The organism is Acinetobacter sp. 1124_18A, from assembly GCF_052824995.1.
The window spans coordinates 115,343-170,201 of sequence record NZ_VTDF01000007.1; the positions used below are offsets into that span (position 1 = coordinate 115,343).

General features: G+C 39.9%; 54 protein-coding genes, 2 tRNA genes and 1 pseudogene (1 of these 57 only partly in view). 39 read left to right on the forward strand and 18 right to left on the reverse strand.

From position 1 onward, the window contains the following. The 5 genes in view from FY048_RS14710 to FY048_RS14730 are tightly spaced (at most 52 nt apart) and all read left to right on the forward strand, a layout consistent with a single transcriptional unit that may run on beyond the window. Window positions 1–2,779, forward strand: partial view of a non-ribosomal peptide synthetase gene (locus tag FY048_RS14710; RefSeq protein WP_446091633.1) — the 3' portion only. Its footprint begins 1,181 nt before the window's first position; 2,779 of the gene's 3,960 nt are visible here — the last part of the coding sequence; its start codon lies beyond the left edge, outside the window; its stop codon occupies window positions 2,777–2,779. A 24-nt stretch (window positions 2,780–2,803) separates the two neighbouring features. After that, window positions 2,804–6,454 (forward strand): outer membrane lipoprotein-sorting protein, encoded by a 3,651-nt coding sequence (locus FY048_RS14715; protein WP_446091634.1) that lies wholly within the window; start codon window positions 2,804–2,806, stop codon window positions 6,452–6,454. Continuing rightward, the gene (locus tag FY048_RS14720) at window positions 6,451–7,725 is read left to right on the forward strand and encodes a porin (RefSeq protein WP_446091635.1); all 1,275 of its coding nucleotides are present in this window, start codon (window positions 6,451–6,453) and stop codon (window positions 7,723–7,725) included. Before FY048_RS14715 ends, FY048_RS14720 begins: the two co-directional genes overlap by 4 nt. A 52-nt stretch (window positions 7,726–7,777) precedes the next feature. Next, window positions 7,778–9,631, forward strand: a complete 1,854-nt coding sequence (locus FY048_RS14725; RefSeq protein WP_446091636.1) for an alpha/beta fold hydrolase — start codon at window positions 7,778–7,780, stop codon at window positions 9,629–9,631. Then, window positions 9,631–10,392 carry a 4'-phosphopantetheinyl transferase family protein gene (locus FY048_RS14730; RefSeq protein WP_446091637.1) on the forward strand — a complete coding sequence of 254 codons (762 nt, stop codon included), beginning with the start codon at window positions 9,631–9,633 and terminating at the stop codon, window positions 10,390–10,392. The genes FY048_RS14725 and FY048_RS14730 overlap by 1 nt, the downstream gene beginning before the upstream one ends. A gap of 165 nt (window positions 10,393–10,557) precedes the next feature. Here FY048_RS14730 and FY048_RS14735 read toward each other — a convergent pair. Then, window positions 10,558–10,633, reverse strand: a tRNA-Gly gene (locus FY048_RS14735). A gap of 45 nt (window positions 10,634–10,678) precedes the next feature. Next, a tRNA-Gly gene (locus FY048_RS14740) sits at window positions 10,679–10,754 on the reverse strand. 230 nt (window positions 10,755–10,984) lie between these two features. Between FY048_RS14740 and FY048_RS14745 the strand changes: the two genes are divergently transcribed. The 5 genes from FY048_RS14745 to FY048_RS14765 all read left to right on the forward strand — a co-directional run bounded on the left by FY048_RS14745 (window position 10,985) and on the right by FY048_RS14765 (window position 13,818). Then, window positions 10,985–11,293 (forward strand): BolA family protein, encoded by a 309-nt coding sequence (locus tag FY048_RS14745; RefSeq protein WP_000051228.1) that lies wholly within the window; start codon window positions 10,985–10,987, stop codon window positions 11,291–11,293. Between the two features lie 11 nt (window positions 11,294–11,304). Further along, entirely contained in the window at window positions 11,305–11,697 is a 393-nt protein-coding gene (locus tag FY048_RS14750) for a SirB2 family protein (RefSeq protein ID WP_446091638.1), read from the forward strand. A 76-nt stretch (window positions 11,698–11,773) separates the two neighbouring features. Continuing rightward, window positions 11,774–12,616, forward strand: a complete 843-nt coding sequence (locus FY048_RS14755) for a ParA family protein (protein WP_016139600.1) — start codon at window positions 11,774–11,776, stop codon at window positions 12,614–12,616. A 10-nt stretch (window positions 12,617–12,626) separates the two neighbouring features. Continuing rightward, window positions 12,627–13,013, forward strand: a complete 387-nt coding sequence (locus FY048_RS14760) for a hypothetical protein (RefSeq protein ID WP_446091639.1) — start codon at window positions 12,627–12,629, stop codon at window positions 13,011–13,013. Between the two features lie 214 nt (window positions 13,014–13,227). Further along, the gene (locus FY048_RS14765) at window positions 13,228–13,818 is read left to right on the forward strand and encodes a LysE family translocator (protein WP_016139599.1); all 591 of its coding nucleotides are present in this window, start codon (window positions 13,228–13,230) and stop codon (window positions 13,816–13,818) included. Here FY048_RS14765 and FY048_RS14770 read toward each other — a convergent pair whose 3' ends face one another. Next, window positions 13,819–14,466: a DedA family protein gene (locus FY048_RS14770; RefSeq protein ID WP_016139598.1), complete on the reverse strand. Its 648-nt coding sequence runs from the start codon at window positions 14,464–14,466 to the stop codon at window positions 13,819–13,821. It abuts the gene before it with no gap. A 194-nt stretch (window positions 14,467–14,660) separates the two neighbouring features. Between FY048_RS14770 and FY048_RS14775 the strand changes: the two genes are divergently transcribed. Further along, complete coding sequence (locus tag FY048_RS14775) at window positions 14,661–15,098, forward strand: DoxX family protein (RefSeq protein ID WP_003655588.1); 438 nt, start codon at window positions 14,661–14,663, stop codon at window positions 15,096–15,098. Window positions 15,099–15,167: 69 nt separating this feature from the next. On the opposite strand, the gene FY048_RS14780 is transcribed toward FY048_RS14775, so the two are convergent. Further along, entirely contained in the window at window positions 15,168–16,385 is a 1,218-nt protein-coding gene (locus FY048_RS14780; RefSeq protein ID WP_170834095.1) for a DUF445 domain-containing protein, read from the reverse strand. Window positions 16,386–16,770: 385 nt separating this feature from the next. Between FY048_RS14780 and guaA the strand changes: the two genes are divergently transcribed. The 8 genes from guaA (at window position 16,771) to FY048_RS14820 (ending at window position 23,037) form a co-directional block, all read left to right on the forward strand. Next, entirely contained in the window at window positions 16,771–18,339 is a 1,569-nt protein-coding gene (guaA, locus tag FY048_RS14785; protein ID WP_005049067.1) for a glutamine-hydrolyzing GMP synthase, read from the forward strand. Between the two features lie 330 nt (window positions 18,340–18,669). After that, window positions 18,670–19,179: a DinB family protein gene (locus FY048_RS14790; RefSeq protein WP_003655584.1), complete on the forward strand. Its 510-nt coding sequence runs from the start codon at window positions 18,670–18,672 to the stop codon at window positions 19,177–19,179. Between the two features lie 301 nt (window positions 19,180–19,480). Beyond that, window positions 19,481–20,008 carry a PadR family transcriptional regulator gene (locus tag FY048_RS14795; RefSeq protein WP_446091640.1) on the forward strand — a complete coding sequence of 176 codons (528 nt, stop codon included), beginning with the start codon at window positions 19,481–19,483 and terminating at the stop codon, window positions 20,006–20,008. Between the two features lie 21 nt (window positions 20,009–20,029). Beyond that, a complete protein-coding gene (locus FY048_RS14800; protein WP_446091641.1) occupies window positions 20,030–20,419 on the forward strand; it encodes a Fur family transcriptional regulator in 390 nt (129 codons plus the stop codon). A gap of 21 nt (window positions 20,420–20,440) precedes the next feature. Beyond that, window positions 20,441–20,746: a DUF3861 domain-containing protein gene (locus tag FY048_RS14805; RefSeq protein ID WP_446091642.1), complete on the forward strand. Its 306-nt coding sequence runs from the start codon at window positions 20,441–20,443 to the stop codon at window positions 20,744–20,746. A gap of 158 nt (window positions 20,747–20,904) precedes the next feature. Beyond that, a complete protein-coding gene (locus tag FY048_RS14810) occupies window positions 20,905–21,852 on the forward strand; it encodes a pirin family protein (RefSeq protein ID WP_446091643.1) in 948 nt (315 codons plus the stop codon). Further along, on the forward strand, window positions 21,849–22,256 hold the full coding sequence (locus tag FY048_RS14815) for an OsmC family protein (RefSeq protein WP_005049058.1): 408 nt from the start codon (window positions 21,849–21,851) through the stop codon (window positions 22,254–22,256). The genes FY048_RS14810 and FY048_RS14815 overlap by 4 nt, the downstream gene beginning before the upstream one ends. A gap of 112 nt (window positions 22,257–22,368) precedes the next feature. Next, on the forward strand, window positions 22,369–23,037 hold the full coding sequence (locus FY048_RS14820; RefSeq protein WP_446091644.1) for a glutathione S-transferase family protein: 669 nt from the start codon (window positions 22,369–22,371) through the stop codon (window positions 23,035–23,037). Window positions 23,038–23,077: 40 nt separating this feature from the next. On the opposite strand, the gene FY048_RS14825 is transcribed toward FY048_RS14820, so the two are convergent. Both FY048_RS14825 and argS read right to left on the reverse strand, forming a co-directional pair. Beyond that, complete coding sequence (locus FY048_RS14825; RefSeq protein WP_016139588.1) at window positions 23,078–23,692, reverse strand: SPOR domain-containing protein; 615 nt, start codon at window positions 23,690–23,692, stop codon at window positions 23,078–23,080. Window positions 23,693–23,848: 156 nt separating this feature from the next. Further along, complete coding sequence (gene argS, locus FY048_RS14830) at window positions 23,849–25,639, reverse strand: arginine--tRNA ligase (protein ID WP_446091645.1); 1,791 nt, start codon at window positions 25,637–25,639, stop codon at window positions 23,849–23,851. Window positions 25,640–26,134: 495 nt separating this feature from the next. Here argS and FY048_RS14835 point away from each other — a divergent pair, with 495 nt between their 5' ends. Continuing rightward, entirely contained in the window at window positions 26,135–27,832 is a 1,698-nt protein-coding gene (locus tag FY048_RS14835; protein ID WP_016139586.1) for an NAD-dependent malic enzyme, read from the forward strand. 89 nt (window positions 27,833–27,921) lie between these two features. Next, the gene (locus FY048_RS14840) at window positions 27,922–28,374 is read left to right on the forward strand and encodes a hypothetical protein (RefSeq protein ID WP_446091646.1); all 453 of its coding nucleotides are present in this window, start codon (window positions 27,922–27,924) and stop codon (window positions 28,372–28,374) included. A gap of 136 nt (window positions 28,375–28,510) precedes the next feature. Here FY048_RS14840 and FY048_RS14845 read toward each other — a convergent pair whose 3' ends face one another. Next, window positions 28,511–29,431, reverse strand: coding sequence for a Dyp-type peroxidase (locus tag FY048_RS14845; protein WP_446091647.1), 921 nt, complete (start codon window positions 29,429–29,431; stop codon window positions 28,511–28,513). A 159-nt stretch (window positions 29,432–29,590) separates the two neighbouring features. On the opposite strand from FY048_RS14845, the gene FY048_RS14850 reads away from it, so the two are divergent. Continuing rightward, window positions 29,591–30,217, forward strand: a complete 627-nt coding sequence (locus FY048_RS14850; protein WP_446091648.1) for a LysE family transporter — start codon at window positions 29,591–29,593, stop codon at window positions 30,215–30,217. Window position 30,218: 1 nt separating this feature from the next. Here FY048_RS14850 and znuB read toward each other — a convergent pair whose 3' ends face one another. The 3 genes from znuB to FY048_RS14865 are packed head-to-tail and all read right to left on the reverse strand — an operon-like array spanning window position 30,219 to window position 32,290. Next, window positions 30,219–31,028 carry a zinc ABC transporter permease subunit ZnuB gene (gene znuB, locus FY048_RS14855; protein WP_446091649.1) on the reverse strand — a complete coding sequence of 270 codons (810 nt, stop codon included), beginning with the start codon at window positions 31,026–31,028 and terminating at the stop codon, window positions 30,219–30,221. A gap of 3 nt (window positions 31,029–31,031) precedes the next feature. Then, a complete protein-coding gene (gene znuC / locus FY048_RS14860) occupies window positions 31,032–31,820 on the reverse strand; it encodes a zinc ABC transporter ATP-binding protein ZnuC (RefSeq protein ID WP_035366323.1) in 789 nt (262 codons plus the stop codon). Then, window positions 31,793–32,290 carry a transcriptional repressor gene (locus tag FY048_RS14865; protein WP_005309148.1) on the reverse strand — a complete coding sequence of 166 codons (498 nt, stop codon included), beginning with the start codon at window positions 32,288–32,290 and terminating at the stop codon, window positions 31,793–31,795. Before FY048_RS14865 ends, znuC begins: the two co-directional genes overlap by 28 nt. Before the next feature lie 127 nt (window positions 32,291–32,417). Between FY048_RS14865 and FY048_RS14870 the strand changes: the two genes are divergently transcribed. The 10 genes from FY048_RS14870 to FY048_RS14915 all read left to right on the forward strand — a co-directional run bounded on the left by FY048_RS14870 (window position 32,418) and on the right by FY048_RS14915 (window position 40,594). Beyond that, entirely contained in the window at window positions 32,418–33,257 is an 840-nt protein-coding gene (locus FY048_RS14870) for a metal ABC transporter solute-binding protein, Zn/Mn family (protein ID WP_016139580.1), read from the forward strand. 170 nt (window positions 33,258–33,427) lie between these two features. Then, window positions 33,428–33,826 carry an ATP synthase subunit I gene (locus tag FY048_RS14875; RefSeq protein WP_016139579.1) on the forward strand — a complete coding sequence of 133 codons (399 nt, stop codon included), beginning with the start codon at window positions 33,428–33,430 and terminating at the stop codon, window positions 33,824–33,826. Window positions 33,827–33,930: 104 nt separating this feature from the next. Then, window positions 33,931–34,806: a F0F1 ATP synthase subunit A gene (gene atpB, locus FY048_RS14880; protein ID WP_016139578.1), complete on the forward strand. Its 876-nt coding sequence runs from the start codon at window positions 33,931–33,933 to the stop codon at window positions 34,804–34,806. An 84-nt stretch (window positions 34,807–34,890) separates the two neighbouring features. Beyond that, a complete protein-coding gene (gene atpE, locus FY048_RS14885; RefSeq protein WP_000424060.1) occupies window positions 34,891–35,136 on the forward strand; it encodes a F0F1 ATP synthase subunit C in 246 nt (81 codons plus the stop codon). Between the two features lie 38 nt (window positions 35,137–35,174). Beyond that, window positions 35,175–35,645 (forward strand): F0F1 ATP synthase subunit B, encoded by a 471-nt coding sequence (locus tag FY048_RS14890; protein WP_446091650.1) that lies wholly within the window; start codon window positions 35,175–35,177, stop codon window positions 35,643–35,645. A 12-nt stretch (window positions 35,646–35,657) separates the two neighbouring features. Then, complete coding sequence (locus FY048_RS14895) at window positions 35,658–36,194, forward strand: F0F1 ATP synthase subunit delta (RefSeq protein ID WP_004795294.1); 537 nt, start codon at window positions 35,658–35,660, stop codon at window positions 36,192–36,194. Between the two features lie 46 nt (window positions 36,195–36,240). Further along, window positions 36,241–37,785 carry a F0F1 ATP synthase subunit alpha gene (atpA, locus tag FY048_RS14900; protein ID WP_016139575.1) on the forward strand — a complete coding sequence of 515 codons (1,545 nt, stop codon included), beginning with the start codon at window positions 36,241–36,243 and terminating at the stop codon, window positions 37,783–37,785. Window positions 37,786–37,862: 77 nt separating this feature from the next. Next, window positions 37,863–38,732, forward strand: coding sequence for a F0F1 ATP synthase subunit gamma (atpG, locus tag FY048_RS14905; RefSeq protein ID WP_016139574.1), 870 nt, complete (start codon window positions 37,863–37,865; stop codon window positions 38,730–38,732). A gap of 30 nt (window positions 38,733–38,762) precedes the next feature. Further along, window positions 38,763–40,157 carry a F0F1 ATP synthase subunit beta gene (gene atpD / locus FY048_RS14910; RefSeq protein WP_003655528.1) on the forward strand — a complete coding sequence of 465 codons (1,395 nt, stop codon included), beginning with the start codon at window positions 38,763–38,765 and terminating at the stop codon, window positions 40,155–40,157. A 17-nt stretch (window positions 40,158–40,174) separates the two neighbouring features. Continuing rightward, complete coding sequence (locus tag FY048_RS14915) at window positions 40,175–40,594, forward strand: F0F1 ATP synthase subunit epsilon (RefSeq protein ID WP_016139573.1); 420 nt, start codon at window positions 40,175–40,177, stop codon at window positions 40,592–40,594. Window positions 40,595–40,656: 62 nt separating this feature from the next. On the opposite strand, the gene FY048_RS14920 is transcribed toward FY048_RS14915, so the two are convergent. The 4 genes from FY048_RS14920 to FY048_RS14935 form a co-directional block, all read right to left on the reverse strand. Then, window positions 40,657–41,253, reverse strand: coding sequence for a hypothetical protein (locus tag FY048_RS14920; RefSeq protein ID WP_446091651.1), 597 nt, complete (start codon window positions 41,251–41,253; stop codon window positions 40,657–40,659). 141 nt (window positions 41,254–41,394) lie between these two features. Next, window positions 41,395–41,940 carry a glutathione peroxidase gene (locus FY048_RS14925; RefSeq protein WP_016139570.1) on the reverse strand — a complete coding sequence of 182 codons (546 nt, stop codon included), beginning with the start codon at window positions 41,938–41,940 and terminating at the stop codon, window positions 41,395–41,397. Between the two features lie 120 nt (window positions 41,941–42,060). Beyond that, window positions 42,061–42,825, reverse strand: a complete 765-nt coding sequence (locus FY048_RS14930) for an AraC family transcriptional regulator (RefSeq protein ID WP_446091652.1) — start codon at window positions 42,823–42,825, stop codon at window positions 42,061–42,063. 21 nt (window positions 42,826–42,846) lie between these two features. Next, window positions 42,847–44,061, reverse strand: a complete 1,215-nt coding sequence (locus tag FY048_RS14935) for an MFS transporter (protein ID WP_016139568.1) — start codon at window positions 44,059–44,061, stop codon at window positions 42,847–42,849. A 135-nt stretch (window positions 44,062–44,196) separates the two neighbouring features. On the opposite strand from FY048_RS14935, the gene FY048_RS14940 reads away from it, so the two are divergent. Both FY048_RS14940 and FY048_RS14945 read left to right on the forward strand, forming a co-directional pair. After that, window positions 44,197–44,850, forward strand: a complete 654-nt coding sequence (locus FY048_RS14940) for a TetR/AcrR family transcriptional regulator (protein WP_446091653.1) — start codon at window positions 44,197–44,199, stop codon at window positions 44,848–44,850. 111 nt (window positions 44,851–44,961) lie between these two features. After that, window positions 44,962–45,882, forward strand: coding sequence for a DMT family transporter (locus FY048_RS14945; protein WP_446091654.1), 921 nt, complete (start codon window positions 44,962–44,964; stop codon window positions 45,880–45,882). Between the two features lie 391 nt (window positions 45,883–46,273). On the opposite strand, the gene FY048_RS14950 is transcribed toward FY048_RS14945, so the two are convergent. The 3 genes from FY048_RS14950 to FY048_RS14960 are packed head-to-tail and all read right to left on the reverse strand — an operon-like array spanning window position 46,274 to window position 49,203. Further along, window positions 46,274–46,843, reverse strand: coding sequence for an L-threonylcarbamoyladenylate synthase (locus FY048_RS14950; protein WP_016139565.1), 570 nt, complete (start codon window positions 46,841–46,843; stop codon window positions 46,274–46,276). Between the two features lie 51 nt (window positions 46,844–46,894). After that, window positions 46,895–48,028 carry a DNA-processing protein DprA gene (gene dprA / locus FY048_RS14955; RefSeq protein WP_446091655.1) on the reverse strand — a complete coding sequence of 378 codons (1,134 nt, stop codon included), beginning with the start codon at window positions 48,026–48,028 and terminating at the stop codon, window positions 46,895–46,897. A 20-nt stretch (window positions 48,029–48,048) separates the two neighbouring features. After that, window positions 48,049–49,203 (reverse strand): LysM peptidoglycan-binding domain-containing protein, encoded by a 1,155-nt coding sequence (locus FY048_RS14960; RefSeq protein WP_446091656.1) that lies wholly within the window; start codon window positions 49,201–49,203, stop codon window positions 48,049–48,051. Window positions 49,204–49,325: 122 nt separating this feature from the next. On the opposite strand from FY048_RS14960, the gene def reads away from it, so the two are divergent. From def to FY048_RS14980, 4 genes are all read left to right on the forward strand, one after another. After that, entirely contained in the window at window positions 49,326–49,856 is a 531-nt protein-coding gene (def, locus tag FY048_RS14965; RefSeq protein ID WP_446091657.1) for a peptide deformylase, read from the forward strand. Window positions 49,857–49,899: 43 nt separating this feature from the next. Continuing rightward, the gene (locus FY048_RS14970) at window positions 49,900–50,325 is read left to right on the forward strand and encodes a DUF2946 family protein (protein ID WP_446091658.1); all 426 of its coding nucleotides are present in this window, start codon (window positions 49,900–49,902) and stop codon (window positions 50,323–50,325) included. A gap of 72 nt (window positions 50,326–50,397) precedes the next feature. Beyond that, window positions 50,398–52,479, forward strand: a complete 2,082-nt coding sequence (locus tag FY048_RS14975; protein ID WP_446091659.1) for a TonB-dependent copper receptor — start codon at window positions 50,398–50,400, stop codon at window positions 52,477–52,479. Window positions 52,480–52,533: 54 nt separating this feature from the next. Further along, window positions 52,534–52,740 carry a hypothetical protein gene (locus tag FY048_RS14980; RefSeq protein ID WP_446091660.1) on the forward strand — a complete coding sequence of 69 codons (207 nt, stop codon included), beginning with the start codon at window positions 52,534–52,536 and terminating at the stop codon, window positions 52,738–52,740. 67 nt (window positions 52,741–52,807) lie between these two features. Here the strand turns inward: FY048_RS14980 and FY048_RS14985 are convergent, their stop codons facing one another. Beyond that, complete coding sequence (locus FY048_RS14985; protein ID WP_446091661.1) at window positions 52,808–54,022, reverse strand: oxygenase MpaB family protein; 1,215 nt, start codon at window positions 54,020–54,022, stop codon at window positions 52,808–52,810. Between the two features lie 88 nt (window positions 54,023–54,110). Between FY048_RS14985 and FY048_RS14990 the strand changes: the two are divergent. Continuing rightward, a pseudogene (locus tag FY048_RS14990) lies at window positions 54,111–54,681 on the forward strand (TetR/AcrR family transcriptional regulator). Window positions 54,682–54,859 lie beyond the last annotated feature (178 nt).

Here is a 54,859-nt window from a genome sequence, read left to right on the forward strand (position 1 = left end):
GCAAGAAGGTCAATTGGATCTTACGCTGGAAATGGGCGGTGAATATCAAGGCGAACTCGTTGGCGTATTGAAATACAACTCCGAGCTATTTTCTGCACAATCTGCCGATAATATGGTGCAACTGCTGCAAGCTGTATTATCAGAAATGGTGGCTCATCCTGAGCGTAAGATCGTTGAGTTAGATATCGCACCTGATTATAAGGATGGTATCCAGTTCGATGCCCTACGTGGACAGGCTACTGATTATCCTCAACATGATCTATTAGAAATGATTCTAAAGCAGATCGATGAACGTGGTGATCATCATGCTCTGACCTCGAAGGATCATGCGGTTAGCTATCGTGAGTTAGGTCAACATATCGCTGGTATCGCTGAATATTTGCTTGTACATGGCGTTACTCGTGGCGATCATGTAGGTCTGATGTTAGACCGTACGGCATTATTACCAGCAGCAATCCTCGGGATCTGGGCGGCAGGAGCAGCTTATGTACCACTAGATCCTAATTTCCCAAGTGAACGTCTACATAACATCATCGAAGATGCTGAACCTAAAGTAATCTTGACTCAAACCGAGTTGATGGATGCTCTCACAGTTTCTGTACCGCGTTTGGATATCAATCAAGCTGGTGTTGTGCCCCTTGAGCAAGTACGCGAGACGCTTGCCTTTGGTGAGACCGCTTATGTGATGTACACATCAGGCTCGACAGGTAAGCCAAAAGGTGTACGTATTGGGCATCCTTCAATCATTAATTTCTTGTTATCCATGAATGATAGATTGCAAGTAACGACTGAGACTCAGTTGTTAGCAATCACCACTTATGCGTTTGATATTTCAATTCTTGAGTTACTGATTCCACTGATGTACGGCGGTGTAGTACATGTTTGCCCACGTGAGGTATCACAAGACGGCAATCAATTAGTGGATTATCTAAATACTAAGTCTATCAATGTGTTGCAGGCAACACCAGCTTCTTGGAAAATGCTTTTAGACAGCGAGTGGAGTGGCAATCTAGGGTTGACTGCACTCTGCGGAGGCGAAGCGCTAGACTCTATACTGGCAGAAAAATTGCTCGGTAAAGTCGGCTGTCTCTGGAATGTCTATGGCCCGACCGAAACTACTGTCTGGTCGAGTGCGGCTCGTATCACCGATGCAAAAAATATTGATTTAGGCGAACCACTTGCGAACACACAGCTCTATGTTTTAGATGAACAACAGCGGTTAGTCCCGCCGGGTGTCATGGGAGAGCTTTGGATAGGAGGTGATGGTCTGGCAGTTGATTACTGGCATCGACCTGAGCTGACAGATGCGCAATTTAGAACTTTGCCATCTCTTCCAAATGCTGGTCGACTCTATCGCACTGGAGATAAAGTCTGTCTACGTACAGATGGAAGTTTGACTCATCATGGACGTCTAGATTTCCAAGTTAAGATTCGTGGATTCCGCATTGAACTAGGCGAAATCGAGAATGTTCTCAAACAGATCGACGGGATCACAGATGCAGTCGTGCTGGTTAAGACGACAGCCAGCAACGATCAGAAACTGGTGGCTTATTTAACTGGACATGAGATTGACATTGCTAATCTGAAAAAGACGATGCAAATCCATCTTCCAGCTTACATGGTGCCAAATACGTTTATGACGTTGGATGAGTTTCCAATGACGGCTAACAATAAGTTGGACCGTAAGGCATTTCCTGAGCCAGTGTTTGAGCAGAGCAATGACTATGTTGCACCGCGCGATCCGATTGAAATTGAACTCTGTACTACCTTTGAGCAGATTTTATCGGTTAAACGGGTTGGGATATATGATGATTTCTTCGAGTTGGGCGGGCATTCGTTGCTGGCTGTAAAACTTATCAATCATCTTAAAAAGGTATTCAGTACCGATCTACCAGTTGCTTTGCTGGCACAGTACTCCACTGTGGCGAGTCTGGGTGAGATCATTCGTGACAATAAAGAAGTCAAACCCTCTATCGTAATTGAACTGCGCCGTGGAACTTACGAACAACCACTGTGGCTGTTCCATCCAATTGGTGGTAGTACCTTCTGTTATATGGAGCTTTCGCGTCATCTTAATCCAAGTCGCACCTTACGTGCTATTCAGTCCCCTGGACTAATTGAAGCAGATGCAGCAGAAGTGGCGATTGAAGACATGGCAACGCTCTATATTGCTGAAATGCAAAAGACCCAGCCTGAGGGGCCTTATTTCCTTGGTGGTTGGTGCTTTGGTGGTGCGATTGCATACGAGATCAGTCATCAGTTGCGTCAAATGGGGCAGCAGGTCACAGGTATTGTCATGATCGATACCCGAGCTCCGATTACAGAGAATGTGCCTGAAGATGCCGACGATGCGATGCTTTTATCTTGGTTTGCCCGTGATTTGGCTGCGCCATATGGCAAAAAGCTGACGATACCAGCGCAATACTTGCGTGAATTGAGTCCGGATCACATGTTTGATCATGTACTTAAAGAAGCCAAGGCTATTAACGTCCTACCTCTAGATGCAGATCCATCAGATTTCCGACTTTACTTTGATACCTATTTGGCGAATGGCATCGCACTCCAGACCTATTTCCCAGAGCCTGAAGATTTTCCGATTCTCTTGGTTAAGGCCAAAGATGAGCTGGAAGATTTTGGCGAAAGTCTAGGTTGGGACCAACTGGTCAAAGATACGTTTACACAGGTGGATCTGCCTGGTGACCATTCATCAATTATGTACGCTGAGAACGTTGTGGCTGTTGCCCAGACGATTGATCAGATGTATCCAATTCCTGCATGAAAAATACAAGAAGGTAGAACCACTATGGTGACCATAGAACATGCTTTCCTCATACCAGCTGAGATTGACAAGGTTTTCAAATATCTTGCAAACCCAGCTAATGATGCAGGTTGGCAATTGTCGTGTAAGCATTCTGAACTGCTAGACAATACTCCACGTGTGGGCAGCAAGTATGAAATCGGTTTTAGCTTTATTGGACGTGAGATGTCCTTTAAAGGTGAAATCACACATTTAGTACCGAACGAATTGTATGCGTTCAAAGTCGTTGAAGGACCTTTCCTCTACACAGGTACTTACCGCTTCAAACCACATCCTGAAGGTACATGGATTGAGTGGGTGTTTGAGGCTGAGCCAGGCAGCTTTTTTGGTGTATTGCCTCCAGCGCTGCTGAAAAAGATGGTTCTTGCTCAGTTCAAGAAAGATGTTGCTAATCTTGAAGCATTGGCTCAGAAGGGCGAAGCCTATGAGTCGGCTGGTAAAGATAGTAAGCAAACGCATGAGACCACTAAACCACTTCGTAAGACTCATCAGGTGATGGAACAATACTCGCGTTGGATTCTCAAACATCGCCGTATTGTGCTGACAGTGGTCATGCTCTTGACGATTGCCTTGGCATATCTTGCATCTGGCGTAAAAATTATTATTGATCCAGACGCGCTTGCCCCTAAAGGACATCCTTATATCACCTCGACCAAGCTGATTGAAAAGAAATTCGGCTCTAAGTACATGGTCGTGATTGGTATTACACCAAAGCAGGGTGATATTTATCAGCCGCAAGTGTTAGAAAAAGTCAAACGCATTACCGAAGAAGTTGATAATGCTCCGGGTGTGGTTCGATCTACTCTGATGAGTCTGGCTGCGCGTCAGGCCAAAGGGATCACTGCCAATTCGGATGGATTTGATGCCAAGAAACTACTGCCGAACAGTTCTGTAACCGAGAGTGATGTTGATCAGCTGAAAAAACTGCTGGCACTGAATCCAATTTATATGAACTCGGTAGTATCTAAAGATCAAAAAACTGCTGCTATTTTGCTTGAGCTTGAGGAAAGTCCAGAGGGCTTCCAAAAGATGATGGGCCCGATCAACAAAATCGTAGCGGCTGAACAGTCTAAAGATATGACCATCAGTGTTGGTGGTAATCCAGTCTATTTAGATAAAGCTGAAGATTACTCTAAGCGTATCAACATCTTGTTCCCGATTGCCATACTGGTCATTGGGTTATTGCACTTCGAAGCATTCCGCAGTAAGCAGGGTTTGATCCTTCCACTAGTTACAGCTTTACTGGCTGTGGCGTGGGGTATGGGTATGATGGGTCTGTTCAAACAGCCAATGGATATTTTTAACTCTCCTACACCTATTCTGATTCTGGCCATTGCGGCAGGGCACGCCGTGCAGTTGCTCAAGCGATACTATGAAGACTTTGATCGACTGACTGCCCAAGGGATGGAACCTAAAGCTGCGAATAGCGAAGCCGTGGTGCAGTCTATGGTTCGTGTCGGTCCGGTTATGATATTGGCTGGCGGAATTGCCGCGGCTGGATTCTTCTCGCTGTTGACCTTTAATATTCCGACTATTCGCTCATTTGGTATTTTTACAGGAATCGGGATCATCAGTACGCTGATCATTGAGATGACTTTTATTCCTGTACTTCGCTCGATGCTACCACCACCTTCGGTTACCAAGGTTGCACGCAAAGGTCTACCAATCTGGGACTGGATTCCAAAACGCATTGGTGATGCCATTTTGTCAGTTCGTCCACGAATGATGCTAATGACTGCGATTGCGGCAATTGGTGTATTTCTTGCGATCGGCACGAGTCGTATTGTGGTAGATAACGATAGCCGTAACTTCTTCTCGCGCGACCTACCAATGCAGCAAGACGACAGATTCTTGAATCAGTCTCTTGGCGGTACAAACAGTCTCTACATTATGGTCGATACGAAGGTTCGTGATGGTATTGAAAACCCAGACATCCTAAAAGCGATTGATAATACAGAGAAGTTCGCGAATTCAATCCCAGAGGTCGGTAAAACAATCTCTATCGTGGACTATATCAAGAGAATGAATCAGGCAATGAATGCCGATCAGCCACAAGCATTTCAGGTCCCTGCAACCAAAGATGTGGTTGCGCAGTATTTGCTGTTGTATTCAATGTCTGGTGAACCAACTGATTTTGAATCTTACATTGATCCGACTCAGCGTTATGCCAAGATCACGATTCTGTTAAAAACAGGTAGTAATCACCGTATTAAAGAAATCCTTGAGTCGCTAAAAACATATATGGCGGGTCAATTGGGTGATAAAGCTGTCGTGAGTTTTGGTGGTGATGTGACTCAAACCATTGCTTTGACTGAAACGATGGTTCACGGCAAGCTCATGAACATTCTACAAATTTCATTTGCCGTATTCTTTATCTCAGCGCTAGTTTTCCGTTCGCTTTCAGCGGGACTCATTGTCCTGACGCCACTTCTATTCTCGATTCTTGCGATCTTTGGTGTGATGGGCTGGCTCGACATACCACTCAATATTCCGAACTCCCTTATCTCGGCCATGGCTGTTGGTATTGGTGCAGATTATGCCATTTACTTCCTCTATCGCTTGCGAGAAATATTGAGTGAAGAGGGTGGTGATATCAAAGATGCTATTCGTAAAACTTTAAGTACGGCTGGTAAGGCTTCGCTTTTTGTCGCGACTGCTGTTGCTGGTGGGTATGGTGTATTGTCCCTATCGCAAGGCTTCCATGTGCATCAATGGCTAGCGATGTTTATTGTAATTGCGATGCTTTTCAGTGTATTTGCAACTTTAATTATGGTACCTACAATGATTCTAATCTTGAAACCTCGTTTTATCTTTCCTTCAAATAAGAAGAGTATTACCGTTGCGCAAACTGTTGTAACAAGTCTTTTGTTGGGTACGGCGCTCACAATGTCGATGCCTAAAACATCTTATGCAGATGAAGTTCAAGATATTGTTAATCGTAGTGATGACGCCTCTAAGTTTTTGAGTTCAAGTGCTAGTGCCAAATTTGTGCTGACGTCTAAAAATGGCGAGCAACGCGTACGTTTGACTAAAAATATGACCAAGCTGGCTGGAAATACTCAGAACAATATGCGTTTGACTGAATTCATCTCACCAGCAGATGTACAGGGCACCACGACGCTGTTGATTGAGAATGCAAAAGGCAGCGATAGCATGTTTGTCTATTTGCCAGCATTGAAAAAAGTACGTCGTTTGGCATCGGCGAATAAAGGTGATGCTTTTATTGGTACGGACTTTAGTTATGGTGATGTACTTGGTTATAAGTTAAGTGACTGGAAGTACACTAAACTTGCAGATGGTAAATTTAATGGCAAAGATTGCTACACGATTGAAGCAACGCCAATCAATAATACTGTGAAGAGTGACTTTGGTTATAGCAAACGTCGTATGTGCATAATGAAAGACAACTTCGTTACAGCAACCATCGACATTTGGGATACCGCAGGTAAGCCGTTAAAGCATATTGAATTCACAGATATCCGCCCTTACGGCAAAGTGAAACCAAGATGGCAGGCCATGAAATCTATGGCAAAGAACCTGCAAACTCAGCATATGACACAAGTTATCGTCAGTGATTTTGTCGCAGAGAAAACCTTATCTGATAAGATTTTCTCACCGCAGAGTCTTGAGAAATGACGCAAGGTGCCAATTGGGTATTTGCATGCTGCAGTAGCTTTATGCTACTGCAGCACGCTTATGCAGATGACAGCGAAATTAGTTTCGTGAGCCAGAACTCGGCTAGATTTGATGTGTGGTCATCGGATCGTGATTTAAGTTCATTAAAAAACATTGGACAAGCAAGTCTCTGGTCCAATGGTACGCTCAAGTTTAATCCAGAGTTTAAGATCCATTACGACATAAATATTGGAGACGAAACGGACCATACTGTAAACCCAGATCAGGTGAGTAAGGTAAATCGTAACTTACGTGAGTTGTATGCTTCTTATAACTGGGATCAGACAGTCTATGTCGACGTTGGTCGCCAGATTGTAGTCTGGGGGAGAGCTGATGGAATTAACCCAACGGATAATCTATCGCCCCGTGACTATACGCGGCTGGTGCCAGAGGAGACAGATCAACGTCTTGGAAATGATGCTCTCAAATTGACATATATTCCTGAATCAGGAACCAATAAATGGACAGTATTATGGTATCCGCGTAGTCGATCAGATGTAATCCCATTGCGCCAGATTGCTGGTGTCCAGTATGAAATAGATAAGAAGAGCCGTCCTGCATTTGCAGTGCGGTGGGATTACTCTGTAGATGGTCTTGATGTTGGTGCATCGTATTTCTCAGGTTTGGATCATATGCCCGATCTGTCAGTTCTTTCAGCATCTCCAACAGGGGAAGCTACATTGCAACTGAAAAATAATCCTATGTCCGTCTATGGATTTGATTTCAGCTATAACCATAACGATATCGTGTGGCGCGGTGAAGCGGCATATACGCACACTGACTCGAACGGTAGCGAAGATATTACGCATAAAAAAAATAATCTGACCGTGGTCATGGGGCCAGAATTAGCATTGAAGAATTCAACGCTAAGTTTGGTTGGCGTATACAAACATACGGAGGACTTTAGATCTGCCGACAGCCTAACAAATCCATCATTGAGTGCAGTCTACCGTTATCAGCAAACAATCAGTAACCAATATGAGCAAGACCAGTATGGAGCTATGCTGCGCTATGCACTTAACTTACTGAATGATAATCTGAAATTAGAAGTCACAGGATTCTATTTTGCACCAGAGCCTACTGAATTATTGAGAGTACGTATTAATTACAGCCTTGATGATCATTGGCAATTGAATGTAGGTGGAGATCGCTTCTGGGGCAGAAATGACACGGTGCTAGGACAATTTAGAGATAACAGTCTGGTGTATGCTCAGGTTCGATATAATTTTTAAGATAATTCGCTCCAAATAATGCTGGAGTTTGCAGTCCCTAATAAGGTGATTTATGGGTAATTTAAATAACGCAAAAAAAGATAATTTTTCACGGAAGACCATATTAGTAACAGGCGCGGCAGGTTTTATTGGCAGTAGATTGATCGTTGAACTTCTGCGTGAAGGCCATCAGGTGATTGCTGCGCTGCGTAATGCCACAACCAAGAAAGATAAACTGTTAGGTTTCATTGCAACAGAAGGGCTGGTCGATCCGTCTATTTCGTTTGTCGAATATGATTTAAGCCGCGATTTTAAGCTGGACTCTCTGTTAGCAGATGCTCAGGCAAAGATCCATGTGATTTATCATCTTGCTGCATCATTTAATTGGGGCATTAGCAAAGCTGAAGCTGAGCGTACCAATATTAAGTCAGGACTTGCCTTGATTGAATGGGCTGCAACATTGAAGCAGCTTGAGCGATTTATCTGGATTGGCGGATATCGTGTGGCTGCTCCGCCACAAGAGTCGGCTGATGAGTTGTATTGCAAACATGGTGGCTATGAAGCTTCAAAAATTTTGGGGTATCAAGCTTTCATTGAGGCCTGTAAGCGTTTAAATGTGCCATGGACTGCAATAAATCCTGCGACAGTCATTGATGGTTTCTATACATATGGCGACATGCAATATATTGGTGTCGCTGACATGATTGATAAGCTATATCAGGGACGTCTGCTGGCATTGCCAGGTGGCCGTGACACATTCCTGCCACTGTGCAATATGCAGTATATCGTGAGCTTTCTGATCCGAACGATGTCTTATCCTGAGACCATCGCTCAGGAATATATGTTGCTTGATCCTGCGACACCCAAGTTTCATAGCTTGGTTCACCTAGCTGCGGAGCACTTAGGAGTCAGCGCACCACATTTACAACTACCCAAAGGTCTATTAAAGAAATTGCCTGAAGTATTGCTTGATGGTTCTAAAGAACAACTCTCTTTCATTTCTACTGAGCACTATAATGTCGCTGGGGCAGAGGCGATGGCAGCGAAAATGGGTATCGCGGACCTAATCAATATCAGTCCTTATTTCTCTCACTGGATTGATCGTCTTGTGCTTACACGTTTTGGTCGTATGCAAGTACCAACCCCTAGTTGTTTCAGCTATCAGAACCGATATTGGACAGAAATTTATACTAAACAGCCGATTAGTTCTGACCCATCGTCTGCATTATTTTTACATGGCATTCCATTTGATAGTGCATGCTGGTCTCCAATCATCAATAAAATCACACATGATCAGATCGCTATGATGGACTTGCCGGGACTTGGACGTTCAGGTAGTTATGAGATGATGGAAGATAACAACCGTCAGTTTATCGATGCTGCTTCAAAGCTCTTAGCACCAAATAGTGTTGTTGTTGCACACTCACTAGGGTGTCTCTTTGCATTGAATCTTGCAAAGAAATATCCAGATAAAGTTGCACGCCTTATCCTCATATCGCCTTATTTTGTTCAAGCCCAAGCGGCTAAAATGTTTCAGATAAAAGCTATATCTAATCTGATTTTCCGTTTTGTACCAAAAGATGTGATTGCTAAAGACCTACATCCAGATGGACAACAAAATCCGTCTGTTGGTTATGCGATGGATTCATTACGTCGAGTGTCGGTAGCCAAGCATATTAGTGAGTATATGCACCGAATTAGTTTGCCGCAGCAGCGAGCAACTCAGACAGCTTTGTTAAACGAGCTTCGCTCTAAAGTTGAAATCATTGTTGGAGAGAACGACCCAATTGTTACCACAATAAGCGCAGATATCCCTATACATATTATCGCTGGCGCTGGCCATAATCCACACGTTACACATGTAGATACGGTTTCTGACTACCTCATACCTGTTCTGGCGAAGTACAACAGCACTACAGTTTCCTAATGTCTGATCGTGCCCAAGTACAGGTTTATGTCTGCCCAGTTTCACGGGTACCACAAGACCATTTGGTATTGAGTCATTATCTCGGCTTTCTCAGTTCGGCAGAGAAGCTGAGATATGATCAATATCACCCTAAGGCGGCTCGTCTTTTCTTGATCTCTCGCGTATTAGTGAAGACTGTATTGGCAGATAAGCTAGGCATTTCTCCGCATGAGGTCAACCTCCAATTACATCCCAACGGCAAGCCTTTTGTAGAAGGTAGCAAGACTGTGTATTTTAATCTTACTCACTCAGCGGACGTTATTATTCTTGCTGTGACTGAAGAAGGGGAAATAGGAGTTGATATTGAAGAAGTGGATCGTGAGTTCGAGTGGATGCGTGTCGATAGTGTGTTAGACCTAAGTGAAATTGAGTGGATTAAAGAGAATGAACTCGCTGATCCAGTCAGTGTATACCCACGTTTTTTTCAAATATGGACCTTAAAAGAAGCCTATATCAAATGTACTGGCGAAGGAATGAGTCGTCATTTAAAAATGCTCAACTTTCATGTGTTGCCTGAACATGTATTGTTTCTCGATTCAACCAATGGTGCTCAAAAGACAGAAGAGTATTATTTTGAAAGCTATATATATGATTCTAACTTCATCTTTTCTATATGTTTACAACAGAGTCGTAGCCTAGAAAGATTTAGTTTGGATTGTTTTCAATTATTACCTTTTATATCTATGCATCGAATAACCCCAACCCCTTGCAAATATAACTAGATTAAATCGTTATAACTGATGATTTAAAAATGTAAATCTAGTAATGAAATACTTAGCCTTGAGTCGGGTCATTCTCAAAAATATGCCGTAAAACGATATATAGTAAAAATTATGAATCAATAAAAAGAAAAAAGCCCCAGTCTTTCGACTAGGGCTTTTTAAATTTGGAGCGGGAAACGAGACTCGAACTCGCGACCCCAACCTTGGCAAGGTTATGCTCTACCAACTGAGCTATTCCCGCATATATAAGCAGTTTTTACGAAAACTTTCTCAAAAAAAACCAATTTGGAGCGGGAAACGAGACTCGAACTCGCGACCCCAACCTTGGCAAGGTTATGCTCTACCAACTGAGCTATTCCCGCGTGCCGCTTATAATACATTAAGCGAAACATGGGTCAACAACTTTATGCAAATAAATATGCTGATTGCATAAAATAAAATCAGAAATGAGTATTTAGATGTATTTTTATCGTTAAGTTGCCGAATAAATAGACATTTTGTTTGAAGCCAAAGCGTACAAGAGCAACTTTTGTTTGTGTGTAGACAGGGTATACTAGGTGCAAATATACGAATAATCGTAAAAGGAAAAGCTATGAGCCTTGAACAACAATTGATTGAACGGTTACAAACCCTTGCACCCAGCCATTTGGAAGTTATCAATGAGTCTGCCGGACATGGAGGTTATTTCCCAGGTAAAGAGTCACATTTTAAAGTGATTGTAGTGAGTGAAGAATTTAACGGGTTGCGTTTGGTTCAACGTCATCAAAAAGTTTATGCCTTAGCTTCAGACTTAATGAATCCAGGTCAAATTCACGCTTTAGCAATTCATGCTTATTTACCAAGTGAGTGGCAAGGTCAGGCACCTGCTAGCCCAGAATGTGCACATGCACCTAAAAGCTAAGGGCTAATTTCATGGATGCACATTTACTCACTAAAATTATTCATATGACTGCGGTGGCTGCCGCACTTATGGTTTTTGTCTTACGCGCTTCAACTTTGTTCGTGGGCGTGCAAGGGGAGCAACCAAATCCGGCGGGACGCAAAATATTAGTTGCCTTACAGCATCTATCATTTACCGTAGTTTTTATTACTGGCGCAATTTTATTGGTCATGAAAGACTTTCAGGTAGAGCCGTGGTTTTACGCTAAAATTATTCTATTTTTAGTCTTGTTATCTTCTCTGATGAAAGCCTTTAAAAAAGATGACACTCTTTCATTGGCACAGCGTAGGGCTGGTTTAATGATTAGCGCTATCGCATTTATTGCTATTATTATTTTAGTGATTATGAAGCCTGTTTTTGCTTAATTGTTCTACATTCTTTGCCTTTTTGCTTAAGCTCTAGGTTAAACTGCGTACAGTAAAAAAATATGCAGAGGGAAACATGTTAACTCGTGTGGTGTTTAACCAAAAAGGCGGTGTAGGGAAATCAAGTATTACTGTAAATTTGGCCGCAATTAGTGCCAAACATGGCTTCAGGACATTGGTCATCGATCTTGATCCTCAAGCCAACTCTAGTCAGTATCTTTTAGGGGATGACGCAACTTATTCTGCTGAAAAATCAATTTTAGAACCCAATATCGAAAATTTCTTTGATGATGTGTTGGGAAACAATCAACAAAAGAGTTTAATCGGCAATGCATTAGGTTCGATTTTAAAAGCCCCACGAAATAAAGATATTGATAGCTTTGTACACTCAACTCCTTTTGCAAAATTAGATGTGCTTCCTGCTAGCCCAACACTTGGTGCTCTTGAACATGCACTTGAAAGTAAACATAAAATTTATAAATTACGTGATTCAATTCAAAACTTAATTGGACGATATGATCGTATCTATATAGATACACCACCTGCATTTAACTTTTTTACTTTATCGGCACTCATAGCAGCAGATAAAGTCTTAATTCCCTTCGATTGTGATGTCTTTTCAAAGCGTGCGTTACAAACATTGATTGAAAATGTTCTCGAAACGCAAGATGATCATAATGATCGCTTGGAAATTGAAGGAATTGTCGTCAACCAATTTCAAGCTCAAGCAAAATTACCTCGGGAAGTGGTTCAGCAGTTGAAAGATGAAGGGTTGCCTGTACTTAATAGCATGTTACCGCCTTCGGTTTTAATGAAAGAATCGCATCAGAAAAATTTACCTTTGGCTCATTTGGCACCAGAACATAAATTGACTCAAGCTTATGAGACATTGTTTGGTGAAATTGAGCCAAAACGATAAGAGAAAAATGATGAAAGGCTTATATATTGCGCCTTTGGTGGCAGCCACTTTATTACTCGGCGCTTGTGCTACGACGGTAAAACCGACTTACGTGTCTCCGACTCAATATCAATCTTTGGGCTGTCAACAGCTACAAAGTGAATATAACCGTATCCAACAATATATCGACAATGGTGTCCAAACTCCGAAAAGTACCGGTATGGGTGTTGGACTTGGACTCGGCGGTGGCTGGGGACGAGGCGGTTGGGGATTCGGTCCATCTATCTCTGTAAATATGGGACAATCTTCTTCAACAAAGAATACCGAACTTTCACGTGTTTTAGGTCAGCAAGAAGCAATAGTTCAGGCTGCTCAGTTTAAGAATTGCCCAATTATTGTTCGAAAAAGGATCAGTTAATAGTCGATTTTGCATCACAATATGCTAATTAAGGCATATTGTGATGAATAAAGTTTAGCAAAATGTTTCATAATAAAATTAATATAAATCAATACATTTTAAATTTTAAAGCTTAATAAATCTTGTATTTTCTATAATCAAAAGCCCTCACAAACTTGCTATATTTTGCCTATTTCGTTTAAGGTGGCCCCATCTTTGATGTTGTGGAAATTTTATGATTGAGAGTTGGTTTTTTGTATTGGCAATGTTGGCTGTTTTGCTCATTCCGGGGCCGACAAATGCTTTACTTGCAACCGCTGCTCATTCTCAAGGTTTATCTAAAGCATTCTGGCTTATTCCAATGGAATGGTTAGGCTATGCCTACGGTATTAGCTTTTGGGCTGTATTTATTCATTTGGCTGCTCCAATTTGGCCGGCACTACTGCTCATTTTGCATATTACGAGTGTGTTCTATGTATTCTGGCTTGCTTTTCATTTATGGAAGAACACGCATTTACAACAGTTCAGTCAAAGTCATCGCAATATTCGCCCTCGTCAATTATTCTTATCTACCTTAAAAAATCCTAAAGCTTTGCTGTTTGCAGCGGGTATCTTTCCTGCTGAAGCATGGAATTCACCTGAAAATTTTCTTATGGTATTTGGTGTTTTTACATTAATCCTAATTCCGGCGGCAAGCTTCTGGATGATTTTTGGACGGGCATTGCTAGCGGGACCAATTAAAAAAATAAAAGCCGATCATTTATATAAAGGATCGGCCATGTTACTCATTTTATGTATGCTTCCGGTGGTTTTCCGTTTCTTTTAATTAGTCTCGAACATTGGCTTTTCGGTTTTTGAGCTTTTCACGTATAAATCCGATGATGCCTGGTAATACGCTAATAATAATGATGCCGAAAATAAGGTGGGTAAAGTTATCTTTAACGATTGGCATATTTCCAAATAGGTAGCCTAAAGTTACAAAAGAAGCGACCCAACAGAGTGCTCCAATCAAATTATAAGTTAGGAAGAACTTATAGTTCATGCTACCAGCCCCAGCAACAAAGGGTGCAAAGGTACGGGCAAATGGAACAAAACGCGCAAAGATAATGGTTTTTCCACCATGGCGCGCAAAGAATTCTTGAGTTTTAACTAAGTGCTGTTTATTAATGAATCGGGAATTCATTTCAAACACACGTGGACCGATAAAACGTCCAATATGGTAGTTTACCGTGTCACCTAAAACGGCAGCAATGAAGAGTAGAGTGCCCAGTACCCATGGATCCATCGCACCTGTAGACGCGGCTAAAGCACCAGCTGCAAATAGCAAACTATCTCCCGGTAAGAACGGCATAACCACTAAACCGGTTTCAACAAAAATAATTAAAAATAGAATGCCATAAATCCACGTCCCATAATTTATAATAAATTCGGCGAGATGTTGATCAACGTGTAGAATAAAATCAAGAAGTTCCATGATAAGAGCAAGTGGTAAACCGTGCTCAAATCCTAGCAGTGAGCCTATAGAAAGTCAGTATAAAACATCAAAAAAATACAAATTGATCATCTCGTTTATGCAACGATATATATGGATTTTGAGTATTTAATTATCAATGTCCCAAACCTAGAATGAGCTCATCAATAAATAAGCATTTAAATAAAGGTGGCAATATGTTTAATCCAAATGTAGTGGTCAAAAATATCGTAACGCAATCAGGCGCAGACAGTTTCATTAGCCTTGTTGCGCGTCTTCTTATCGCCTATATCTTCCTTGTTGCTGGTTGGGGGAAAATTACCGGTTATGCAGCAACTGCTGGATATATGGAAGCAATGGGGGTTCCAGCTGGAATTCTTCCTTTAGTTATCTTGGTTGAGTTCGGTGGTGGTTTAGCCTTGTTATTTGGTTTTCAAGCACGCTTTGCGGCTTTTGGGCTTGGGATCTTTAGTATTCTTACTGCATTTTTATTCCACCAAGGTGGTGCTGATGCAGCGGCGCAATATAACAATGGCATTCATTTTATGAAAAACCTTGCAATGGCAGGTGGTTTATTCTTCTTGATGCTTCATGGTGCTGGCCGTATTAGTCTGGATCATGCAATCGAGAAGTAATATTTAAGACAACAATAAAAAACCGGATGATCAATTCATCCGGTTTTTTTTATTTCTATGATTTGAAAATTAGAGCATGAACTGAATTTGTAATTCCCCGACAACAAAACCAAGTACTGCACCAACTGCAATGAGTGCCCACTCATCTTCTTTAAATGCAGGGCGTAACATGCCTTCAAATTCAGAAGGCGTTAATTTCTGCATGCGTTCAATTAAAGTACTACGAATATTCATGGCATCTTCTGCATAAGACTCTACGTATTTCATAGTCTCTGGAAGCCGTTGCATAATGCGTTCAGCAACTTGCGATTTCATATTCTGATATTTTTCTCCGCCAATTGCATATACAACCAATGGGCGAATAACACCAGCTTGCATATCAATTTCTTGTTTTACATGACGGTTAACCAGATCAATAACACGATCAGAATGTGTACCAGAAAATAATTCTTCCATCATATGACGTGAAGTCAGAAGCTGTTTAGAAATGAGCGCAGCATAGTCAGCTGCAACTTCATTTTGACGTTTGATAAATAAACCTTGCCATGTATAACCAAATATTTTTTTAGGATAAAGAGGTCTAAACATCATTTGCAGTGCAATCCAGTCACTGAAAAAACCCACAAAGCCGCCAAACATTGGAAGCATCCACGGGTATTTTCCTTGCGTGACGATCCAGCAAAACATTTGGATCACACCAATACCAAAACCGAAGAAAAATCCGACATTACTGAAAAATTTAAATTCTTGTTTGCCCACTCGTTTAAAAATGTTGTTGAGTAGGCGTTTATCTTTAAGCAAGTTGCTAATAACCAGATGTTTAATATCAAAATATCGGTTCACATCACGTTGTACTTCACCCATGATATGTTCAACAATCTCAGGTGCTTTTGATTGCACACGGCGAATCAGTCTTTGACGCGCAAACTCTGGCATGCCTTCCCATAACCCAGGCTGATATTCTTGCGCAACGTCACGGGTAATATCTTCAGCTGCGGCCAGCAATGGTTTTTCTATTTCTTTAGCAATACGTTTTGGATCTAGGCGGGCAAAAATTTCTTCAGGTTTAATGAGTTTGGCTGTCATCAGTTCAACAGCAATTGTTGCCATTTTCTCGGCTTTGCGTGGCACGATGCCTTGCCAACCTAGAAATGGTTTAATGCCTTTAAATTCAAGTGGCGAAAACATCATTTGAATGGCAATCACTTTGGTGATGTAGCCAATTAAACCACTCATAAAAGGAATAGAGATATACAACCAAAAATGTTGCTGGAAATCTGCAATCATAGTTTGAAGCATTGTTGTTCCTTGGATTTCTATTGATTTTGATAGGGGGCAACAAGCCATAAAAATGGATAATTGTTTAAACACAGACAAATATCGCTTATGGTATTTACCTTTCCATGGTAATGCCTGTTTTATTGGGTCATCTTAACATCAAATTCATGGTGATGCTGCATAGAATGTGATGAATTTATCAATACGTGTGAAGTTTACAAGATTAACTCAGAGTGTTGATAAATATAACTAAATATTAATTTCTGTCACAGAATCTAGCTATAGAAATGATTCAGAAATGAAAAAAATAAGATATATGATGATTTGCGGTGCGCCGAAGCGTGAAAAATGTTAAAATGGCGCGCTTAATTCTTTTGCCATTTAGTGGTTTGTCATGACTACCAATACTCAAATTACTGAAGATCGTATCCTGATTCTGGATTTCGGCTCTCAATATAGCCAGCTCATTGCACGTCGTGTACGTGAAGCCGGTGTTTACTCTGAAATGTATGCTTTTGATATGTCTGAAGAAGACATTCGCGCTTTTAAGCCAAATGGCATTATTTTGTCAGGTGGACCTGAGAGTGTGCATGAAGAAGGCAGCCCACGTGCACCGCAAGTGGTGTTTGAGTTGGGTGTTCCAGTATTGGGTATTTGCTATGGTTTGCAAACCATGTCTGAACAGTTAGGCGGTAAAGTTGAGCCGGGTACTGTACATGAGTTTGGTTATGCCGAAGTTGATATCGTTAAACGCGACCAACTGATTGGCAACCTACAAGACCGTGAAGACCAACTTCATGTCTGGATGAGCCATGGCGACAAAGTGAGCCAGATTCCAGAAGGTTTTAGCATTACTGCAAGCACGCCAAGTTGTCCAGTTGCTGCTGTAAGTGACGAAACACGCCGTTTCTATGGTGTGCAATTCCACCCAGAAGTAACGCACACGGCAAAAGGTGAAGAATTACTTGCAAATTTTGTTCATAAAATTTGTGGATGTGGTGGCCTTTGGACACCTGAACACATCATTGATTTACGTGTAGAACAGTTACGTAAGCAAATTGGTGATGAAAAAGTTCTTTTAGGTCTTTCTGGTGGTGTTGACTCATCTGTAGTTGCTGCGCTTTTACACAAAGCAATTGGCGACCAGTTAACATGTGTATTTGTTGATAACGGTTTACTTCGTTTAAACGAAGGCGATCAAGTAATGCAAATGTTTGCTGAAAACATGGGTATCCGTGTAATTCGTGCAGATGCTGAAGAGCGTTTCTTAACTGCATTAGCTGGTGAAGTTGATCCAGAGAAAAAACGTAAAATCATTGGTCGTGAGTTTATTGAAGTTTTTGCTGAAGAAGCACGTAAACTTGATGGCGTGAAATTCTTGGCACAAGGTACGATTTACCCAGACGTGATCGAATCTGCTGCAAGCAAACAAGGTAAAGCACACGTTATTAAATCTCACCATAATGTGGGTGGCTTACCAGAAGATTTAGAATTTGAATTGGTTGAACCTTTACGTGACTTGTTTAAAGATGAAGTACGTAAATTAGGTACAACACTTGGCTTGCCACACAGCATGATTTACCGTCACCCATTCCCAGGACCAGGTTTAGGTGTTCGTATTTTGGGTGAAGTGAAAAAAGAATATGCAGATATTCTTCGTCTTGCTGATGACATCTTTATGCAAGAGCTTCGCGACAGTGGTTGGTATGACAAAACAGCTCAAGCATTTGCTGTGTTCCAACCTGTTAAGTCAGTTGGTGTAGTAGGTGATGGTCGTCGTTATGCATGGGTGATTGCACTTCGCGCAGTTGAAACAGTTGACTTTATGACAGCTCGTTTTGCACATTTACCATACGAATTGGTTGATAAAATCTCAACGCGTATTATGAATGAAATTAAAGATGTATCACGTGTTGTATACGACGTGTCATCTAAACCACCAGCAACAATTGAATGGGAGTAAAATCGGAGTTTCAAAATGCAATGCATTTTGCCGATTTTACGCCAAGAGCTATGCTCGCGGCAGAGGGTTTTCTAAAAGCAGTAGCTTTTAGCTAAATTTATGACATGAACGAACTTAAAACATTGTTTTAAGTGAAGTGCAAGATGCCTACGGCAGTGTGGTATTTCTAGAATAGATTAATAAAAAGCCGACTTGGAAAAGTCGGCTTTTTGCTGTTTTACAATGAAGTGAAAGTTTTAAATATTTGATTTTTTGCTAAAGACGTTAACTTCATTTCTTATAAGCCGTGTTATGTTAATTTTAGACAAATTAATAACCGGTTCTTTATAAATGGATTTAAAAACGTTTGAATTATTAGCTCGATACAACGTTTGGTCTACTCAAAAATTAAATCAGGTTTTGAGGAATGTTTCTAATGACGACTTCAATGCTGATTGTGGACTTTATTTCAAAAGTATCGCCGGAACTTTAAATCATTTACTTGTTGGCGAACACTATCTTTGGTTTCCTCGTTTTTTAGCTAAACCTTCACCGATATTAAAGCTAAATACTATCATAGAGAATGATAAAGACAAGTTGATATTTCAGTTAGAGGATAAGGCTTGTAATTGGATAAATTTTTTAAAATGTGTTGATATTGAAAAATTTAAATACGATCTACAGTACAAAACATCTACTGGTAAAGAGATGAGCCTGCCATATGCTGAAACACTATTACATGTTTTTAATCACGGAACTCATCACAGGGGGCAAGTCACCGCAGCTCTAACCTCAATGGGATATGATTGTCCTGAGCTTGATTTGGTATATATGCTAATCGAAGAAAATCATCACATTTAACATAATGGTTAATATATGAATTTAAAATTATTATTTTTAATATAGTTATTTCTTTACCAGAGCTTTAAAAGAACAAAGGTGGCATGTGAAATAATTTGGTTGTTTTATAAATATATTTGTTGCGTATTGCTAGTAGATGGAGTGCTTGAGCACTCTTTTTTTTATTACTTAACTTTTAAGGATCAAAATTAATTTTAATAATTATCAAAATGATAAATCTATTCTTATTACTTATACTTGATAAAAGATATATTAAGATATATCTTAGAAATTATAAATTGATCACTTTGAGTTTTTAAAGATGAAAAAAAAATCAGAACATCATCATGCTGAATACCACGAACATCATGGTGACCATCACCGTTCAGGACGCCGCGGGAGACTTTTTGAAGCGGGCAGAATGAAACTTTTGGTGCTTCATCTTATTCAACAAAGCCCTAAGCATGGTTATGAAATTATTAAAGAAATAAGTGATTTGGTAGGCGATGGCTATACGCCGAGTGCTGGAACAATTTATCCAACGTTAACCAGTCTTGAAGAAATGAATTTGATTAATTTGCTAGACATAGAGCGTAAGCAATATCAAATCACTGAAATCGGCGAAGCTTACTTAACTGAGCAACAAGACAAGTTAATAGAGTTATTAGAAAAATTACGCTTAAGACGGGAAATTCACAGTAATGATGAATTAATCGAAATTCATCGTGCAATGGAAAACCTAAAAACTGCCTTGCGTTTGAAGTTGAACTCGACAGGTTTACAACAAGAGCAGATTTATCAAATTGCCGAAAAAATTGATCAAGCTGCGGTTGCGATTGGACGATTATAAGTGGGGAAGTGGGGAAGTGGAATGTTAGAGCTACAGCATAAAATCAAAGAAGCGGGCCTAAAAGTCACTCATCCAAGACTTGCTGTTTTGTCTTTAATTCAGCAGCAAGCAGAAGATCTGACTGTTAAACAGATTTACCAAAAGTTATATGTCCAAAAACAGAAATTAAGTTTAGCCACAGTTTATCGGGTAGTGAACGACTTAGTCGGAGCGGGTTTAGTTTCAAATCGTCAGCCACAACGGGATCAAGCTAAATTTAATTTGCCAACAGTCGAGAATAATCAATTATTGCAAATTCGCTGCACAGAATTAACGGTCGCTAAGCAAGAGGAATTTTTAGCATCTTTACAATCAGTATTTACACAATTTCAAGTCGGCCTTAAACAGGTTGAAATTATTCAAAGTCATTAATTTTAAATAGAGAATTTATATATGAAGCAACATCAATATCACGTTACGGTACAACATTTAAAAAATGCCAAAGGAGAAGCCTCTACCTATACAGAACGTCTTGAGTTCTACACAGGAAATCATGACGATATCTTTGAAATTGTTGAGCGCTTAAAAAAAGCAGATTTTTTTAATGATGAAACTACAAAATCTTTTGGAGTTGGGTTAAAACTTTTTAGCGAGGTTATGTTGGAAAATCGAGATCATCCTCTATTTCAAGAATTTTTCCCACATTTTGGGCAATTTATGAAAAACCTAAAACAGATCGCTAAAGATCAATCCTCTTAAGTATTTTTCATGCATCCTTGATTTTTCTATAATTAAAAAATTATTGTCTCATTCATAACACCCTGTGTATTACTAAAAGACTATATTGAATAATGAGTGTATTGTTAAGATCAGTAAAACAACTCATTGCAAAAGCATAGGTAAAAGAGAGTAATATCATGAGCAATAATAATGATTACGATATTTCTGATTCAAAGGATTGCGAGAAATTTGCCAATCAGTTTCTTCAGGAATTTCCAATTCGCTCTGCTGAAATTGGACAGGGGACAGTCATTAAGCGGGCTTTACCTAGCCGACAAAAGCGAATGATTGGTGCGTGGTGTTTTCTAGACCATGCGGGCCCAGTGTCTTTTCCAGCGGGTGATGGTCTAGATGTGGGTCCTCATCCTCATATTGGTTTGCAAACCTTCACTTGGATGATTGAAGGAACCATGATGCATACTGATAGCTTAGGTTCAAAACAACTGATTCGTCCTAAGCAAGTTAATTTGATGACGGCAGGTCATGGCATTTCACATACAGAAGTTGCACCTGATACTGAAACTCAGATGCATGCTGCTCAGCTTTGGATTGCTTTACCAGATCAAAAGCGCAATATGGATCCGAAATTTGAACATTACCCAGAGTTACCTGTTGTTGAAAAAGATGGTCTAGAATTTACTGTTCTTGTGGGTGAATATTTGGCAACTACTTCTCCAGTAGTGGTACATACGCCGTTAGTTGGTGTCGATGTAATTGCTACTGAAGATACTAAAACTCGTATTCCATTAAATCCTAATTATGAATATGGTTTTATGGCATTAGAGGGTAGTGCCCATGTGAATGGTCATGAGTTAACTGCTGATAACATGGTTGTATTAGATACTGGACTGAGTGAAATTGAGATTGAAGTAAAAAAAGGCAATCGTATTCTTTTGATTGGCGGTGAACCTTTTGAAACGCCAATTTTACTCTGGTGGAATTTTGTTGCACGTACTATGGATGATTTAAAAGAAGCGCGTGAGCAATGGATTAACCATGATGCTCGTTTTGGTGAAATTCCAGATTATGTTGGTGCACGTTTAGAAGCCCCTGTTCTTCCAGATCAAATGAGAGCATCAAAATGACAGCAGTAATCGCAAGTAGTAAAGCAAAGCCTCTTGCTGAGCAATGGAAGGGCGAAATCACCAGTGGTCGTCATCAATATTTTTGTGATGAGCCTGAAAAGCTTGAAGGGCAAGACCAAGGCCCAGCACCTTATGATTTGCTCACTGGAAGTTTAGCCGCGTGTACGCTCATTACTTTAAGAATGTATGCGAAGCATAAAGGTTATGATTTTGGTGAGTTCTCGGTTGAAATTGATTTTCATACCAATAGAGAGCATGAAGAACATATAGAACGTCGTATTGTTTTTAAAGACTTACCAGATGAAGAACTTCAGCAAAAAATCTTAACGGTCTGTGGTAAAACGCCAGTCACTAAAACTTTGTTACGTAGTTTAGACATTCATACTGTGCTTGTTACAGTTTAAAAATGCTATTTTGTTGAGGTGGATGATTTTATATCCATTCCACAAATGGAATAAAACAGCATGTTCACATGCTGTTTTTTATGTAAAAAGAAAAATAAAAGCAGGCAATAACATGATTAGTGTACACCACCTGGAATGTTCGCGATCGTTTCGAATTTTATGGGCTTTAGAAGAATTAGGCTTAGATTATGATATTCATTATTATCAACGCTTACCTAACTATTCCGCTCCAGAAACATTGAAATGTATTCATCCTTTAGGTAAAGCTCCAATTTTGACAGATGATGACCAAGTCATCGCAGAATCTGCTGTGATTTTGGAATATCTACAACAGCGTTACGATCAGAAGCAACAATTTAAACCTAAACAGCCGCAAGATTTACAGCAGTATATTTACTGGATGCACTATGCAGAAGGTTCACTTATGCCTTTATTGGTTATGACTCTGGTCATGAATAGTGTAAATAAGCATGTGCCATGGTTAATTCAACCAGTAGCAAAAAAAATCACGGAAGGGGTGAAGGCAAATTTTGTCCGCCCACGTATGAAAGATCATATTAGTTTTTTAGAAAACTATTTGGCAGAGCATGAATATTTCGCAGGTGATTTTTCGTTTGCTGATATTCAGATGAGTTTCCCACTGGAAGCTTTGCAATCACGTTTGCAGGGGAAATACCCTAATATTCAGGCTTTTTTACATCGTATTCAGCAAAGACCCGCGTTTCAGAAGGCGAAACAAAAGGGAATGGGTTCTAATGAAAGGAATTGTGCTGATATATAAAAGAAAAGGAACAATCACTTGTTCCTTTTTTATTTGCAGTTTACTTGCGTTTGATCACGATAGAATCAATGCCGCTATGTTGTAAGGTCTGTTGAGCAGCCAATGCAGCATCTTGGGAGTCATAAGGTCCTGAAATGACACGGTACCATATTTTTCCATTTTCAGTATTCTTAACTACATCTGCAGATAAGCCATTTAAAATGATTTCTGCACGGCGAGCATCAGCCTGATCTGGGTCATTATAGCTGCGAACCTGTAAAATATAAGTAGGTTGCTGAGGAGTTGCAGCTGCTTGATTGTCATCAATTCCTGCACTTTCTGAAGCTGCTGGTTGAGCTGCACTTGGTGCCTCAACAATCATGGCCGTACCTTGATTTTTGCTTTCAGGAATCGCTTGTTCCGGAATAGGTGTGACTTGCTGTTGGGGTAATAGATCGTAGAAACGATAGTCTTTATTTGTGTCTTCTTCTTGATAGTGTTCAGAAGTAATCTGATTTTTTGCAGGAACAGGTTGCCAAGGTTTCCAAAGCATAAGCATTACAGCGATACATAAGACCGCCAAAATAGCGACAAGTGTCCCTAACCACTTGGGAATTAGGGGTTTTTTAGGCTTATTAGGTCTTTCAGATACACCGCGTTGCGTTTTGCCAAACACGTGGATTATTCCTCTGTATTTTGATTGTTTTAATTCGAGTTTGATTCTCGTATTACGATGCCGAAACAGTGGTTCGTATTAGCTATTTTAACTCTACAAACCACTGCTTACTATATGTTGCATGACCTTTATTTTACTGCCATGCAATATAATTTTTTACATAGATTCTGGTGCAGATACGCCAAGCAATTCTAAACCATTGCGCAACACTTGTTGTACATTGATTGAAAGTAATAAACGTGCTTGTGTAAGCTCAGCATCATCGCTTAATACTTTATGTTCATTGTACCAAGCGTGGAACAAGGCAGCTAACTCTTTTAGGTAGTTGCCGACCTGATGTGGTTCATATGCATTTGCAGCTCTTAATACTGCGTCTGGATAAGCTGCTAATTTAGCAAGAATCTCAGTTTCAGCATCAAGAGATAGGCGAGTGGTATGTGTACGTGCAGCATTTACATCGAATTGTAAGCCTGTGCTGAGCGCTTTTTCTAACATACGGCAAATACGTGCATGTGCATATTGGATGTAATACACAGCATTGTCTTTACTTTGTGAAACAGCAAGGTCAAGGTCAAAGTCAATGTGTTGTTCACTCTTGCGCATCACGTAGTAGAAACGAGCGGCGTCATTACCTACTTCTGTGCGTAAGTCACGTAAAGTCACGAACTGGCCTGAACGAGATGACATTTGAACCATCTCGCCGCCACGCCATAAACTTACGAACTGAACCAAAAGTACAGTTAATTTTTTAGAGTCGTAACCCATCGCATCAATTGCTGCTTTTACGCGAGAAATATAGCCGTGGTGGTCAGAACCCCAAATATCGATTAGGTCGGTATAACCACGTTGTAATTTATTTAAGTGGTATGCAATGTCTGATGCAAAATATGTAGTTTGGCCATTACGACGTTTAACAACACGGTCTTTTTCATCGCCAAATTCAGTCGATTTAAACCAGATGTTGCCATCTTTTTCATAAAGGAAACCACGTTGATCAAGTGTTTCTAAAGCTTCATCAATTTTTGCACTAAGAGATGCTTCACTAAACCATTGATTGAAGGTTACACCGAAGTCAGCAAGGTCATCTTTAATATCATCTAAAATGGCATGAAGAGCTGCTTGGTGGAATACGCGGTAGCCTTCACCTAGTAATTGTTGTGAATTCGCAATAAGGCCATCAATATGTTTTTCTTTGTCGCCAGACAAAACAACTTTATTGCCATCGCTATCTAGTTCTTCTGCATATTGCACGTCTTCTGGTACATCTTTGTAGACATCAGCCACTTCACGAAGGTATGCATCGCCATCTTTATCAATAATAGTCTGTGCTATTTCTTTAACGTAATCGCCTTGATAAGCATTTTTAGGAAATACAAGGCCTTGACCAAGTAATTCTAAATAACGTAAATAAGTAGAAGTCGCCAAAATATCCATTTGACGACCAGCATCATTTACATAGTATTCGCGGTCAACTTTAGCGCCAGTTGCTTCAAGTAATTTGGCAACAGTCATACCATATGCAGCGCCACGGCCATGACCTACATGTAGGCTAGACGTTGGGTTTGCAGAAACAAATTCGACTTGGATCTTTTTCGCTGCATTTGCCTGACTGCGACCAAAAAATTCTTTTTGTGCTTGAATTTGGTCAAGAATAGCAAAGCGCTGATCTGCATTTAAAAAGAAGTTAATAAAACCAGGGCCTGCGATTTCAGCTTTGCTGATATCTGCTACTTCTGGTAATGCAGCTAGAACTTTCTCAGCTAAATCGCGTGGTTTCATACCAGCAGCTTTCGAGCCGATCATGGCAATATTAGAAGCAAAGTCGCCATGGCTTCGGTCTTTGGTGCGCGTTAAGTTGCTTGTGTTATTCCAGTCGGAAGGAAGCACGCCTTCTTGTTGAAGATTTTGCACTGCATGGTCGAGAGCTGCTTGTATTGCCGTATTCATATCAATCGAAAATAGATGTCGCAGAAAAACGTCAAATATAGCAAATTTCCTATGCGTTAGGGGAGTGGATTTAATATTCCAGTAATTCTTTTTGTGCAACTTACTGGGGATTATTTCTTAAATGAATATTATGGAGTGGATTGCTTCACTATTCTAAAGACAAACAAATACAAGCCTTCTGGAGATTTTTGATCAGAAAATTAGGTAGTAAAATCACTATTATTTCCTATGGAAATATATAGTAGTATTAAAATATATGGTTTGGGCTTTAAAATTTAAGATAAGAAAAGATTTTTTAAAAATATAAAATTATTAAGATATTGATATTTATTATTTATTTTTATATATGTATTAACTAAATAGTCTTTAATTTTAACATCACAGTTTAAAATACCTATTTCGATGAAAATAGCCTTAAGCTTATATACACAAAGAGTTTTAGAGACCATACAAAACGTGTTTTTCTCTACTCTAAGCTGGAAAATGAGATAGGCAATGATATCAGGACACCCAAGTAAACATCCCCTTTATATTCCATATGCAGGTTTTACACTTTTAGAGTTACCACTTTTAAATAAAGGTTCGGCTTTCACTGAAGAAGAAAGAAGTAACTTTAACTTACACGGTTTACTCCCCCATATTATTGAAACTATTGAAGAGCAGAGCCAGCGCTCTTATCAGCAATATTGCGCTTTCACTGATGATATCAATCGACATATCTATCTGCGTAATATCCAAGATACCAATGAAACTTTGTTTTATCATTTAATCGAAAATCATCTTGAAGAAATGATGCCGATTATTTACACCCCAACTGTGGGTGAAGCATGTCAGCGTTTCTCTGATATCTATCGTCGTCATCGTGGTGTTTTTATTTCATATCCAGATCGTGATGTGATTGATGATATTTTGCAGAACGTAAATAAAAATAATGTAAAAGTCATCGTGATCACTGATGGTGAACGTATTTTAGGTCTTGGTGACCAAGGTATTGGCGGAATGGGGATTCCTATTGGGAAACTTTCGCTTTACACGGCTTGTGGTGGAATTAGCCCAGCCTATACATTGCCAATCACAATTGATGTAGGTACGAATAACACACAACTGTTAAATGATCCGATCTATATGGGTTGGCGTCAGCCACGTATTAGTGGTGATGAATATTACGCATTTGTAGATATGGTGATTGATGCTGTGAAGCGTCGTTGGCCAAAAGCACTAATTCAGTTTGAAGATTTCGCACAAAAAAATGCGATGCCACTTTTAGAAAAATATCGCGATAAAATTTGCTGTTTTAACGATGATATTCAAGGAACAGCGGCGGTATCGGTTGGCAGTTTAATTGCTGCGAGTCGTGCAGCTGGCAAGCAATTAAAAGATCAGAAAATTGCTTTCTTAGGTGCAGGTTCGGCAGGTTGTGGTATCGCGGAGCAAATTGTCGCTCAAATGGTTGCTGAAGGTTTAACCGATGCGGAAGCACGTGCTCGCGTTTATATGGTAGACCGTTTTGGTTTGATCACTGAGAATCAACCAAACTTGCTCGACTTCCAGCGTAAGTTGGCGCAAAAAGCTGAGGTGGTTGACCAGTGGGGCAATATTGAAGAAGTGATTTCACTACTTGATGTTGTTAAAAATGCTAAGCCTACAGTGTTAATTGGTGTTTCTGGTCAGCCTGGCTTGTTTACAGAAGAAATCATTAAGACTTTAGCTGCAAATTGTGAACGTCCAATTGTTATGCCATTGTCTAACCCAACTTCACGTGTTGAAGCTGTACCTGCTGATATTGTGGAGTGGACTGAAGGAAAAGCATTAATTGCAACTGGTAGCCCGTTTGCTCCTGTGAATCATCACGGTAAACTTTACAATATTTCGCAGTGTAATAACTCGTACATTTTCCCAGGCATTGGCTTAGGTGTGATTGCGTCGGGTGCTAAGCGTGTTACAGAAAATATGTTAATGGCATCAAGTAGTGCTTTAGCAAATTGTTCTCCATTGCTTAAAGATCCACAGGCTGATTTATTGCCACCTTTAGGCGAAATTCAGCAAGTTTCTAGAGTTATTGCATTCGAAGTTGCGAAAGCAGCTATGGCTGATGGTGTAGCTGTAACGATTAGTGATGATTTGTTGAAACAGAAAATTGATCAATCATTCTGGAAACCTGAATACCGCAAATATAAGCGTATTCCTTTTTAAGAATGCGAAAATAAAAAAGAGGAGCTTAAGCTCCTCTTTTTTATTAATATGTCTCAGTTTCAATAAAACATAATTATGAGAACTTATTCATGAAGAATATTTATATTTTAATTTTTATAGGCGCTTTAATGGCTTGTAGTGATAAAGGTCCGCATAAAACGCAAAATGATTCTAATCATGAATCTGGTGTGGTACAGACTGAGGCGAATAAATCAAATTCTGCTGTAAGTGAGGCTTTACCTGTAAGTGAAAAGAAAGAGAATACGATTAAAACAAAAGAAGCTGATCAAATAGCTCAAATTTCTTGTTCAAATCCAAATATTACGCAATGGTATGGTTTTAATGACAACATTGTTGAGTCTAAATGTGAAGTCGTAAAGAGCTTTCAACTGTCAGCTTATAAGTGTGATATTTCTAAAAATGCTTTTGGTGAAAATAAAGATGCTATTTTGCTAGAAAATCAAGATAAAAGAATTTTCGTTTATTCAACCTCTAAAGACTGTAATGAAGTGCTTGAAATAAGAAATGCGAATGGGCCTTAAGTTTATATTTAAGAGTGATTTTTATTAATTTATAAAGATAAAGCATAATATCTTTGTGAAATGTCAAAGTACTTATTTCTTGTTCTTTGGTTTTAAATAAAAAAAGTAGCTACCATAATAGCTACTTTTTTAAAAATTAACCTTCTAGAATTTCTTCTAGCAATTCTTCACTTGGTGCAAAGTAATAAGCGCCATCAAGTGGGGTCACGAAGTGCAATAAGCGGTCATGAATACCATCTCCACTTGTACCGAACATACGCTTTAACATGGCATCAATAATGCTGAGATCTTTAGTATAAGCAATAAAAAATAAGCCCTGATCGCCTCGACCATCACCATAAGGAAGGCTATGACGTAGAATTTCCATTTCTTCGCCTTCATCATCCTCAACAACAGTACGAGCAACATGGGCATTTTCTGGTTTTACGTCATCATCTAATTCAATAGATTCAAGTTTGGTGCGGCCCATAACATTTTCTTGCGCATCAACTTTCAATTTTTTCCATTTTTCTAAGTCGTGTGCATAGCGCTGTGCAAATATAAAACTGCCATCGGCAAATACTCCAGCCTCTTCAGCTAGAAGAGCTGTTTCTGCACGGTCATCAGGGAACTGAGGATTTTCCGTACCGTCTATAAAGCCTGTCATATCTCGACCATCGAAATAGCGGAAGCAAACACGCTCATCAAGAACTTCGACTTTATCTTGAATACCTTCAAAAAATGCTTGGCTTAATGCAAAACAAATATCAGAACGCATGCTGGCAATGTGAATGAGCACATCTGCTGGCACAGCTGGCATATTGAATGCACCTTGTTCTGGCTCAAGCTGTTTAAATCCTTCAGGAATTTGTGAATAGAGCTGTTTCCATAGTTCGGGACCAAAAGCGACTGCTGTTTTAATTTGAGCGTCAGAATGCTGAGTCATGAGGTGGTCACGTGCTTCAAATAAAGCTTCAATTTGTTTTTTTAATTCATCAATTGATAAGTCTTTTAAACGAAGAACAATGAAACGAGCATGATCTGATGGCAATGGTAAAATGACAGATTGAGCAGTCATTGGAAGGTATCTCCTCAATTATAATTTAGTATGAGCTTGAATTATTGTGCCTGATGCGAAGAGCTGTTAGTAGTCTATTTCTTGATTTTATTGTTTGAATTCTGACTAAGATAGCTTTATAAAACAGTATAATTCCACTTTTATAGTCTATTTTTCGCTATGTCTCTGCAAGTTTGGTTCGCTTATATGTTGGCCTGTTGGGTCATTAGTATCTCACCGGGTGCGGGAGCAATTGCTTCAATGTCGAGTGGTCTAAACTATGGTTTTAGGCATGGCTATTGGAATGCAATAGGTTTGCAAATTGCTTTGCTACTTCAAATTATGGTGGTGGCGGCAGGTGTGGGCGTTTTATTTGCAACGACACCTTTGGCTTTTCAGTTTGTTAAATGGTTTGGTGTGATTTATTTGTTATATCTTGCTTATTTACAGTGGACAGCCCCTGTAAAAGATATAGAAATTCAACAAGAAAAAAGAGATAAATCTGTATTTGCGCTATTACTAAATGGTTTTGTGGTCAATATTAGTAATCCCAAAGCGATTGTATTTCTATTAGCTGTTTTACCCCAGTTTCTAGATTTGGGTAAGCCTCAATCGATACAGTACCTGATTATGGCTGTAACAATGATCACGATTGATTTGATTGTAATGGCTGGATATACGGGGCTCGCATCAAAGGTTCTAAGATTACTTCGTTCTCCTAAACAGCAAAAATATTTGAATCGGGGTTTTGCTGTGATGTTTAGCTGTGCAGCTTTATTATTAAGTACAGTTCATCAGGCGTCCTAATTTAGGCCGCCTGTGTTTGATTTTTTAGCTTTTGAGTTATAAAAATAACAGCGAAAGTTAATGCCATACATAAAACAATACTTAAGCCTGTAGAGATATTGAGTGCTGCGCTTGACCATAGGCCTACACTAACCCCAACTTGAGCTAATACAAACGCCCAAATGACCATTTGCTTTGGTGAATTTGCTAATAAGCGAGCACTTAAAGCAGGTATTACCAGTAAGGCACCCATAAGTAAAGAACCTACAGCACGCAAAGCCAAGACAGTAAATAAAGCCAATAAAAGCATAAAAATAAGACGTTGCCAGTTCGCATTTACCCCTTCACTAATTGCAATATCTGGATCAATTGCAAACTGTATTTGCGGCTGCCAAAAACGGTAAAGAATCACGAGTGATAGCGCAATAATTAAAGTGAAAACGGGTAAGTCGGGCCAATCAATGCTGAGCAAGTCGCCAAATAAATAACTTAAAAGCTCAGGTCTTAAACTTGGAACATGTTGAATAAACAATAAACCGCTACAGAGCAATGTCGCTGAACATAAGGCTAAGAGAGCGTCATTGGGTAAACGGTTGTCATGTAGAGCCCATAAAATTGCGACCAGTAAAACAGCAGTGCCTGCAACACCAAGCCAAAGAGGAAGACTTAAAGCACCTGCGATAGCAACCCCAAGTAATGTCCCGTGCGCCATCGTGTCAGCAAAAAAAGACATGCGTCTCCAAAGCATTAGACAACCAAGAGGTGCGGTTAAAAACACCAATAAGGTTCCCATAATCCATGCGGGCAACAATAATTGTAACCATTCCATCATGGTTTAAGCTTCCGGTTCTGGGTGGATGTGAGGGCGGTCATTATGAGGGCAGGGGTGAGCAGCATCACCGTGAGCACAATGATCATGATGATGTTGATAGAAAACTCGTTGAGTTCCAAAGATAGCCTGATATTCAGGATGTTGTTGAATATTCTCTGGGAGTCCACTACAGCAAATATGTTTATTTAAACACACGACACGGTGTGTTCCTTCCATCACCCATTGTAAGTCATGGGAAACAATTAAGATCGCACAGCCATATCGTTCTGGCAGACTACGGACATATTCATAAAGTTCAGCTTCAGACTGAATGTCTAAGCCTTGCATCGGTTCATCGAGAACTAAAATGTCTGGTTGGCGAAGTAGGGCACGCGCTAGTAGTACCCGTTGGCGTTCACCACCAGAAAGTTGTTGTACTTTTGATTGTTGTAACTTTGAAATACCGGTGTCTTGAATAATTTCCTGACGCAGGGCAGGGGTACATTTTTCTAAATCGAGTAGATCCTGCACACGTAAAGGTAGGCTATGTGAAGGATTGAACTTCTGTGGCACATACGCCATTTTGAGTTTTTTATAATTAACAATGCGTCCACTACTCGGCTGGAGAATACCAAGCAGAACTTTTATTAGTGTTGATTTGCCAGCACCATTTGGCCCGATCAAAGACACAATTTCATTTTGATGTAGAGCAAAATCAACTTTTTTTAAAATTTCCCGATTATCACGATGAACAGAAACCTGCTCAAGCTGAATTAATACAGGATCTAGCGAGTTGTGCGGCACTGTTGGCATTTCCCCGAAATTTCAATAATGCTGTGTTGAGCCACGAACTCATCTGACGCTGCAAGTTGATCAAGCTGGTGAGTTAAGCCTTGAGAAGAGGCTTCTTTAACCATGTGACATTCGGTGCAAATTAAGAATGCTGCTTGATGACCTTCGCGAGGATGGCAACAGGGAATATAGGCGTTAATAGAAGTTAGGCGATGAATCAAACCTTTTTCTAATAAAAAATCTAAAGTTCTATATACAGTTGGAGGAGCAGCTGGGCGATCAGTTTGACTTTTTATGCGTGCGAGTAAGTCATAAGCACCCATTGGGCCCGAAGCATTTAAAATGAGTTCCAAAACTTCTTTGCGCAAAGGCGTAAGTCGTGCGCCAGTCGCAGAACATAAATTTTCTGCTTCAGCTAAACGGTTTGCGACATTATGGTGATCATGCACCCCATGCAAAGAATCATGATGTTCATGCGAGCAGGAACTCATAGAAATAACCTCGAATTTTTAACGGAATATTAGCATGAAGCGATGCTTCATTCGATTAATCTTAGGTATTTTTGTAACTTTGTTATATTATAACATGCTTCGAGCTAATTTTAATTGATGGTCTGTCATGTTCCGTTTTTTTGTTTTCAGTATGTTCTCTCTTTTGAGTACGTTAGGGTGGAGTCAGGGGTTGGTGGTTTCTACACACCCGATCTATCTGATTGCAAAAGAAGTCACTCAGGGTGTTGAAGAACCACAACTCTTATTAAAGGGACAAACTGGGCATGACGTACAATTAACTCCAGCGCACCGTAAAGCAATTAATGATGCATCTTTAGTAATCTGGCTGGGTAAGGCTCATGAAGCACCTCTAAATAAATTGTTAGGTAATAATAAGAAAGCAATTGCCTTATTAGATAGTGGCATAGTTTCTGTTTTACCCTTGCGTAGTACCCGTGGGGCGGCTTTACCTAATACCGTAGATACCCATGTGTGGTTAGAACCTAACAATGCAGTTAGAATCGGTTTTTTTATTGCAGCTTTACGTTCTCAGCAGCATCCTGAAAATAAGGCTAAATATTGGAATAATGCCAATATCTTCGCTCGTAAGATGTTTCAGGCTGCACAAGTTTACGATAGTACAAGTAATGGCAAACCATATTGGTCATATCATGATGCTTATCAATATTTAGAACGCTCTTTAAACTTAAAGTTTGCAGGCGCTTTGACAGATGATCCTCATGTTGCACCAACAGCAGCTCAAATTAAGTATCTTAATGATAATCGACCAAAAGATCAGATGTGTTTATTGGCAGAAAGTTTTACCACTAAAAGCCAGTATCAAAAATTAGGTAACATTACTTTTCAACCCGTAGACGAGAGCATGAATAACGAGGATGATTTCGTCACTGCATGGAAGAAACTGGCTATAAAAACAGATAAATGTGTATTAAGTACGCAAAAATAAGATAAAAAATAAACAAAGGCTGACTGTAGCGTCAGCACCACCTGTCATGAAAAACCCCGACTAAAGTCGGGAAAAGATTGCATGTTCAGGGGTGTAACTCTATAATGCCTGCGATTAAAAGCGATCATCAGCTAAACTTGTCAAGCATTTATGCTGTGAGTGGATAAATAATGAGCCGAACTAGTCGCTTGATTGACCGACGATTAGCAAAAGCTTTGGTCTTCTTACAAGCATGTATGATCCCTGTTTCCGCCCTCGTGGCGTGGAGCATAAAAGACATGACAGCAGCATTAAGTGCGGCACTTGGTGCACTGGTTTGCTGGCTTGCTATGAGTTATTTCTCGTGGCAATCCTTCAGAACAGCAGGTGCGAGAGCATCAAAACAAGTGCTGTCTAACATGTATAGGGGCATGTTAGGCAAATTTGCAATCATGATCGTTGGATTTATTTTGATTTTAAGTAATGTTAAACCTTTATCACCGTTAGCATTGCTGTTTGGTTTTATTCTCGTTCAGGCAATGTCGTGGGTCGCTCCGTTTTGGGTGTCACGTCAACAAAAACGGGTGTAGAAACAAGAAGAATTGAAGATTTTTTGGAGGGTGGCGAGATATCGACAGTACGCCGATGTTCGTAACCCTTCTTTTTAGTAATTGACATTGACCAGGTGTGATTTATGGCTGCTGAAGAACATGCCCTCACTTCGACAGAGTATATCAAGCATCACTTGACCAATATGACCTATGGCAAAATGCCAGACGGTACATGGAAATTGGCTGAGACTGCTGAAGAAGCTCATTCGATGGGGTTCACTGCAATTCACTTGGATTCAATGGGTTGGTCAATTGGCCTTGGTGTTATTTTCTGTTTGTTATTCTGGATTGTTGCGAAAACTGCAAAAGCAGGTGTTCCAACTAAATTCCAGTCTGCAATTGAAATGATCATTGAGTTTGTTGACTCAAGTGTCCGTGACACCTTTCATGGCAAATCACGTTTAATTGCTCCACTTGCTCTCACTATTTTTGTGTGGATTTTCCTCATGAACTTAATGGACTTGATTCCAGTTGACTGGATTCCTCAAGTTGCAGCATTTGTAGGTGCAAACGTATTTGGTATGAACCCTCACCACGTTTACTTCAAGATCGTTCCATCTACAGATCCAAACATTACCTTAGGTATGTCTTTATCTGTATTTGTACTTATCTTGTTCTACAGCATCCGCGAAAAGGGTGTTAGTGGTTTCGTTGGCGAGTTGGCACTTAACCCATTTAACCCAAGTAATCCGGTTGCAAAAGCGTTGCTTATTCCAGTGAACTTGATTTTGGAATTGGTAACATTCCTTGCTCGTCCTATTTCATTAGCTCTCCGACTATTCGGTAACATGTATGCTGGTGAGCTGATCTTTATCCTAATTGCTTTATTGCCGTTTTGGATTCAATGGGCGTTATCTGTGCCTTGGGCGATCTTCCACATTCTTGTAATCACGTTGCAGGCATTCATCTTTATGATGCTTACCATCGTTTACTTGAGCATGGCAAGCGAAAAACATTAATGGTATTGCCTAACTATCAAATGGTGGTTGGGCTGAATTTTTTTAATTTAATTTGGTAATAACCTAACCTCTGAGGAATTTTTCATGGAACTCACTTTAGGTCTAGTTGCAATTGCATCTGCTATCTTGATCGCTTTCGGTGCTTTAGGTACTGCGATTGGTTTTGGTCTTTTGGGTGGTCGCTTTCTAGAAGCTGTAGCTCGTCAACCAGAATTGGCTCCACAACTTCAAACTCGTATGTTCTTAATCGCGGGTCTTCTTGATGCTGTGCCTATGATCGGTGTTGGTATTGGCTTGTTCTTCATCTTCGCTAATCCATTTGTAGGTTAATCATCTTAATTCCTAAATCCACTATTTGAGGAATTGCAATGAATATCAACCTCACATTGATTGGTCAAGCGATTGCGTTTGCATGCTTTGTTGCATTCTGCATGAAGTTTGTTTGGCCACCACTAATCAATGCGATTAGTGAGCGTCAGCGTAAAATTGCTGATGGCTTAAATGCAGCAGAAAAAGCGAAAGCTGACCTTGCCGATGCACAATCGCAAGTAAAGCAAGAGCTTGATGTAGCTAAAGCACAAGCGGCTCAATTGATCGAACAAGCGAATCGTCGTGCAGCACAATTGATCGAAGAAGCGCGTACTCAAGCTGCGGCTGAAGGTGAGCGTATTCGTCAACAGGCTAAAGAAGCTGTTGATCAAGATATCAATTCTGCTCGCGAAGAATTACGTCAACAAGTAGCTGCTTTGGCAGTAACTGGCGCAGAAAAAATCCTGAACCAGCAAGTTGACGCAGAAGCTCATAATGCCATGCTGTCTCAGCTGGCTGCTAAACTTTAAGAGAGGCGAATCATGGCTGAACTCTTGACGTTGGCACGTCCGTATGCCAAAGCAGCATTTGCTTATGCTTCTGAGCAAGGTGCAACAGACAATTGGTCGAATGCGTTACAAGTGCTCAGTGCTGCGGTGCAAGACGAAGCATTTTCCGCTTATTTAAATCGCCCTGAACTTACTCCTGTGGAGCAAGTGAAGCTTTTTGCTAAAGTTTTAGGTGAAGGTCAATCTCAAGCAGTGTCTAACTTTTTGACACTTCTTGCAGATAACGATCGTTTAATGTTGTTACCTGAAATTGAAGCAGAATATGAACAGCTTAAATCACAGAATAACAACAATGTGGATGTCGTGATTGAATCGGCTTTCCCATTAACTGCTGAACAAGAGCAATTGTTGAAATCTGCTTTAGAAAAGCGTTTCAACAGTACTGTAACTGTTTCAGTTGAAGTTAAACCTGAGCTTATTGCAGGTGTTGTAATTCGTGCAGGCGATCAAGTGATAGATGATTCTGCGCTTAACAAGCTTGAAAAAATGCGTACTCGTCTTCTTGCATAATGCAAATGATGAAGACTGAACTAATAAAAGATTGAGGAATAGCGCAATGCAACAACTGAATCCATCCGAGATCAGTGCGCTCATTAAACAGCGTATCAGCGATCTGGACACCAGCGCGACCGCTAAAAACGAAGGTACCATTGTTATGGTATCCGACGGTATCGTGCGCATTCACGGTCTTGCTGATGCAATGTACGGTGAAATGATCGAATTTGACGGCGGCTTATTTGGTATGGCACTGAACCTAGAACAGGATTCAGTGGGTGCCGTTGTCTTAGGTAACTACTTAAGCCTTCAAGAAGGTCAAAAAGCTCGTTGTACAGGTCGTGTACTTGAAGTTCCAGTTGGTCCGGAACTTCTTGGCCGTGTTGTCGACGCTTTGGGTAACCCAATTGATGGCAAAGGCCCAATTGATGCAAAATTAACTGATGCTGTTGAAAAAGTAGCACCAGGCGTAATTTGGCGTCAGTCTGTAGACGAACCTGTTCAAACTGGTTATAAATCAGTTGATACCATGATTCCTGTGGGTCGTGGTCAGCGTGAGTTGATTATTGGTGACCGTCAAACTGGTAAAACAGCGATGGCGATCGATGCGATTATCGCTCAGAAAAATTCTGGCATTAAATGCGTATACGTTGCGATTGGTCAAAAACAATCAACAATTGCAAACGTTGTACGTAAGCTAGAAGAAACTGGCGCTATGGCGTATACAACTGTTGTCGCTGCTGCGGCTGCTGATCCTGCTGCAATGCAGTACTTAGCTCCGTACTCTGGCTGTACAATGGGTGAATACTTCCGTGATCGCGGTGAAGACGCTCTTATTATCTATGATGATTTGTCTAAGCAAGCAGTTGCTTACCGTCAAATTTCATTGCTTTTACGTCGTCCACCAGGTCGTGAAGCGTATCCGGGTGACGTATTCTATCTTCACTCACGTCTTCTTGAACGTGCTTCTCGTGTATCTGCTGACTACGTTGAGAAATTCACTAATGGCGCAGTAACTGGTAAAACTGGTTCTTTAACTGCATTGCCAATTATTGAAACTCAAGCAGGTGACGTATCTGCATTCGTACCAACGAACGTAATTTCGATTACTGACGGTCAGATCTTCTTAGAAACATCATTATTCAACGCAGGTATTCGTCCTGCTGTGAACGCGGGTATCTCTGTATCTCGTGTTGGTGGTTCTGCTCAAACTAAGATCATCAAAAAATTGTCTGGTGGTATCCGTACTGCTTTAGCACAATACCGTGAATTGGCTGCGTTTGCTCAGTTCGCTTCTGACCTTGATGAAGCAACTCGTAAACAACTTGAACATGGCCAACGTGTAACTGAGTTAATGAAGCAAAAGCAATATGCTCCTTACTCAATTGCTGACCAGGCTGTTTCTGTTTATGCATCTAACGAAGGCTATATGTCTGACGTAGAAGTTAAGAAAATCGTAGACTTTGATACTGCGTTAATTTCTTACTTCCGCTCAGAATATGCTCCGTTGATGAAACAAATCGATGAAACTGGTGATTATAACAAAGACATCGAAGCAGCAATCAAAGCAGGTATTGAAAGCTTTAAAGCGACTCAAACTTACTAAGTTCAGTTTTAGTTAAGTTTGGTTCACGGATCAACCTTCGGAAGCTCGAAAGAGCTTTCGAATACTAGGTTAAGCGTATGGCAAATTTAAAAGAAATTCGCGCCAAAGTAGCTAGTATCAAGAGCACGCAAAAGATTACTCGCGCGATGCAAATGGTAGCTGCTTCTAAAATGCGTCGTGCGCAAGAGCGCATGGCTCAGGGCCGTCCGTATGCCGATAATATGCGCCGTGTAATTGCTCACTTAGTCCAAGCAAACCCTGAATACAAACACCGTTATATGGTTGACCGCCCAGTTAAGCGCGTTGGCTATATCGTAGTGTCTTCAGATCGTGGTTTGGCAGGTGGCTTGAACATTAACTTGTTCAAGAAAGTTGTGCAGCATGTCAAAGCACAACAACAGCAGTCAATTGAAGTTGAATTTGCTTTAATTGGTCAAAAAGCGGTTTCGTTTTTTAAGAATTACGGCGGTAAAGTGCTTGGTGCAACTACCCAACTTGGCGATGCGCCGAGTTTGGAACAGTTAACTGGCTCAGTTCAAGTTATGCTTGATGCATTTGATAAGGGCGAATTAGATCGTATCTACCTCGTATCAAATGGCTTCATTAATGCGATGACTCAGCAGCCTAAAGTAGAACAACTTGTTCCTTTAGCACCAGCAGAAGAAGGCGATGATCTCAACCGTACTTATGGTTGGGACTATATCTACGAACCAGAAGCAGAAGAATTGTTAAATGGTTTGTTGGTTCGCTATATCGAGTCTATGGTTTATCAAGGTGTGATTGAAAACGTTGCATGTGAGCAGTCAGCTCGTATGGTCGCGATGAAAGCAGCGACAGACAACGCAGGACAACTGATTAAAGACCTACAACTCATTTACAACAAGCTGCGTCAAGCCGCGATTACTCAGGAAATTTCTGAGATCGTTGGTGGTGCCGCTGCCGTTTAACATTATTAAGTTTGAATTGAGGAGACAGCAATGAGTAGCGGTCGTATCATTCAGATCATCGGCGCGGTTATCGACGTCGAGTTTGAGCGCAATAGCGTTCCTAAGATCTATGACGCTCTCCAAGTTGACGGTACTGAAACTACATTAGAAGTTCAGCAACAGCTTGGCGATGGTGTTGTTCGTACCATCGCAATGGGTTCTACAGAAGGTCTTAAACGTGGCCTTAACGTAACCAGCACAAATGCACCAATTTCTGTTCCAGTAGGTCCAGCTACGCTTGGTCGTATCATGGACGTTTTGGGTCGCCCAATTGATGAAGCAGGTCCTGTAGCGACTGAAGAGCGTTTGCCGATTCACCGTCAAGCACCTTCTTATGCTGAACAAGCAGCTTCTACTGATCTTTTAGAAACTGGTATTAAAGTCATCGACTTACTTTGCCCGTTTGCAAAAGGTGGTAAAGTTGGTTTGTTCGGTGGTGCTGGTGTTGGTAAAACCGTTAACATGATGGAGTTGATCAACAACATCGCTAAAGCTCACTCAGGTTTATCTGTGTTTGCTGGTGTTGGTGAGCGTACTCGTGAAGGTAACGACTTCTATCACGAAATGAAAGATTCTAACGTTCTTGACAAAGTAGCAATGGTCTACGGTCAGATGAACGAGCCACCAGGTAACCGTTTACGCGTAGCGTTAACTGGTTTGACTATGGCTGAATATTTCCGTGATCAAAAAGACGAAAATGGTAAAGGTCGTGACGTATTATTATTCGTCGACAACATCTACCGTTATACACTTGCAGGTACTGAAGTATCAGCATTGTTAGGTCGTATGCCATCTGCGGTAGGTTACCAACCTACACTTGCAGAAGAAATGGGTGTTCTTCAAGAGCGTATTACGTCTACTAAATCTGGTTCGATCACATCGATCCAAGCAGTATACGTACCTGCCGATGACTTAACAGATCCATCGCCTGCAACTACATTTGCTCACTTAGATGCAACAGTAGTATTGAGCCGTGACATCGCATCTTCTGGTATCTATCCAGCGATCGATCCACTTGACTCAACTTCACGTCAGTTAGACCCATTAGTTGTTGGTCAAGAGCATTATGAAATTGCACGTTCTGTACAGAACATTTTGCAACGTTATAAAGAGCTTAAAGACATCATCGCAATCTTGGGTATGGATGAGTTAGCTGAAGAAGATAAATTGGTTGTTTACCGTGCGCGTAAAATCCAACGTTTCTTCTCTCAACCATTCCACGTAGCTGAAGTGTTTACTGGTGCTCCTGGTAAATTAGTATCGCTTAAAGAAACGATTCGTGGCTTTAAAGGTCTATTAGCTGGTGAATACGATCACATCCCAGAACAAGCGTTCTATATGGTTGGTGGTATTGACGAAGTGATTGCTAAAGCTGAGAAACTCTAATTTAAGGAGATCATCTCATGGCGACTATGCAATGTGATGTCGTAAGTGTTAAAGAGTCTATTTACTCTGGCGCAGTAACGATGTTAATCGCGAAAGGTGCTGGTGGTGAGCTTGGTATTTTGCCAGGACACGCTCCACTCGTAACCTTACTTCAACCGGGCCCGATTCGTGTTCAGTTGGAAAATGGTACAGAAGAAATCGTCTATGTATCTGGCGGTGTTTTAGAAGTTCAACCTCATGTTGTAACGGTTCTTGCAGATACTGCAATCCGTGCAGACAATTTGGATGAAGCTGCAATTTTAGAAGCACGTAAACATGCTGAACAATTGCTTGCGAACCAAAAGAGTGATTTGGACTCTGCTGCTGCTTTGGCTGCCTTGGCAGAAACAGCTGCACAGCTTGAAACTATTCGTAAAATCAAAAACCGCGCACTTTAAGTGTTGGTTTGAGATAAAAAAAGCCACCGTAAGGTGGCTTTTTTTATGATATGTATTTTAGATTAAGAGTCAGTTTTTGAATCTGATTTTTCATCTCCAGCCATAATCATAGCTGCGAGTTTAACCATATCCATTTGAATGGTATTCAACTGTTTTTCAATTTTATCAAAATTGATTTGATCTAATTTTCCGTTTAATAACGGCATGCTAAGAGCTTGTTGATTGGCCTGTAATAAACTTTGGCGTATATTTTCAATTTCCTGACTTTTGATATCCAAGGTGAGAAGAGCTTGATTTAAACCTTGTAATTGCTGTTTTAAAGTTGCAACAGTTGTTTTTAATTCATTTTGATTTTTATCTTGAATTGCTTGTTCAACGTCAAGCTGAGTATCTTTAAGTTGTTCAACATAATCTCCAGCTTTAAGCTGTAAATTAGCTGCATCTCGAACCATATAAAAAATATTACCGCTTTTAAGTTCATTTTTGCTCTGAGCAATATCTGAATCTTGTCTTTCAGTAGCTTGATCAGATGCCTGCTCAGTTATTTCAGTATTTTCTTGTTCAGTAGCATGGTCTTGTGCCTGATCACACCCGAGTAAAAGCATGCCTGAGGCAAAAATTACAAAAGGAAGAAATGCACCCTGTAAAACTTTTTTCATAACTACAAACAACATCAAATAAAGCAAAAGGTACTATAGGCATAAAATATGGAGAAAGATTGTATTTTTGCAAACAAACAACACTTTGATCAGATAATGAAAAAGAGCGTATAAAACGCTCTTTTTCACGTTTTTAAAACATTATTTTGCTAATTCTGCTTCAACTGCTTTAACGATTTGTTCATCATCTGCAGTTATGTTTGGAGCAAAACGAGCCACTACTTCACCATTTTTATTAATCAAGAATTTTTCAAAGTTCCATAAAACTTCTGGGGCTGGATTAGTTGGAATACCTAAGCCTTCTAAACGCTCACGGAACGGACCTTCACCAGCACGTTCTGGTTGAGCGGCTGTCAAAGTTTCATAGAGTGGGTGTTTATCTTCACCTGCAACAGACACTTTAGAAAATAAAGGGAAGTGAACATCGTAATTTAATGAACAGAATTGCTGAATCTCTTCATCAGAACCTGGTTCTTGCTCTTTAAAGTTATTTGCTGGGAAACCTAAAATTTCAAGACCTTGATCTTTCTTTGCTTGATAAAGCTTTTCTAGGCCTTCGTATTGAGGAGTTAAACCACATTTAGAAGCAGTGTTTACAATAAGTAAAACCTTACCTTTGTATTGTTCAAGATCAACCGTTTCGCCTGAAATAGCTTTTACTGGAATGTGATATACAGATTGTGTCATGAGTCTTTCCTAAAGATTTTAATTGATATCAAGTAACGCATTTGTTTTAACTGCTATTGAAGGGTAGTGCAATAATATTCGTGTTCAAAAAAGAAAAAGTTTTTAAAGATAAACTAAATTCTAGTTATTTCTAATTTGTATAGGCGTTTGCCCAGTATAACGTTTAAAAAACTCGATAAAACTTGAGCTATGTTGATAACCTAAATCATATGCTAAACGCTTAATGGGTGTCCCTTGGCGAATCTGATGAATAGCATAAACAATTTTGGCTCGGTTACGCCATTCCGACAACGAAAGCTGAAGCTCTTGTTGGCTCAAACGTAATAAGTGGCGATCACTGACCGAGAAATTTTGAAGCAACTGCTGTAAAGAGTGATCAAAAAGTAATGGGTCTGAAAGTTTTTCTAAAATTGGCAATAAAACAGGATGGCGTGTTTGCGGTAAATAATGTGAATATGCGGGAGCTTGTTTTAATTGATCGAATAAAACTTGTAAAAGATGCTCTAAATATTCAAGTTTTTCGGTTTGTTTTTGCTGTTCGAGAATTTGCAAAACTAAGGTGCGCAGAAAGGGTTGAATACTAAAGCATCGACAGATATCGCCTAAAATAGAGCATAGACGAGGGTGCAATCGAATACAGATATAGTGAATTTCGTGATCGATATGAGTAGATTGATGAACGATTTGAGGCGGAATCCAAAGTCCATAGCTAGGTGGAGAAAGATATAACTGTTCTTCAATCTCTATTTCTAAAATGCCATTTAAACTGAAATTAAAATCTCCCCAGAGAGAGGCATGAGGACGAACAATATCTTCTTTTTGATATAGAAATTCATGAACTTCTATACTGTTCAATAAAGAAAATTGTTGGTCCTCATTTTTCATTTATGTGCTCTGACTCATATTTTAATTTTCACAAGTAGCTTTAGGATTATTTAAACCTTTCGCTAAGGTAAATGTACTTAGTAATGCTAGGGCAACAAAGCTTAATACACCATAAATTAAAGTATTTTCATTGAAATGATCAACCACATATCCACCTAATAATGAACCGGTCGCAATCATGACCTGAAACATACCTACAAAAAGAGGCATACCTTTTTCAACTGCGTTTGGCGCATGTACAAACATCCAAATATTTGCTGAAGTAGGGAAAGCACCAAATGCGAAGCCCCATAATGCCGTTAAGACAATAGCACCAAATTCATGAATGGCAAAAAGTGGAAATCCAAAAAATACAATTGCAAAACAAGCACTAACAAAGGCAAGAGTATATCTGACATTTAAATTACCGCTATAGCCAGCAAATGCATTTCCGAAAATACCTGCAATTCCATACAGCAATAGTAATGAACTAATCGTTGTACCGTTAAAACCTGCAATATTTTTGAAGAAAGGTGCTAAATAGCTATATGCACAAAAATGAGCAAGTCCGATCAGTAAAACAATCAACATACCACTGCGTGCTTTTGGCGTACGTAATAATGCTGGTAAGTCCCTCATATGGATTGGCGAGTCTGGAATAAGTTTAGGTAAAAAGATTAATTGTAAGATTAAAACAATTACGCCAATTCCTGCTGTAATTCCAAAAGCACTGCGCCAGCCATAAAATTCACTTAACCATGTTCCAATAGGAACCCCTAAAACTGTCGCAAAAGTTACACCTGCCATCACTACAGCGGTTGCTTTAGCGATAGGAAGATGTGAGGGAGCTAATTTCCCACTTAAAGCAATCGCTGTTGCCCAGAACCCCCCAATCGAAATTCCTAAAATTAAGCGACTGAGCAATAAAATATGAAAGTTTTCTGCAAAGGCAGTAATGGTATTGGCAATGACCATAATTGCTGTGAGTAAAATGAGTACATAACGTCGATCAAGTTGTTTCACAGATACAGGTAATAAAGGGGCGGCAATTGCTGCCATAATGCCGGGTACAGTAATAATAAGACCGGCTGTACCTACAGAAATATTTAAATCTGTTGCAACACTATTTAAAACACCAACAGGTAAAAATTCACTTGTTACTAATGCAAATGCTGCAATCGCAACGGCCAAAATGGCAAACCAGCTCCCTTGAGGGGAGGTCGTGGGTCGCGCTTTAGAGATAGAAGATTGGTCCATAAGAAATCCTGACTTGGCTAAATTTGAAGTGAAGAAAGGCAATTTTTTAATTAACTAACGATCATTATGAAAATAAAATAGTTGATAAAAAATCGAACGTCAATTAATTTAATAACGATTGTTATAAAAATAGATGTGATCTTTATGACAAATAGGCATGAAACGAATTTAGCTGTTACAGAAGACGCTCTGAAAAAAAAGCGTGGACGTCCTAAATGCTTTGATGAACAACAGGTTTTGCAAAAAGCAATGTTGCTGTTTTGGGAGCATGGTTATGAAGCAACCTCTATTAGTGATTTAACACAAGCTTTGGAAATTACAGCACCGAGCTTATATAGTGCCTTCGGCGACAAAGAAGGGTTGTTTTACAGATGCGTTGATTACTATTTAGCTCATGAAGGATGTCCGATTGACACTATATTTGTAGAAGCAAAAACTGCAAAAATTGCTGTTGAGTTATATCTTTATGACATTGTTAAAAGATTGGTTCAGCCGAATAAGCCAGCTGGTTGTATGGTGGTTGTTGCTGCTATGAATTGCTCTGATGCAACTCAAGATGTACAGCAAAACCTATTGGATAAGCGCATAAAGACAAAAGAAAAATTATTAAAACGCCTTCAGCAAGGTGTAGAGGAGGGAGATTTATCTTCTCATGCACCTTTACAGGAAATGACCGATTTTTATACCACTGTCATTCAAGGGCTGACTATTCAAGCGAGAGATGGTGCGAGTAGCGAGCAATTACATAAAGTGGTAGGTCATGCTGTGAAAGCTTGGACATTATTTTAGATTATAGATAAAGATGATGTCCTAAGTTCAATATCAATGTCGGAAATACGATATTTCAATTTATTAAGACATTCTTCAAAATGAGATCTCTTTTGTAGATGGTGTATTACTATGAGTCAGGTCATGAAATATCACAAATGGGCATTTATATTTCCCATTTTGGCAGTACTGATTTGGTCTTTGAATATTGTAGTCACCCGCTATGTCTCAGATTATATCTCTCCGGTAAGTATCAGTTTTTACCGTTGGTTAATCGCATTTATTATTTTAACCCCATTTATGTTGTTACCCGTTTGGAAACAGCGACATCTAATCAAACCATATCTGCCCAAGTTTGCAATTTTAAGTGCATTTGGAATGGTGCTTTATCAAGGACTTGCTTATACAGCTGCCCATTATACTAGTGCAACCAATATGGGAATTGTGAATGCATTTATCCCTATCTTTACGATTTTTGTCTCTCTTGCCATTTTGAAAGATGTACCTAATCGATATGCAGTTTTTGGCAGTATTTTATCTTTCGCTGGTTTGCTATATGTCATGTCCCAAGGAAATATTAGCCACTTATTAAATGGTGGTGGACATCTTGGTGATGCTTTAATGATTATTGCTGTGTTCTTTTATGCATTTTATGGGGTTTTTCTTAAAAAATGGCAGTTGCCTCTCCCAATCATGACGAGCTTATATGTCCAGATTGGTTTTTCTGTTGTGTTTCATCTGCCTTTAATTTTTTGGTTCGGACTGGATGCTTTAAATGCACAAAATGCGCCAAGTGCTATTTATGCAGGCGTATTTGCTTCACTCATTGCGCCGTTAGTTTGGATGTTAGCTGTTCAGCAACTTGGCCCGAATAGAACAAGTATTTTCATGAATCTGGTACCTGTGTTTACTGCAATTATTGCGAGTGTTTGGTTGTCTGAACAGTGGACCATTTATCACACACTAGGCGGCATGATAATTTTAACTGGTATCGTTATGGCTCAAAAGAAGGTGAACTCTAAAAAGAGTGAACTCATACAAGAACAAAACTAAAGCGGTTAAAAAAACTATGGCATATTTTGAAAAAAACTGATGAAAATATGCCATTTTTTTCTTACTTAAAGTTTTTCTATATGATTTATAAATAGTTTATAAAAAGAGATTGAAATATAAATATTAAAAAAGCCGAGTAAAAATATTAATATAATTTTAACTTTTAAAAGAAAAATCGTAAATTCCCTACACTTTTCATGCTTTTTTTAGAGAAATAAGATATTTCTCTCATTTGATCACTTACCACATAATAGCGACCACTACGAAAGACATGCTTTTTTTGCAAATTATCTTTCGTTGCAGAGATATCCAAACCCTCTGGATGCGGTATATACCCATCCTTTTTTATGCTCAGTTATCCCTATATAACTGAGCTTTTTTTTGTCTGAAATTAGGCGCGAATAATCTCTCCAGTGAGAGCATTAATAATTCTACTTGGCTGCTGACTTTGGCCTAAGTCACCATTGAGATAGTTTAATTGTGAACCAAAGTATTGGCAGGCATCTTGTAGTGAATGAGCAGGTTCTTGGCCACTTGGGTTAGCACTCGTCGAGACAATAAAACCATGAAAAGCATTGCATAATGCCACACACAAAGGATGTGTGGTCACTCGAACGGCGACAAGAGGATGTTCGCCTTTAATCCATGAAGGAATATGTTCACCAGCAGGTAATAGCCAAGTTGTGGCTCTTTCTGAAGGTTGATGATTCGTCCAACAATCAATAATTTCGTGTTGAGTCGCTTCAGGTAAAGAGGTCAACAGGTGTTCAACTTGACTAATATGACCTGCTAATAAAATGACCCCTTTTTCAATAGGTCTTTGTTTCAGCTCTAGAATTTTTTGGAAAGCTTGTTCGTTAAAAGGGTCGCAACCTAGTCCCCAAACTGCTTCGGTTGGATACGCCAAGACTTGACCTTGATGTAAACTTTCGGCTGCTTCGGTAACTGAGGTGGTAATCATGGTAATACTCTTCCTTTCAATCAGACAGAATTGCTGTTGTGCGCTCCAGTACTAAGAGCGACAACGTAAATACAGCCCTGATTGTTGCATACATAAACCAAGTAGTTCTAGTTCCATGAGTGAAGAGGTGAGTTCTGCCACAGGTTGAGAGTGGTGTATGACAAGCTGGTCAATATTTTGTCCGACCCAGTCTAAGGACTGATAAAGGTTAATTAAATGCTCAGGAATTTCTGGGGCGCAAGCAACGACTACCTCCTCAGTTGAGTTTTGTTGCTGGCTTTGCCATTGGGTTGGAAGGGCAAGGTCCTCAATAATCTGTTCAGGATGATCGACTAAAATGGCTCCTTCACGAATGAGCTGATGGCAGCCTTGATGAAACTCACTGTAAATATGGCCAGGAATGGCAAATACGGTTTTACCTTGCTCGGCAGCTTTGTTGGCCGTAATCAATGAGCCACTTTTTAAAGTCGCTTCTACCACTAATACACCTAAACTCAGACCACTGACAATTCTGTTCCTACGAGGGAAGTGCTGTTGCAAGGGCAGTGTACCGGGCAAAAACTCAGTAATGATGGCGCCATTTTGAGCCAAGATCTGTTCTGCAAGTTTTTTATTTTGAGTGGGGTAGATGCTATCTAAACCTGTTCCCATTACTGCAATCGTACGTTGATGTGCTGAAGCTCCTTGGTGAGCAGCTTCGTCAATGCCATATGCCAAGCCACTACTTACATAAAATCCTTTTTCACTTAAATAATAGGCAAAATCATAAGCAACCTGACGACCATGTGGGCTGGGTTTTCGGCTACCTACAATAGCCACTTGTGGTTGCAATAAGGCTTGAGCTTGGCCTTTGCCAAAAATGATGGGCGGATGGTCTGTATATGGTAGTAATTGCGTAGGATAGCCAGAATCATCTGAGGTTAAAATAAAGTCAGTATGTTGCTGGATCTGCTCAACCAGTTTTTCAAACTGAGCTTGACCCTGAGCAGTTTGAAATTCATCTACACGTTTTAAATGATTAGCATGTAATCCGAGATTGCGCCATTGGGACAATCCTGCAGGTTGGACTGCCTTTTCACAGCTACCAAAATAATCGATAATTTTTTTGAAACTAACTAAAGAGTGCTGCACCAAATACCACACTTTAAGCGTGTGGTAATGGTGTGAAGAAAGTTGAATAAGCATTGTAAAGAGTATATCCAGCGTTAATCATCAAAACGAGGTGGCTGAATACTTGAACCTACTTTAATAGGTAAGTCACTTTCTAATACATAGGCATAGCTAAGCTGATCAAAGGTTCTAAAAACCATCAGACTACCAATTTGTTGTCCAGGTAACTGTATTGGTTCTTTGGTTTTAGGATCTCGAATGGTTTCACCTTTTTGGGTAATATCAAAAACTTGTCCTACCTGAATCCCTTGAGCCGTACCTCGGTTTAAGGTCACCACACTATTTTTGGCAGCGCTACCAATTGAGCCCATTACACGAATGATTTTGCCCGCATCTGTAACTTGTTGGGCATCTACTGGATAAAATAAAGTAGGCAGTGTTGCTTCTTCTTCTGGCATAACCCGATCGCCACGACGTACTTCGGAATCGTAGCTATCCGTTAACTCAAGCGTTGTTATGTCTTTTTCAGAAGAGATCGCAATCCCTGAGGCAACTTGTTGCAGTTCAATACCTAGACTGTGCTTTTTACCTTTACTGTCTGTGAAATAGTAAGGTTCACCTTCACGGTAGACTGCATAACGTTGACCATTTACTAAGCCTTGTCCGCGCGCATAAATAGTTTGACCTTTTGCCGCAAGCACACGCTGATCAGCAGTTCCCACTATATAAGGGGTATGTTCAATTGCATCGGCTGGCAAAATTGTGCTGTGTTCTAACCACTGTTTGATATGTTCAAGTGGAATAACAGGCACATTGTCGTTAAGTGACTCCACACGAACTTGAGGTTGCAAGTTTGTCATTTGACCTGTGTAGCGACGAATAATGCCAACACAACCATCTCCCTCATCCTTACCTATCAATGGTCGACCAGCTAAACTGCATAACAATAATCGATCACCAGGATAAATCCAGTGTGGATTTTTGACATGCTGATTATTTGCCCAGATTTCTGGCCAGCGCCAAGGTTTACTCAAAAAATGACCAGAAATATCCCAGAGCGTATCTCCTCGTTTTACAATGTAGACATGTGGCGCATTACTTTTAAGAGAGGGTGGATTATGGTTCGGACTAGCAGCATGAACCTCTGCTACTGTACCCATTGCAACCCCTGTAAAAAGTGCGAAAGCAAGTAAATGCTTTTTTATCCCCAAAGCATGAAATTCAACCATGCCGTTAAAAACCTTTTTCATTATGATAATTCCTAAAAATTATGCGTGCAGATGCGTTATAATAGGCGGCTAACACACAATTTTTCGATGAAGTATTTCCTTCATTTGGTTTTTCAATCAATGGCATAAGTGAGGACGTCAGTATGGCCTTATTACCTATTTTAAGTTTTCCTGATCCCCGTCTTCGTACCATTGCTAAGCCTGTTGAAGAAGTTACTGATGAAATTCGTCAACTTGCAGCAGATATGCTTGAAACCATGTATGCCGCACCAGGTATTGGTTTAGCAGCTTCACAGGTGGATCGTCATATTCAGTTAATCGTTATAGATTTATCTGAAGCTAAAGATGAACCTTTGGTTTTTATTAACCCCAAAATAACTCCACTGACTGAAGAGAAGCAGCAATACGAAGAAGGCTGCTTATCAGTGCCACAAATATACGACAAAGTTGATCGCTCGTCACGTGTGAAAATTGAGGCAATTAACCTTGAAGGTCAAGCATTTGAGATAGAAGCTGATGGACTTCTCGCTGTTTGTATCCAACATGAAATGGATCACTTAAATGGCAAATTATTTGTGGATTATTTGTCGCCACTTAAACGTCAGCGTGCTCGAGAAAAAGTCGAAAAAGTTGTTCGTCAACGTGAGCGTGAAAAAGTTGCAGTAAAACGTTAAAAATTTCTATTCTTGAAACATTAATATAGTGTGGATGTGATTTTTGATTTTTCGTAGTGGTCTGTTGCTTGCATGTGCAGCAGTGTTTTTACAGGTTGCGGTATTTCTACAGCCGCTATTACCGAAGCAATATCAAATTGCTCCGGTCTGTGAAACTATTACTCGTGCTTTGCTTAAACCCAAAGCACAGATGGAAACCATGTCACATACCATGCATTCACATCATGAACATCATATTGAACAGGCACAAGCTTCTGGACAACATGACCATCATGATGCAAATCACCAGTGTCAATATTGTACCGTCTATGCCAATCTGGTTTTACCGCCTGAATTCGGCGTAAAAGAAGTTTTAGTCCGCATACAAGTTCGCTTAGTCGCTTATCAACAAGCATTTTGTCATGTTTACTTTGCGCTACAGCGACTTTTCCTACTCCCGCAAGGGCGCGCACCGCCTCTATTTGCATAAATAAAAGCAGTTTTTTGTTGGGGTCTTAACTGACTTCAATATCACTTTATTTATGTTTTAGAGCGTATAAAAATGCCACATTCTAAATTCTTATTACAACCTTTATGGGTTGCGATGCTTGCTGTCTCTCATTCGGGCCTAGTTTTTGCTGATTCTCAAAAAAATAATACCGATACAAATTCACTTCACTCTTTGGCACCTATTGTTGTTACAGCACAGCAAGGCAACGATGCAAATGGTCTGATCGTACATGCAGACCCGAAACAGCCCATTCAGCCAGTACCTGCTACAGATGGTGCAGACTATCTACAAAGTATTATGGGTTTTAACTCAATACAAAGTGGGGGAACAAATAGTGATGTGACATTCCGAGGCATGTTTGGTTCACGCATCAAAATTCTAACGGATGGTACAGAGAACTTAGGTGCCTGCCCAAACCGTATGGATGCTCCAACTTCTTATATCTCTCCAGAAAGTTATGACCGTATTTCTGTCATTAAAGGTCCGCAAACAGTTCAATATGCCAATACAGGTTCTGCCGCGACTGTTCTTTTTGAACGTCAGCCTGAGAAACTCACCTCTGAAAAACCTTATCGTGGACAAGCGAGTGTCTTATTAGGTTCCTATGGACGTATTGATCATAATGTTGAAGCAGCAATTGGCGATGAAAAGAAATATATCCGTTTAAATGCCAACCGCTCAGAGTCTAATAGTTATCAAGACGGTGATGGCAATACCGTGCCTTCAGCATGGAAAAAGTGGAATGCTGATGTAGCACTTGGCTTTACTCCAGATGAAAACACATGGATTGAAGTCACGGGTGGAAAATCTGATGGTGAGTCGCTTTATGCTGGACGTTCAATGGATGGTTCTCAGTTTGCGCGTGAAAGCTTAGGTCTGCGTTTCGAAAAGAAAAACATCACTGATGTTATTAAGAAAATTGAAGGGCAGGTGAACTACAGCTATAACGACCACGTCATGGATAATTTCAGCTTGCGTGAATTTAATCCACAAGATGGTATGTCCATGCCAATGGCATCAAATGTTGCACGCCGTACATTGAACGCACGTTTAGCGATGACTAACGAGTGGAATCAATGGAGCTTTATATCGGGTGTAGATACTCAAAATAATAAACACAGCTCACGCAGTAGTATGGGGAGTAACTACCTCAACCAGCCTCGCGTAACGGATATGATCTTTCAATCATACGGAGCTTTTGGCGAACTCGGCTATCAATGGAACGAGCTTAACAAGCTGGTCACAGGTGTGCGTTTAGATCGAGTAACAGTTGAGGACGAACGCACCAAATCAAAAGATTTTAATACGAAGCTTGAAAAGACTTTACCGAGTGCATTTTTCCGTTGGGAAAATCAACATCCTGAGCATGACCTAAAAAGCTATATTGGTTTAGGTTATGTAGAGCGTATGCCTGATTATTGGGAACTTTTCTCGCCTCAACATGGTAATGCTGGCTCAACCAATACCTTTAACGGTGTGAATCCTGAGAAAACACTACAGTTGGATCTGGGCTTTCAGCAACAACATGGCGCTTTAAATACATGGGCTTCTGCTTATGCAAGCTTAGTAAATGACTACATTTTAATGAGTTACCACCATCACCCAAGCATGGATATGGATGGACATGATATGAGCCATGGTATTACTGCTGGAGCCAAAAATGTCGATGCGACCATTGCAGGTGCAGAAGCAGGTATTGGCTATCAATTTACCGACCATATTCAGGCAGATTTAAGTGCTATGTATGCATGGGGTAAAAACACCACAGATGACAAACCTTTACCTCAAATTTCACCTTTAGAAGGTCGACTAAATATTCGCTATGTGGCTGACAAATATAATTTAGGTCTGTTGTGGCGAGCTGTTGCTGAGCAAAACCGCGTGAGTCTACATCAAGGTAACATCGTGGGATATGACCTAAAACCAAGTAAAGGGTTTTCAACTCTTTCTCTAAACGGAAGTTACAACCTTCGTAAAGATATTGATGTCTCTGTCGGCATCGATAACGTATTAGATAAGACTTATACCGAACACTTAAATAAAGCGGGTAGTGCAGGCTTTGGATTTGCGAGTGAAGAGCAGTTCAATAATATCGGAAGAAACTACTGGGTTCGTATGAGCATGAAGTTTTAATAAGCTGTAGCGAATTAAATGAACTGAAAATATTAATTGAATGAGAGAAATCAAATGACAAATAAATTATCACCTGAACAGTCTTGGTGGGGATGGAAGTTACTTATCGTGGCTTCTATCTTGAGTTTATTATTTATGATTATTTTTTACTTGGCAATCAACAATGAACCTGACTACATGCCAAGTCAAAAAAAGAAGCAGATGATGGAGTCACCCGAGCAAATGAATCACGCTGAAATGCATAGTTCATCATCTCAATAAGTTCCTAACATTTAAGAATGGAAGTCTGATATCCAGACTTCCATTCTTTATTTTTAGGTTTTAAAAATTATTGATGCATACTTGCTAAGGTTTTTGCTTTACCTTGATTCTGATAAAGACTTAGGCCAAGTTTTTGTATATTACGCCCTGATTTGGATAAGAAGTTTTCAATTTTTGGTGAAAGCTTTGCACCACTATAAAGTAATGAATTACGCAAAATCAGATAATAAGCAAACCATGAAGCTGACTGACGAGGCAATCCGAGTAATCTCATTCTTTTCTTACCAATAAAAAATTGAGTAAGTTCTAAATGTTGTCGATAAGCAAGCTTCTGCTGCAAAGAACGTAAATGCTGATATTTTCTCTCAAAAGGTTCTTTAGATAAGCTCGATCCTAATTCAATACTGCTGTGATCGGAGCGAGGGTGAGCAAACTGCATCCAGTAAAGTAAGCGCCAGCCTTGAGTTTCAGATTGAATAAGCCATTTTTCATCAATACCCATCAACCAGCCAACATAACGCCAAAAATGTAAAAAATTCTTAGTTTCCTGTTTTGTCGGCCATATTCCTAAAGCTCTAATACCGAGTAAAACCACACTACTAAACGCTAAGTTGGTCATTGCTAAATCAAACTGATTAAGAGGAATTCCCCAAACTTCGCTATCCCAACGATCAGACTTTTTTAATTGTCGGCGAACGAGTGCATGAATAAAGCGAACATAAATGGTTGAGGTAAAGCCTGAACCCAAACGAGAAAGCCCTTGAGGTTCAGTAATATCAACCCACCATTTGGTCGTCTCCGCTAAACGTGTTCCTGCTTGTTTCTTCAGTGCGCCAGTTAAAATTAAAGGTTGATTAAACCCCGGATATAAATATCCCGCCATTAAAGATAAATCTCTAAGAATAAAACCATTATTTATTCCTAAACGATGAGTAAATTTAATAGCCTCATCAATTTGATGTTGATCTAGCCATTCAGGCTTTTGTTCAATGTAATTAAAGAAATTCTCTAACTCTGTAGGTACTGGCTCAAATAGGTTATCGCGGCCTTGATATAATATCTTCTCAAAAATCATGCGATGATCTTTGGGATTTTGCATAACCCAATCAATCACCTTATCCATTTCAACGTCCCCTTCACAAAGAGCACGTTGTAAAGATACATATTCTGTATAGTTCGGTTGAGCTGGTTTTTCGCAACAGACATTTAAAAACTGCGTAAAAAAATTACTGTCTTGCATGTCATTAAAAGAAGCAAGTCGAGTTGGGCTAATCGTTTGCATATCGTTACTTACTTATTGAACTGAATAATAAATAGGCTAATATGAATAATTATTCGCATTCAATTCGCATTTAACGAATAAACAACCCATGAGAAAAGCTCCACAGCAACAGCGTTCAAAAATTATTGTTGACCATATTTTAGAGGCGACACAACACTGTATTGCCCAATATGGGTTACTACATACCACAACTCCTAAAATTGCAGAGAAATCTGGAGTAAGTGTAGGTTCGATTTACCAATACTTTGAGAATAAAGATCAAATCATAGAAGAACTATTACGCCGTAAAAGCGAACTATTAGGACATCAACTTAAAGAGCTGGTTATGCAGCAAGGAAATATTCCTTTAGACCTGCTCATCCCCTTGGCGATAGAGCTAGGGTTTAATGCATTAAAAGCCGATCATGGTTTTTTTATAGAAGTACTGAAACATTGGCATAACTATAGCCATTCGCAAGCTGCTCAGATTTTAGAAAAACATTTTTTTGAAGTCGGACTATATACATTTAGTAGAAATCCTCATCAGTGGGACTTCGAACAGGTGAAGTATAAATCCTTTGTAATTATTAATAGTACGCTTTTTACGATGATGCGATATGTGAGTCAGAACAATTTTCTTATATCAGAACAACAACTTAAGCGAGAATTGTCGAGCATGATACTGGCTTATTTAGGTCAAAAATGAATAATTAAAATAATTATTTATATAAAACAATATGTTAAATTGGTTGTTGATTTAAAAGTGAACGCTCAAGTCATAAGTTTCTAATTTTCGCTTGCAAAGGGTTTTTAATCCTCTATAATGCACATCCATCGGCGGTGATGCAGATAAGAACT

Coding starts and splice junctions, on each gene's coding strand:
- FY048_RS14715 (WP_446091634.1), top strand. CDS start 2,804: ATGGTGACCATAGAACATGCTTTCCTCATACCAGCTGAGATTGACAAG.
- FY048_RS14720 (WP_446091635.1), top strand. CDS start 6,451: ATGACGCAAGGTGCCAATTGGGTATTTGCATGCTGCAGTAGCTTTATG.
- FY048_RS14725 (WP_446091636.1), top strand. CDS start 7,778: ATGGGTAATTTAAATAACGCAAAAAAAGATAATTTTTCACGGAAGACC.
- FY048_RS14730 (WP_446091637.1), top strand. CDS start 9,631: ATGTCTGATCGTGCCCAAGTACAGGTTTATGTCTGCCCAGTTTCACGG.
- FY048_RS14745 (WP_000051228.1), top strand. CDS start 10,985: ATGAGCCTTGAACAACAATTGATTGAACGGTTACAAACCCTTGCACCC.
- FY048_RS14750 (WP_446091638.1), top strand. CDS start 11,305: ATGGATGCACATTTACTCACTAAAATTATTCATATGACTGCGGTGGCT.
- FY048_RS14755 (WP_016139600.1), top strand. CDS start 11,774: ATGTTAACTCGTGTGGTGTTTAACCAAAAAGGCGGTGTAGGGAAATCA.
- FY048_RS14760 (WP_446091639.1), top strand. CDS start 12,627: ATGAAAGGCTTATATATTGCGCCTTTGGTGGCAGCCACTTTATTACTC.
- FY048_RS14765 (WP_016139599.1), top strand. CDS start 13,228: ATGATTGAGAGTTGGTTTTTTGTATTGGCAATGTTGGCTGTTTTGCTC.
- FY048_RS14770 (WP_016139598.1), bottom strand. CDS start 14,466: ATGGAACTTCTTGATTTTATTCTACACGTTGATCAACATCTCGCCGAA.
- FY048_RS14775 (WP_003655588.1), top strand. CDS start 14,661: ATGTTTAATCCAAATGTAGTGGTCAAAAATATCGTAACGCAATCAGGC.
- FY048_RS14780 (WP_170834095.1), bottom strand. CDS start 16,385: ATGATTGCAGATTTCCAGCAACATTTTTGGTTGTATATCTCTATTCCT.
- guaA (WP_005049067.1), top strand. CDS start 16,771: ATGACTACCAATACTCAAATTACTGAAGATCGTATCCTGATTCTGGAT.
- FY048_RS14790 (WP_003655584.1), top strand. CDS start 18,670: ATGGATTTAAAAACGTTTGAATTATTAGCTCGATACAACGTTTGGTCT.
- FY048_RS14795 (WP_446091640.1), top strand. CDS start 19,481: ATGAAAAAAAAATCAGAACATCATCATGCTGAATACCACGAACATCAT.
- FY048_RS14800 (WP_446091641.1), top strand. CDS start 20,030: ATGTTAGAGCTACAGCATAAAATCAAAGAAGCGGGCCTAAAAGTCACT.
- FY048_RS14805 (WP_446091642.1), top strand. CDS start 20,441: ATGAAGCAACATCAATATCACGTTACGGTACAACATTTAAAAAATGCC.
- FY048_RS14810 (WP_446091643.1), top strand. CDS start 20,905: ATGAGCAATAATAATGATTACGATATTTCTGATTCAAAGGATTGCGAG.
- FY048_RS14815 (WP_005049058.1), top strand. CDS start 21,849: ATGACAGCAGTAATCGCAAGTAGTAAAGCAAAGCCTCTTGCTGAGCAA.
- FY048_RS14820 (WP_446091644.1), top strand. CDS start 22,369: ATGATTAGTGTACACCACCTGGAATGTTCGCGATCGTTTCGAATTTTA.
- argS (WP_446091645.1), bottom strand. CDS start 25,639: ATGAATACGGCAATACAAGCAGCTCTCGACCATGCAGTGCAAAATCTT.
- FY048_RS14835 (WP_016139586.1), top strand. CDS start 26,135: ATGATATCAGGACACCCAAGTAAACATCCCCTTTATATTCCATATGCA.
- FY048_RS14840 (WP_446091646.1), top strand. CDS start 27,922: ATGAAGAATATTTATATTTTAATTTTTATAGGCGCTTTAATGGCTTGT.
- FY048_RS14845 (WP_446091647.1), bottom strand. CDS start 29,431: ATGACTGCTCAATCTGTCATTTTACCATTGCCATCAGATCATGCTCGT.
- FY048_RS14850 (WP_446091648.1), top strand. CDS start 29,591: ATGTCTCTGCAAGTTTGGTTCGCTTATATGTTGGCCTGTTGGGTCATT.
- znuB (WP_446091649.1), bottom strand. CDS start 31,028: ATGATGGAATGGTTACAATTATTGTTGCCCGCATGGATTATGGGAACC.
- znuC (WP_035366323.1), bottom strand. CDS start 31,820: ATGCCAACAGTGCCGCACAACTCGCTAGATCCTGTATTAATTCAGCTT.
- FY048_RS14865 (WP_005309148.1), bottom strand. CDS start 32,290: ATGAGTTCCTGCTCGCATGAACATCATGATTCTTTGCATGGGGTGCAT.
- FY048_RS14870 (WP_016139580.1), top strand. CDS start 32,418: ATGTTCCGTTTTTTTGTTTTCAGTATGTTCTCTCTTTTGAGTACGTTA.
- FY048_RS14875 (WP_016139579.1), top strand. CDS start 33,428: ATGAGCCGAACTAGTCGCTTGATTGACCGACGATTAGCAAAAGCTTTG.
- atpB (WP_016139578.1), top strand. CDS start 33,931: ATGGCTGCTGAAGAACATGCCCTCACTTCGACAGAGTATATCAAGCAT.
- atpE (WP_000424060.1), top strand. CDS start 34,891: ATGGAACTCACTTTAGGTCTAGTTGCAATTGCATCTGCTATCTTGATC.
- FY048_RS14890 (WP_446091650.1), top strand. CDS start 35,175: ATGAATATCAACCTCACATTGATTGGTCAAGCGATTGCGTTTGCATGC.
- FY048_RS14895 (WP_004795294.1), top strand. CDS start 35,658: ATGGCTGAACTCTTGACGTTGGCACGTCCGTATGCCAAAGCAGCATTT.
- atpA (WP_016139575.1), top strand. CDS start 36,241: ATGCAACAACTGAATCCATCCGAGATCAGTGCGCTCATTAAACAGCGT.
- atpG (WP_016139574.1), top strand. CDS start 37,863: ATGGCAAATTTAAAAGAAATTCGCGCCAAAGTAGCTAGTATCAAGAGC.
- atpD (WP_003655528.1), top strand. CDS start 38,763: ATGAGTAGCGGTCGTATCATTCAGATCATCGGCGCGGTTATCGACGTC.
- FY048_RS14915 (WP_016139573.1), top strand. CDS start 40,175: ATGGCGACTATGCAATGTGATGTCGTAAGTGTTAAAGAGTCTATTTAC.
- FY048_RS14920 (WP_446091651.1), bottom strand. CDS start 41,253: ATGAAAAAAGTTTTACAGGGTGCATTTCTTCCTTTTGTAATTTTTGCC.
- FY048_RS14925 (WP_016139570.1), bottom strand. CDS start 41,940: ATGACACAATCTGTATATCACATTCCAGTAAAAGCTATTTCAGGCGAA.
- FY048_RS14930 (WP_446091652.1), bottom strand. CDS start 42,825: ATGAAAAATGAGGACCAACAATTTTCTTTATTGAACAGTATAGAAGTT.
- FY048_RS14935 (WP_016139568.1), bottom strand. CDS start 44,061: ATGGACCAATCTTCTATCTCTAAAGCGCGACCCACGACCTCCCCTCAA.
- FY048_RS14945 (WP_446091654.1), top strand. CDS start 44,962: ATGAGTCAGGTCATGAAATATCACAAATGGGCATTTATATTTCCCATT.
- FY048_RS14950 (WP_016139565.1), bottom strand. CDS start 46,843: ATGATTACCACCTCAGTTACCGAAGCAGCCGAAAGTTTACATCAAGGT.
- dprA (WP_446091655.1), bottom strand. CDS start 48,028: ATGCTTATTCAACTTTCTTCACACCATTACCACACGCTTAAAGTGTGG.
- FY048_RS14960 (WP_446091656.1), bottom strand. CDS start 49,203: ATGAAAAAGGTTTTTAACGGCATGGTTGAATTTCATGCTTTGGGGATA.
- def (WP_446091657.1), top strand. CDS start 49,326: ATGGCCTTATTACCTATTTTAAGTTTTCCTGATCCCCGTCTTCGTACC.
- FY048_RS14975 (WP_446091659.1), top strand. CDS start 50,398: ATGCCACATTCTAAATTCTTATTACAACCTTTATGGGTTGCGATGCTT.
- FY048_RS14980 (WP_446091660.1), top strand. CDS start 52,534: ATGACAAATAAATTATCACCTGAACAGTCTTGGTGGGGATGGAAGTTA.
- FY048_RS14985 (WP_446091661.1), bottom strand. CDS start 54,022: ATGCAAACGATTAGCCCAACTCGACTTGCTTCTTTTAATGACATGCAA.